Raw genomic sequence first — 57,671 nt, forward strand, 5'->3', positions numbered from 1 at the left:
CGCGAGAGCGCGCGCGAGTTCCTCGTCGTGCGACGGCAGCGAGGCGAGCGATTGCGCGAGGTCGGCGTCGTGGGTCGGCAGGTTGTCGAGCCAGTGCTCGGGAGAACTGCGGTCCGGCTCCGACATCAGGATGTCGAGGCCGATCGCCTGCGGTGCGCCCTTGCGGATCTCGCGCACGAGCTGCGCGAGCACCGTGCGCGGCCACGGCCACTGGCCCAGCGCCGCGAGGCTCTTCTGGTCGACTTCGACGATCGTGACCGGCAGTTGCGTGACCTTGCGCGGCAGCAGGCGCTGGGTCGCGTCGAACCACTGCTGCTGCTGGCGCACGACGAACGGCGGCTCCAGCCACAGGAGCACGGAGAGCGCCGCGAGCGCCGCGACGCCGATCCAGCGTATCCGCCCCACCGTCGCGAGGGCCGCGGCGACACGGCCGGGGGCCGGCTCGGCCCCGTCGATCACAGGCGGATTTCCATCCCGTCGTACGCGGCGGTCACCGTCATCGGCGCGCCGGTCCGGCAGATTTCCTCGTAGCGGCGGGTGTCGGCGAGCACGCGCGCGATCGACGCGTCGTCGAAGGCGGGCTCGTGGTGGAACATGCACAGGTGCTTCACGCCCGCCGCGTGACACAGCTCGACGCCGGCGATGTTGCTCGAATGGCCCCAGTCGGCCTTGACCGAAATCGCGTCGGCGAGCGAATACATCGCGTCGAAGACCACCACGTCGGCGCCGCGGAAGAACTCGACGAACGCGTCGGTCTCGCGCCGGTTGCCGAGGTCGTGCTCCGAGTCGGTCGAGTAGATGACCGATCTGCCGCCCGACTCGAAGCGGAAGCCGAACGAATCGCCCGAGTGGCGCTGCAGCTTGAGCAGCACCCGCATGCCCGCGACGTCGTGCCAGCGGCCGGGCTCGAGGTGCACGAACGAGATGTCGGCACGGAAGGTGTCGAAGTCGACCGGGAAGCTCGGCTGCTCCTGCTGGCGGCGCAGCGCCGCCTCGAGGTGCGGATGGCCGCCGTAGATCACCACGCGGTTGCCCGGGATGTAGGCCGGCGTGAAGAACGGCAGGCCCATGATGTGGTCCCAGTGCACGTGCGAGAGGAACACATGGTAGGTGCGCGGGCCGCCGTCGCGCGCGAGCGCCGCCTGTCCGAACGGCCGCACGCCGGTGCCGAGGTCGCAGATCGCGTAGTCGGGGCCGCCGGTCACGATCTCGACGCACGAGGTGTGCCCGCCGAAGGTGGCGCCCTCCGCGAACGGGAGCGCTTCGACGTGCGACTCGATCTCCGCGTCGCTCGCGAAGCGGCGGCCGTTCGCCCCGCGCAGCGCCGCCACCAGCTTGCGCCGCACCTCGTCCACGGTGAGCGCCACCGGGATCGAGCCGCGGGTTCCCCAGAAGCGGATCGCCTTCACCGACCCTCCGCTTCCCGCGCGCGATCGTAGGCGGCGAGGGCCTCCGGCGAGATCTCCGCGATCGCCTCGCGCACGTCGTGGCGCACCTCGACGACGTGGTGGAAGCGGCTGATCTCGAAGATCTCGGCGACCACGCTCTGCAGCGCCGTGACCGCCACGGTCGCCCGGCGCGCGCGCAACGCCTTGGCCGCGACCATCAGCACGCGCAGGCCGACGCTGCTGATGTAGTCGACCTTCGAGAAATCGATCACGAGCCCGCGCACGCCCGAATCGGCGACGAGCGCGGAGGCGATCGCGGACTCGAGTTCCTGCGCGCCGGCGAAGTCGATCCGGCCGTCGGCCGTGGCGACGACGACGTCCGCGTACCTGTGGGTCGGGCATGCCATGTCGAATCCGGGCTCCCTCGTCTGGATCTCGTGCCGCCGCCCGCCGATTATAGGAGACGGCCATGGCGGAAACGCGCCCGCGCGGCGGACGCGAGCAACCCCCGCCGTTCACCCTCCCCGCATCCGCGGGAGCAAGTCAAGGGAATATTCGCCTCGGGGCCTTCGTGGTCGCGTCAGGCGAGGTTCGCGGCCACGCGCCGGCGCGCGGCTTCGACGCCGCTGCCGTCCCGGCGCGCGAAGTCCGCGAGCTGATCCTCGCCGATGCGGCCGACCGCGAAATAGCGGGCCTCCGGATGCGCGAGGTAGAACCCGGACACCGAGGCGGCGGGCCACATGGCGAAGCTCTCGGTGACCGTGATGCCGCAAGCCGGGGCCTCCAGCAGGGTGAAGAGCGGCCCCTTGACCGCGTGGTCGGGACAGGCCGGATACCCGGGCGCCGGGCGGATGCCGCGGTACTCCTCGCGGATCAGCGCCTCGTTGTCGAGCGCTTCGCCCGGAACGTAGCCCCACAATTCGGTGCGCACGCGCCGGTGCAACCATTCGGCGAACGCCTCGGCGAGGCGGTCGGCGATCGCCTTCAGCATCAGCGCCGAGTAGTCGTCGTGTTTCGCGGCGAACGCGTCCAGATGCCTCTCGATGCCGATCCCCGCGGTGACCGCGAAGGCGCCCACGTAGTCGCGCACGCCCGCCGGCGCGACGAAGTCGGCGAGGCCCAGATTGGGCTTTCCCGCCGCGCGTTCGCCCTGCTGGCGGAGGTTGCGCCACACGAGCGCGGGCGTCGTGCGTGATTCGTCGGTCCACAGCACGATGTCGTCGCCGTCCGCGTTCGCGGGCCAGAATCCGACCACGCCGTTCGCCGTGAGCCAGCGCTCCTCGATCACCCGCTTCAGCATCGCTCGACCCTCGGCCTGCACCGTGCGGGCGGACGCGCCGACCAGCGGGTCGTCGAGGATCGCCGGATAGGAACCCGAGAGCTCCCAGGCCTGGAAGAACGGCGCCCAGTCGATGCACCCGGCGATCGACGCGAGGTCGACGTGGGCGAGCGGGCGGCGGCCGAGGAAGGTCGGCACCGGCGGCGCGTACGACGACCAGTCGGGCGCGAACGCGTTCGCCCGGGCCTGCTCGAGGCTCACCAGCGCCGGCCCCTTCTTCCGGGCATGCTGTTCGCGGATGCGCTCGTAGTCGGCGGCGACCTCCGCGACGTAGGCGGCGCGCTGCTCGGCCGACAGGAGGCTCGTCGTGACGCCGACCGCGCGCGAGGCGTCCGGCACGTAGACGACCGGCCCCGGGTAGTGCGGCGCGATCTTCACCGCGGTGTGCACGCGCGAGGTCGTCGCGCCGCCGATGAGGAGCGGCACCGAGAAGCCCTCGCGCTGCATCTCGGAGGCCACGTGCGCCATCTCCTCGAGCGAGGGCGTGATGAGGCCCGACAGCCCGATCGCGTCGGCGTTCGACTCGCGCGCCGCCTGCAGGATCTTCTGCGCCGGCACCATGACGCCCAGGTCGACGACGTCGAAGTTGTTGCACTGGAGCACGACGCCGACGATGTTCTTGCCGATGTCGTGGACGTCGCCCTTGACGGTCGCGAGCACGACCTTGCCCTTCGAGCGCGCGGCCTCGCCCGAGGCGCGCTTCTCCGCCTCGATGAACGGCACGAGGTGCGCGACCGCCTGCTTCATCACGCGCGCGCTCTTCACCACCTGCGGCAGGAACATCCGGCCCGCGCCGAACAGATCGCCGACGACGTTCATGCCGTCCATCAGCGGGCCCTCGATGACCTCGATCGTGCGCCCCCCGCGCGCGGCCACCGCGGCGCGCGCCTCCTCGGTGTCCTCGACGATGAAGGTCGAGATGCCCTTGACGAGCGCGTGCGACAGGCGCGAGGCGACCGGGCCCTCGCGCCACGCGAGGTCCTCGGAGGCGTCCTTCGCCTTGCCCTTCACCGTCTCGGCGAACGCGACGAGACGCTCGGTCGCGTCGGGGCGGCGGTTCAGGACCACGTCTTCGACGCGCTCGCGCAGCGCCGGGTCGAGTTCGTCGTAGACGCCGAGCTGGCCCGCGTTGACGATGCCCATCGACAGCCCCGCGGGGATCGCGTGGGCGAGGAACACCGTGTGGATCGCCTCGCGCACCGGCTCGTTGCCGCGGAAGCTGAACGACACGTTGCTGATGCCGCCCGAGACGAGCGCGTGCGGCAGGTTCGCGCGGATCCAGCGCGTCGCGCGGATGAAGTCGACCGCGTAGTTCGCATGCTCCTCGATGCCGGTCGCGATCGCGAACACGTTCGGATCGAAGACGATGTCCTCGGCGGGGAAGCCGACGTCGTTCACCAGGAGGTCGTAGGCGCGCTTGCAGACCTCGATGCGTCGCTCGTAGCTGTCCGCCTGGCCGCGTTCGTCGAACGCCATCACGACCGCCGCGGCGCCGTAGCGGCGCACGAGCTTCGCCTGGCGCCGGAACTCGTCCTCGCCCTCCTTGAGCGAGATCGAGTTGACGATCGGCTTGCCCTGCACGCATTTCAGGCCCGCCTCGATCACCTCCCACTTCGACGAGTCGATCATCACCGGCACGCGCGCGATGTCGGGCTCGCCGGCGATGATCGACAGGAAGCGGGTCATCGCCGCCTTCGAGTCGAGCATCGCCTCGTCCATGTTGACGTCGATCACCTGTGCGCCGGCGGCGACCTGTCCGCGAGCGACCTCGACCGCGCCGGCGTAGTCTCCGGCGAGGATCAGGCGCGCGAACGCCTTCGATCCGGTGACGTTGGTGCGCTCGCCGACATTGACGAAGAGCGAGCCTTCGCCGATGTTGAGCGGTTCGAGTCCGGCGAGTCGCATGGGAATGCCGATGCGGGTCGGCCTTCAGGCCGACATCCGGCGACGGGCGGCAGCTCGCCGGAGACTCCGAAAGGCGTCGGGCTGAAGCCCGACCCACGAGAACCGCGGGCGGCTTGGGCGACTCGTGAGTTCGGCTTCAGCCGAACGCCCTTCGCCAACCCCGTCGGGCTGAAGCCCGACCCACGAGAACCGCGGGCGGCTTGGGCGACTCGTGAGTTCGGCTTCAGCCGAACGCCCTTCGCCAACCCCGTCGGGCCGAAGCCCGACCCACGGAGGAGTCACGCCGCGGCGCGCAGCGGCGTGCGCGGAATCCGGCGCGGCGCGACCCCTTCGACCGCCTCCGCGATCGCGCGAACGTGCGCGGGCGTGGTGCCGCAGCACCCGCCGACCAGGTTGACGAATCCGGCGCGCGCGAACTCGCCGACGAGCCGCGCGGTCTGCTCCGGCGTCTCGTCGTAGCCGGTCTCCGACATCGGATTCGGCAGGCCGGCGTTCGGATAGCAGGACACGTAAGTGTCGGCGACGCGCGCGAGTTCCTCCAGATAGGGCCGCATCAGCGCGGCGCCCAGCGCGCAGTTGAGGCCGACCATGAGCGGATTCGCGTGACGCACCGAATTCCAGAACGCCTCGGGCGTCTGCCCGGAGAGCGTCCGCCCGGAGGCGTCGGTGATCGTGCCCGACACGACGAGCGGCAGGCTCGTGCCCAGGTCGTCGAACAGCGTCGCGATGCCGAAGAGCGCAGCCTTCGCGTTCAGCGTGTCGAACACGGTCTCGACCAGCAGGAGGTCGGCGCCGCCCTCGACGAGCCCTGCCGCGGCGTCCCGGTACGCAACGGCGAGTTCGTCGAAGCCGACGTTGCGCGCGGCCGGGTCGTTGACGTCCGGCGAAATCGACGCCGTGCGGTTGGTCGGCCCGAGCGCGCCGGCGACGAAGCGGGGCCGCGACGGCGTCCTCCCGGTCCAGGCGTCCGCGCTCGAGCGCGCGATCTTCGCGGCCGCGCAGTTCAGTTCGCGCGCGCGCGACGCGAGCCCGTAGTCGCCCTGCGCGATCGAGGTCGCCGAGAACGTGTTGGTCTCGACGATGTCGGCGCCGGCCTCGAGGTAGGCGTCGTGGATCTCGCGCACGATGCCCGGCCGGGTGAGCACGAGGAGGTCGTTGTCGCCCCTGAGGTCGTGCGCGTGCCCGGCGAGCCCGCAGGCGTGCGGGCCGCGGAAATCCTCCTCGGAGAGCCGGCGCCGCTGGATCTCGGTGCCCATGGCGCCGTCGAGGACCAGGATGCGCCGCTCGAGGAGCGCGACGAGTTCGTTCGTTCGGTTCGGTTGCATCGCGCGCGGAAGTTGCGTCGGGCTCCCGATTCTAGCAGCGCGGTCGCGCCGGCCCCTCGCGCGCGGTTATAACGATAGAGGCCGGCGGCATGTGGAAGCACGTGCTAGTGTCGCCTCCCCGCCCTCCGAGCGCGAGCGACCATGAAGCACCTGACCCCGAAGGAAGCGAGCGAGTTCCTGCACCAGCATCCGCAGGCGGTGTTCGTCGACTGCCGCAGCGAGATGGAATACCTGTTCGTCGGCCACCCGGTCGGCGCGCGTCACGTCGCCTGGAACGACGGCCCCGACTGGGAGGTCAACCCGCACTTCGTCGGACAGGTGAAGAAGATCGCGAGCATGAACCGGCCGATCGTGCTGATCTGCCGCAGCGGCCACCGCTCGGTCGACGCCGGCCACGCGCTCGAGGAAGCCGGATTCCGGGAGGTCTACAACGTCCTCGAGGGCTTCGAGGGCCCGCTCGACGACGACCACCACCGCGGCACGCTCTCGGGCTGGCGCAAGGAGGGCCTTCCCTGGGAACAGCTATGACGCAGTCCACGGGTCCCACCCAGGACCACCGCTCCCCGGGGTGAAGGGGGCTCGGCGTCACGGTCCGTTCGTCGGCTTCCCGCGCAGCGTCTCGGACGGCAGTTCGCCGAACATCTGCTTGTACTCGGTCACGAAGTGGCCGAGGTGCCAGAACCCCCATCGCGCCGCGGTGTCCTGCACCGAACCGGCCAGCGGCCTGCCCGCCCGCAGTTCGCGCCGCACGCCGTTCAAGCGCAGCGCGCGGAGGAACCGCACCGGCTTGATGCCCAGCACTTCCTGGAAGCTGTACTGCAGCGTGCGGCGACTCACGCGAAGTTCCCGGCACAGGTCCGCGACGGTGATGGGCTCGGCGATGTGCGAGCGCATGTGGGCCTTGGCGCCGTCGACGACGTGCTGGCGCCGTTCGCGCGCCTCCACCGGCCGCACCGGAGCGTCGTCGGCGACCGCGGCGACGACCGCCCCCAGGAGCGACTGTTCGAGGACGCGCTGGGCCTGCCGGTAGCGGAACGCCGCCGGATTCACCTCCGCCGACTGCAGCACCGAGGAAAGCAGGCGTTCGAACTCGTCGATGCGCGGCCGGCCCGGCCGGAGCACGCCGTTGCCCGCGAAGGCCGGCGCGAGATCGCGGTGCTCGACTTCCTGCGCGTGCGTCTCCAGCGAGGACTCCCCGACGACCAGCGCGACGATGTCGAAACCGCGCGGCGCGTAGAAGTCGAGTTCGTCGGCCGACCCGAGCGTGATGAGCGCGTCGGCATCGACGGCCGCGCCGCGAAACCGCGACGCGCCGGCGAGGTGCATCGGCACGCCGATCGCGCGCGATCCCCGTTGCGGCGCGCCCGCTTCGTGGATCGCCTGGTTGGTCGTCTCGCGGAAGAGTTGCACGCCCGGGAAGCGCACCTCGCGCAGGCCCCCGACGAAGCGGCCGGGCGAGAGCTGTTCGTAGACCTGGTCCCAGCCGCGCAGGTTGGCGGCCTGCTCCTCCACGTCCGAACTGATCGCGTGCGTGATCGACCAGGGCGCGAGTTCGGCATCGTCGAGCGCGCCCACCGGCGCGCCGTCCGCGTGCAGTCGTTCACGAGCGACCATCAGCGGCACGTCCTGTCGCGCATCCAGGGTTTCTCCGAGTCGAGGCGCCGTCGAAGGAGCGACGGATGCGGACGAACGCCGCATCGCTCCGCACCACGCAGGCGACGGTCGCGCGAAGCGATTCGCCGATCATTGATGTACCTCAAGGGAGCGGTCGCGCGTTTGCCGATTTGGGATAACGGGCGCGCGCGCGCGTCGAGAACAATCGCGGAACGCGGCGCCTTCCGGCTGCCGCGTGCGCAGCAACCGACGGATCGCTTTCACGGGCTCGTCGATGCTGCGCCGCAACAGCGCATCCGGAGGAGCGATGGCCCTCGGGGCCGTCGCCCGCATCGCGACCGACGGCGCACGCGTCGACCGGTCGCAACGACGAGCGAGGGGATTGCGGATGAATCGACCACACCAACCGATCGCGCGCGCCCGGCGGCTCGCGCTCGCTCTGGCCGTCGCGATCGCGCCGGGCGCCTTGGCCGCGGTGAGTGAGCAGGAAGCCGCGCAACTGGGCAAGAGCCTCACCCCGGTCGGCGCCGAACGCGCCGGCAACAAGGAGGGGACGATCCCCGAGTGGACCGGCGGCGTGACGAGTGCGCCCGCCGGCTGGAAGCCCGGGCAGAAGCGGATCGACCCGTTCGCCGCCGACAAGCCGCTCTACTCGATCGACGCCACGAACGTCGACAAGTACAAGGACAAGCTCTCCGAAGGCCAGATGGCGCTGGTGAAGCAGCTCAAGGGCTACCGGATGGACGTCTATCCGACGCGGCGGAGCTGCGGGTTCCCCGATTACGTCTACGAGCGCACGAAGACCAACGCGCGCGAGGCACGGCTCGCGTCCAACGGCTGGGGCCTCGAGAAGGGCATCGGCGCGGCGGTCGTGTTCCCGATTCCGAAGACCGGCGCCGAGGCGGTCTGGAACCACAAGATCCGCTTCATGGGCGAGGGCCGCATCGAACACTACGCGACGATCTTCTCGAACCGCAGCGGCGCGTTCACGCCGCTCGTGCAGGACCAGTGGACCTGGGTGCCGTTCCACTCGCCGAAGAACAAGGGCGTCGAGGACGTCGGCGGCGTCGAGATGAAGCTCCTGAACGCCGTCGTCTCGCCGGCCGCGCGCGCGGGCGAACTCATCCTCGCGCACTGGTTCTTCAACGAACCCTCCGACGCCTGGCTCTACTTCCCCGGCCAGCGCCGCACGCGCCGGGCGCCGTCGTTCGCCTACGACAACCCGGTTCCCGGCTACGAGAACCTCGAGACGGTCGACGCGTATCCGATGTACGCGGGCGCGATGGACCGCTACGACTGGAAGCTCCTCGGCAAGCAGGAGCTCTTCCTCCCCTACAACAGCTTCAAGCTGATCGACAAGAGCCGCAAGTACACCGACGTCTACCTCGGGGACTTCATCAACCGCGACGTCATGCGTTACGAACTGCACCGCGTCTGGAAGGTCGAGGCCACGGTCAAGCAGGGCATGCGCCACCAGATCGCGCGGCGCGTGTTCTACCTCGACGAGGACAGCTGGGCGCTGATGGTCGCCGACAACTACGACGCGCAGGGGAAGCTCTGGCGCGTGCAGGAATCGAGCATCTTCCCCGCGCCGGAGATCCCCGCCTGCGTCGGCCAGGAGCTCGTCTCCTACGACCTGTCGGTCGGCCGCTACATCGGCGAGAACGCGACGCAGGAGCGGCCCGAGACCGACTGGCTCGCCGGCCGCGAAGGGCGCATCGATCCGCGGAAGTTCAATCCCGACGAACTGCGTCGGGTGGGCGACCGCTGAGGCCGCGGGGCGCCCGGTCGTTCGACGGCGCCCCCCGGACGACGACCTGGCTGGAGGGAGGAAACGATGACCGCACGTCCCCAACCCGCGACGCGTCTCGCTCGCGGCATGCTGGCTCTCGCCCTGGGCGGCGCCCTCGGAATCGTCTCCACCGCGGCGCTCGCGGTGGAGTTCGAGACCGAGCACGTCAAGGGCAGCTTCGATTCGACCGTGTCGCTGGGTTTCCAGTGGCGCATGTCCGGCACCGACTGCCGGTTCGTCGGCAACGACAACGGCGGCTGCGCGCCGACCACCGGAACGCTGGGCGAACTCGTCAACGGCCCGGGCATGGGCGCGACCTCGAACCCGGACTTCAACTACCTGCAGTCCGACAACGGCAACCTCAACTTCCGCAAGCACCAGCTGATCTCGCAGGCCCTCAAGGGCAACCACGAGCTCTCGCTCCGCTTCAAGGACGGCTGGAGCGCGCTCGGGCGCTTCTCGTGGCTGTTCGATCCCGCGGTCGACCGCACCGACCGCACACCGCTCTCCTCCGACGCGAAGCGCATCGCCGGGCAGGACGTCACGCTGCTCGATCTGTGGGTCGCGAAGGAATTCGAGGTCGGAGAGATGCCCGGCAAGGTGAAGGTCGGCAACCAGGTGCTTTCCTGGGGCGAGGACATCTTCATCTACGGCGGCATCAACATCATCAATCCGTTCGACCTGACGCGCGCCCACAAGCCGGGCGTGCAGATCAAGGAGATCGTCCGGCCGGTCCCGATGGCGTCGTTCAACCTCGGCGTCTCGAAGAACTGGAGCGTCGAGGGCTTCTGGCAGTTCGGCCGGATGAACTTCCGCTTCGACCCGGTGGGCACGCCGTTCTCGATCGGCGACGTCATCGGCAACGGCCAGCAGGACGCGTTCATCCCGAGCTCGGTGCTGGGCGAGCCGCCGGGCACCGTCGGCGACCCGGGCACGATCAGCAACGGCGCGATCATCCCGGCGGGACAGCGCTTCACCCTCGACGACCTGCTCGCCGCCGGCACCGTCGTCCCGACGCAGCCGACGCAGAACGCGCCGAGCGCGAACCAGTTCGGCCTCGCCGCGCGCTGGAAGCCCGAGAACATCAACGCGGAGTTCGGCTTCTACTACATCCACTACAACGACAAGATCCCGTTCCTCGCGTTCGTGAACGACCCCTCGACGATCACCTCGAACCCGTTCGGGTTGGGTTACAAGCTGCAGTACGGCAAGAACCGTGATCTCTTCGGCGTCTCGGTCAACACGATGCTGGGTGACTGGGCGATCGGCGGCGAGGTCTCCTACCGCCCGCGCGACGGCGTCGGCATCGACCCGACCGTGCCGCTCGAAGGCCAGTACTGCGCGTTCTGCGCGCCGGGCACCTACGACGGCTACATCAACGCGAAGAAGTGGCAGGCGCACGTCACGGCGATCTACCTGCTGGGCCCGAGCGGCGACCTGGGGTGGCTCCTGCGCGGCGCGGGCGCCGCGGAGGGCACGCTGCTGTTCGAGGCGGCGGCCGCGTACTACCCGAACCTCGACCGTTCGGGCAAGTATCCGATCCTGCTGCCCAACTACGAGATGCCCGACAAGTTCTCCACCGGCATCGTGACCTCGTTCAACCTCGTCTACCCGCACGTCTTCGGCAGTCCGGTCAACATGACGCCGCAGATCGACTTCCTCTACGACATCCACGGGACGAGCCCCAACACGATCCCGTTCGTCGAGGGGCGACTCGCGGTCACGCCCTCGCTCAACTTCGAGTACCTGAACAAGTGGCGCGCGTCGATCTCGTACACGAGCTTCGCGGGCGGCGGCACCAACAACCTCATGGCCGACCGCGACTACCTCGCGGTGAACTTCTCCTACTCGTTCTGACCGCGCGACCGGCGCCGGCCGCCCTCCGGGGCGGCCGGGGTCGCTGTCGCGCCGCTCCCCGATGCTCGCCCGCCTCGTCGCACGCCTCGAGGAAGCGTTCTTCGCCCATCGCGGCGCCACGCTCGGCGTGCTGGCGCTCGTCACCGTCGTGATGGGGGTTTTCGCGGCGCAGCTCAAGATGACCGCCGGCTTCGACAAGCAGCTCCCGCAGGAGCACGAGTACATCCAGACCTTCTACCAGTACCGCGACCAGGTGTTCGGCGCGAACCGCGTCATCGTGGTCGTCCGCGCGAAGAGCGGCGACATGTGGAGCGCGCCGTTCCTGAGGAAGTTGAACGACGTGACGCAGGCGGTGATGTTCATGCCCGGCGTCGACCGGCGCACGGTGAGCTCGCTGTGGACGCCGACCACGCGCGTGCTCGAGATCACCGAGGAAGGCTTCGAGTCCGAGGACGTGATCGGCGGCGACATCACGCCGGACACGCTGACGCCGGAGAAGATCGCGAAGATCCGGCGCAACGCCATCGTCGGCGGCTACATCGGGCAGCTGGTCGCGAACGACAACTCGGGCGCGATGGTCGTCGCCGACCTCATGGACAGCGATCCGGTCACGCGCAAGCCCCTCGACTACCTCGACCTCGCGCGCCGGCTCGAAGTGGAGGTTCGCCAGAAGCACGAGAACGCGGACTTCGACATCGCGATCATCGGCTTCGCCAAGGAGATCGGCGACATCGCCGACGGCGCGACGAGCGTGATCCGTTTCTTCGCGCTCGCCTTCCTCCTCACCGCCCTGTCGGTGTGGATCTACTGCCGCTCCTGGGCGCTGACCGCGCTCGCGCTCGGCTGTTCGCTCGTCTCGGTGGTCTGGCAGTTCGGGACGCTGAGGCTCCTGGGCTACGGCCTCGACCCGCTCGCGGTCCTCGTGCCGTTCCTGGTCTTCGCGATCGGGGTGTCGCACGGCGTCCAGCAGATCAACTACATCGTCAAGGAGGTCTCGTCGGGCGCCGACACCGCGACCGCGGCGCGCCGCTCGTTCACCGGGCTCCTCATTCCCGGAACGATGGCGCTCGTCACGGCGTTCGTCGGGTTCGCGACGCTGATGCTGATCCCGATCCCGATGATCCGCGAACTCGCGATCACCGCCGCGATCGGCGTCGCCTACAAGATCGTCACCAACCTCGTGATGCTTCCCGTCGCGGCGTCGTACCTGCGCTTCGACGACCGCTACGTCGGACGGGTGAACCGGCTGCGCGAGCGGCGCGGCTACTGGATGGGGATCCTCGGCCGCGTCGCCGAGCCGCGCAACGCCGCGATCGGGACCCTCGTGTGCGCGGTGCTGTTCGCCGTCGCCTGGCACCAGAGCCAGGGCCGGCACATCGGCCACCTGCAGCCGGGTGCGCCGGAACTGCGCGCCGACTCGCGCTACAACCGGGACGCCGACGAGATCGTCGCGCGCTTCGACCTGGGCCTCGACGTGCTCTCGGTCGTCGTCGAGACGCCGAAGGACGGCTGCTACGACCACGCGGTCATGGAGTACCTGAACCAGTTCAGCTGGCAGATGGCGAACGTGCCGGGGGTGGTGTCGGTGGCCTCGATCGCCTGGCTCGCGAAGCAGGCGTTCTCGGGATTCAACGAAGGCAACCCGAAGTGGGCGGCGCTGCCGCGCGACCCGAAGGCGCTCGCGAACGCGATCAGCATGGCGCCCGAGGGCTCGGGACTCACCAATCCGGGCTGCACGGTGATGCCGGTGCACCTGTACCTCGCGGACCACAAGGCCGGGACGGTCAAGGACGTGACCGGCGCGGTCAAGGCGTTCCGCGAGGGCAACGTCGACCCGCGGATCAAGGTCCGGCTCGCGAGCGGCAACGCCGGCGTGCAGGCGGCGACCAACGAGGTGCTCGAGACGACCGAGTTCAGGATGATGCTCTACGTCTACCTGACGATCGTCGCGCTGGTCCTCCTCACCTACCGCGACTGGCGCGCGATGGTGGCCTGCTGCCTGCCGCTCACGCTCGCCACCTTCCTCGGCTACTGGTTCATGAAGGAACTCGACATCGGGCTCACCGTCGCGACGCTGCCGGTGATGGTGCTGGCGGTCGGCATCGGCGTCGACTACGCGTTCTACATCTACAACCGGTTGCAGCTCCACCTCGCGCTCGGCGTCGACATCGTGTCGGCGTTCAAGCAGGCGCTGCGCGAGACCGGCATCGCCACGATCTTCACCGCGCTCACGCTCTCGGTGGGCGTCGCGACCTGGTCGTTCTCCGAGCTCAAGTTCCAGGCCGACATGGGCCTGCTGCTGACCTTCATGTTCATGGTGAACATGCTGATGGCGATCACGTTGCTGCCCGCGCTCGCCGTCATGATCGACAAGCTGATTCCGCGGAGGCGGCCGGTCCGCGCGCCGCTCCTGGCGCACTGACGCGATGTTCGATCGCATCCTCGCGTACCTCGCTTCGCCCCCGACCGCGGCGCCCGGCGCGCTCGCCGCGCCGTATCCGCGCCGCGTCGTCGCCGTCGCCGCGCTGCTGGTCGAACTCGCGCAGAGCGACCGCGGGCTCGCGGACCGCGAGCTCGCCACCGTCGAGCGCATCGTGCGCGAGCGCTTCGGCATGGACGAGGCGGGCGCCTCGAGGCTCGTCGAAGCCGCCCGGCGCGAGCTCGCCGCCTCGCTCGAGGACTGGGTGTTCGCCCACGCCGTGCGCGAAGGCTTCGACGCGGCCGAACGCGGCGGGATCGTCGCGCTGCTGTGGGAGGTCGTCTACGCCGACGGACACCTCGCGCGCCTCGAGGAGTCGCAGATGCGGCGGATCGCCGCGGCGCTCGGGGTCAGCGACGCCGACCGCGAAGCGGCGCGCGCGCAGGCGTTCGCACGCCTCGGCCGGGCCGGCGCGTCCGACGCCCAGGAGGCCGAGTGAAGCGCGCGCGCGCGGTCGCCGCCTGGGGTCTCGCGGTCCTCGCGACGGCTGCACTCGCGGTATCGTCCGCCGCGCCGCCCGCGCCCGCCCGCGAAGCGTTCCGTGCGCGCCTCGCGGCGCAGGCTCCGTTGCTCGCGCTGGCGCGCGCGGGCGATCGCCTCGTCGCGGTCGGCGATTTCGGCGTCGTCCTGCTCTCCGACGACCAGGGCCGCACGTGGCGCCAGGCGGCCTCGGTCGCGGCGCGCGAGATGCTCACCTCGGTCACGTTCGTCGATCCGGCGCGCGGCTTCGCCGTCGGCCACGGCGGCACGATCATCGCCACCACCGATGGGGGCGAGCACTGGACGCGCATCCACGAAGCCGGCGCCGACAACGTGCTGCTGTCGGTGTGGTTCGGCAACGCGAGAACCGGGGTCGCGGTCGGCGCATTCGGTTTCGCGATCGCCACCGCGGACGGCGGTGCGACATGGACACCGCTCACGCCGGGCGATGGCGACGATCGCGACCGCCACCTGAACGCGATCTTCGCCGGTCCCGCTGACACGCTCTTCGTCGCGGCGGAAGCGGGCACGGTGTTCCGCTCCCCCGACGGCGGGCGGTCATGGACCGTGCTGCGCCTGCCCTACGACGGCTCGTTCTGGGGCGGCATGACGCTCGCCGACGGCACCGTGCTGGTCTGGGGCATGCGCGGACACGTGTACCGATCGGCCGACCGCGGCGCGAGTTGGACCGAGGTGCCGACCGGCGCCACGCAGTCGTTCGCCGGCGGCACGCTCATCGCCGACGGCGCGATCGTGCTCGTCGGCCTCGGCGGCGCGGTCGCAACGAGCCGCGACGGCGGACGCACGTTTCGCACCGAACTCCGCAAGGAGCGGCAGACCTACTCGGCCGTCGCCCCGGGAGCACCCGGCCAGCTCGCGATCGCCGGGCTGTCCGGCGTCTCGTCGCTGCCGATGGCCGCGCCCTGATCCCAAGCCCATCGTCTTCCCCACCTCGCCACGGAGGCCCGCATGGACATGACCACACGCAATCTCGTCAGCGAAGCGGCCCGGAACTTTCTCGCCGCCCCGAAGAACATGCTGATCGGTGCCGACTGGGTCGACGCGGCCGACGGCGGCCGCCTCGAAGTGCGCAATCCCGCGACCGGCGAGGTGTTCGCCCATGTGCCCGCGGGCAAGGCGGCCGACGTCGACCGCGCGGTGCGCGCCGCGCGCGCCGCGTTCGAGGACGGACCCTGGCCCGCGATGAGTCCGGCGCAGCGCGAGCGGCTCATCCTCGCGCTCGCGGACAAGGTCGAAGCGAACGCCCAGGCGCTCGCCGAAGTCGAGGCGCTCGACAACGGCAAGTCGGTCGGGCTCGCGCGCCACGTCGACATGGCGATGGCGGTCGACTACCTGCGCTACATGGCGGGCTGGGCGACCAAGATCGAGGGCGCGACGCACGACGTGTCGGTGCCGTTCATCCCGCAGGCGAAGTTCTTCGCGTGGACGCGCCGCGAGGCGGTCGGCGTCGTCGGCGCGATCATCCCGTGGAACTTCCCGCTCTTGATGGCCGCGTGGAAGATCGGGCCGGCGCTCGCCGCCGGCTGCACGGTGGTGCTGAAGCCCGCCGAGGAGACGCCGCTCACCGCGCTGTGGCTCGCGCAGCTCGCGCTCGACGCCGGCATCCCGCCGGGTGTCGTGAACGTCGTCACGGGACTGGGCGAGACCGCCGGCGCGGCGCTCGCGTCGCACCCGGGCATCGACAAGATCGCGTTCACCGGCTCGACCTCGGTCGGCAAGCTCGTGCAGCGCGCGGCGGTCGACAACATGACGCGCGTGTCGCTCGAACTCGGCGGCAAGTCGCCGGTGATCGTGCTCGACGACGCGGACCCGGCGACCGCCGCGGCCGGCGCCGCACAGGCGATCTTCTTCAACCAGGGCCAGGTCTGCACGGCCGGGTCGCGGCTCTACGTGCAGAAGAAGAACTTCGACAAGGTCGTCGGCGAACTCGCGGGCATCGCGGGCGCGATGAAGCTCGGCCCCGGCCTCGACCCGGCGAGCCAGTTGGGCCCGCTCGTCTCCGAAGTCCAGCGCGACCGCGTGTGCGGCTACATCGCGAGCGGCGTGAGCCAGGGCGCGAAGGTCGCTGCCGGCGGCGGCCGCTCCGGCGACAAGGGCTACTTCGTGCAGCCGACCGTGCTCGTCGACGCGCGCCAGGACATGCGCGTCGTGCAGGAGGAGATCTTCGGCCCGGTCGTCGTCGCGCTGCCCTACGACTCGATCGACGACGCGGTCCGCCTCGCGAACGACACGCCCTACGGGCTCGGCGCGTCGATCTGGTCGAACGACCTCTCGCGCGTGCACCGGATGATCCCGCGCATCAAGGCGGGCACCGTGTGGGTGAACTGCCACAGCATGCTCGACCCGAGCCTGCCGTTCGGCGGATTCAAGCAATCCGGGTTCGGCCGTGAGATGGGCCGCGCCGCGATCGACCTCTTCACCGAGGTCAAGTCCGTGATGATGGCGGTGTGAGCCGCGACTCGAAGCGGAGGACGACGATGCGACACGAATGGATGGCGATCCTCGCGTTCGCCGCCGCGCTCGCGACCGCGACCGGCGGCGCGAGCGCGACGGCGTTCGGACCGGACACGCTGGTGCGCGCGAAGTGCGGCACCTGCCACGCGAGCGCGCCGGATGGGCGGATTCCCAGGGTCGAGGACGTGCGCACGACGCCGGAGGAGTGGACGGTCATCGTCGACCGGATGCGCCGGCTGCACGGCATGAGCCTGAAGGCGGGGGAAATGGACCGCCTGCTGAAGGAACTCGCCGCGACGCAACTCCTGTCGCCCTCCGAGCAGGCGCAGGTCGCCTACCTGTCGCTGTGGCACAACGCGCAGGTGCAGGAGATCCCGTCGGGACCGCAGGAGGAGAAGGTGTACACGACCTGCGTGCGCTGCCATTCGGCGGGGAAGATCCATTCGTACCGGATGACGCGGGAGGCCTGGGCGAAACTGCGCGACTTCCACCTGTACGCATCGCCCACGGTGGTCCTGACGATGCGCGAGATGCGGTGGATTCCCGAGGCCGACGCCGCGCTCGCCTACTTCGCGCAGAAGCAGCCCTACGGCGGCGCGCGACCCGCCGCGGCGGTGGCGCTCGCGGGCCGCTGGGCGGTGTTCGGCACCGCGCCCGGCCGCGGCACCTACCGGGGCGAAGCGCGGATCGCGGACAAGGGCGACGCGGAACTCTCGATCTCGGGGAGCGTCACCTACAGCGACGGGATGACCGAGTCGTTCGCCGGCGACGGCACGCTCTACGGCGGCTATGCGCTCCGCACGCGCACGTCGACCAACGGCTTCGAAACGCGCGGGGCATTCATCGCGTCCTCCGACGAGATCACCGGCGAGTGGCACCTGCCCGCGCCGGACTTCCGGACCTCGCAGTCGCACTGGGTTCGCATCGGCGACACCCCGAAGGTCGCGCGGATCGTCCCCGGCTACCTCGTCGCCGGCGAACGCACGAAGCTGTCGATCGAGGGCGTCGCGCTGCCGGACGCGAGGGCCTCCGACCTCGTCTTCACGGGAGGCGCGGTCAAGGTGCTCGCGCTGAAGAAGACGGGCCCCGGCACGCTGGAGGCCACCGTGGAGACCGGCGCGACGAAACTCGCAGAAGCGCGGGTGACGCTCGCCGGCGTCGATGCGGGCAGCATCACGCTCGCGCCGCGCATCGACCACATCGCGATCACGCCGTCGACCGGGCGTGCGCGCATGTCGGGCGGGACGCACTATCCCGCCGAAGGCGTCCAGTTCGAGGCGATCGCCTACGCGAAGTCCGGCAGCGGCAAGGGCGCCGCGCCGGTGGCACTGGGGCCGGTGCCCGCCGTGTTCCGTCTCGCCGAACTGAAGACCCGTCCGGGCGACGACGACCTGACCTGGCTCGGGACGATCAGCCCGAACGGCACCTACCTGCCCACGGTCGACTACGCGCCCAACCCGAAGCGCACCTACAAGGGCGAGAACAGCGGGCTCGTCAAGGTGCTGGCGCGCTACACGCGCGGCGGCACGACCTACGACGCCGCGGCCGAACTCGTCGTTACCGTCCCCGACTACATCGCGAGGCTGCGATGAGCCAGGCCTACGCGTTCGCGGACCACCGCATCTTCGTCTCCGACGACGGCGACGGCGGCGCGCTCGTCTTCGGCGCGGACCAGGCGAGCCTCTTCGCCATCGACCGCGCGACGCGCGAGGCGATCGAGCGCTGGCGCGACCGTGCGCCGATCGTGCTCGAGGAGGTGCCCGCCGACGACCGCGACGTGCTCGACGCGCTCGCCGACGCGCAACTGCTGGTCCCCTCCGAATGGCTGCCGCGGCCGCCGCGCGCGCCGATCGATCCTGCCGCGATCCCGCTCGCCACGCTGGTGCTCGAAGCCGCGCAGACCTGCAACCTGCGCTGCACCTATTGCTACGCGGGCGGCGGCTCCTACGGCGGCGAGGCGCGCGTCATGCGTCCCGACCTCGCCGCGCGCGCCGCGCGCCACCTGGTCGAGTCGTCGGGCGCACGCGACACCGTCACGATGGTGCTGTTCGGCGGTGAGCCGCTGATGAACCTGCCCGCGCTGCGCGCCGCCGTCGCCGAGGGCGAGGCCGCGGCGCGGGAACGCGGCAAGACCTTCGTCGTCTCGATCACGACCAACGGCACGCGGTTCTCGTCCGAGGCGCTCGATTTCCTCGCCGAGCACCGGATCGGCGTCTCGGTCAGCATCGACGGGCCGCCCGACGTGCACGACGCGAACCGGCGCTACGCGGGGAAGAGCGGCGGCGGCACCTACGCCGACGTGGTCGACGGCGTGGCGCGGCTCACCGCGCGCACCGGCCGGCCGCCCGCCGCGCGCGTGACCCTCGAGCCGCGCCAGTGGTCGCGGATCCCGGAGGTGTTCGAGCACGTGCGCTCGCTCGGCTTCCTCGAAGTCGCGATCGCGCCGTCGAGCCCGGTGTCGGCGGTGCTGCTGCCCACCGCCGAGGACGAGGCGGCGCTGCTCGCGGGATTCGCGGAGCTCGCGCAGCGCTTCGTCGACGAGGCGGCGAGCGGGCGCATCCTGCCGTTCTCCAACCTGCTCGACCTCCTCGCGAAGCTTCATCAGGGCGACGTGAAGGCCGAGCCCTGCGGCGCCGGACTGGGATACGTGGCGATGGACGCGGTCGGCGAGTTCTTCCTGTGCCACCGCTTCGCCGGCAACGCGAAGTTCCGGGTCGGCAGCCTCGACGAGGGCATCGACTACGCGAAAGTGCGGGACTGCCTCGACGAACAGGCCGCGCCGCGCGCGAGCGCGTGCTCGACCTGCTGGGCGCGCAGCCTGTGCGCCGGCGGCTGCCACTACGAGAACCACCAGCGCGAATCGGTGTTCGGACTCGCGCAGGGCGGCTCCTGCGACTTCATCCGGAGCTGGATCGAACTCGGCATTCGCGTCTACGGACGACTGCGCGAGGACCCGAGCCACCCGGTCCTCGCATTCCTCGGCCGGCGCGCGGCCGGCTGATCCCCGTCGAAGGAGGCACGATGAAGAAGAAGCTCATCGAAGCGTTGAACCAGAAGGCGAAGGCGATCGAGCGGCTCGCGGACGGCGAGCGCGCCACCGGGGAGGCGCACGCGCAGCCGCGGATGCCGCAGGGCTGCACGACGATCTTCGACACCGGCTGGGAAACCAACCCGCGCCCGACCTTCCCGGTCGGCAACTGCCAGGCGTCCGCGCGCGACTTCCACGGCTGCGTCGGCGACTGCTGGTGGCCCGCGCAGGCGCCCGACGGCCTCGTCAACCACCGCGAGTTCGACGTGCAGTGCCCGAACATCGCGCGCGACTGGCGCAACCTCAAGTACGACTGATTCCCTGGACAGGAGGCCACGCATGCGCTGGAACACGTTCATCGTCGCGGCGTTCGCGGTGGCGGCGCTTTGCGCCGCGCCGCACGCGGACGCGGGCGACCGCTACTACTACCTGGGCTACGGCGTGGTCCAGGTGGTCGACGGCGCGACCGACACGATCGTCGCCGACATCCCGGTCAAGGGCGCGGCGCGCGAGGCGGACCTGAGCGCGGACCGCAGGTTCCTCTACGTGGCGAGCAACCGGCACCTCGTGCACAAGATCGATCTCGGAGCGAACCGCGTGGTGTCGACCACCGACATCAAGAGCGACGGCTGGGACCGGCTGATGTTCGGCTTCGCGCTCGCGCCCGACGGCAAGACCGCCTACGGTGCGTTCCTGTCGCGCCGCGCCGAGAAGGGCGAGGCGATCATCGGCAAGCCGGTGGTCGCCCAGTTCGACCTCGACTCCGGAAGGATCGTGCGCAGCGTCGAGGTGCCGTGGGGCGTCGCGCACCTCGTGCGCGCCAACGACGGCAGGACGATCTACGCGTTCGGGCCGGAACTCTACACGATCGACACCACCGGAGCGGACCTGCGGATCGCGGCGACGCAGCCGATCCTCGACCAGGGCAAGAACATGCTGCCGTTCTGGGACTACTCGTTCGACAACGGCGGCGTCGCCAGCATGAACTACTACACGGCCACCGCGATGGGCGTGATGCTCGTCGACCAGAAGACCGGCGCGATCGAGGACATCGTGCTCGCCGGCGATCCCGTGATGGCGTACTCGGTGGTGCTCGCCCCGGACCGCAAGCGCGCGTGGGCGGTCATGGACGACCTGGTCGAGATCGACCTCGTGAAGAAGAAGTACCTCCGCTCGGTGGAGATCGCCGAGGGCACCTCGTACGGCGTCAACATCTCGTCGGACGGCAGCAAGGTCTACGTGGCCGGAGGCGGCTCGACGCTGACGGTGTACGACGCGAAGTCGCTGAAGCCGCTCAAGGTGCTGCAGATGGCCTCCGACGGCATGGATCTCCGCCGCGTCTCGAACTGACCGCGGCGGAGGCATCGCCGCGCCGGGAGACGGGCACCCGAGCATCGGAGCGCGCATGGAATACGGCCTGCGCCTGACCGACCCGGCGGTGGTTCCGCCGGATCCGCGCGAAGCGTTCCCGCCGCAGTGGCGCGGGATGCTTCCCGACGGGCGCGCCGTCGCGCTCTATTTCGGCACGGAGTTCTGCGAGGATCGGCTGCCGGACGCCGACGCGGCGCTCCGCTGCTGCGAACTCGCGCGCGAGCACGATCTCGAGCCCACGCTCGCCACGCCGCTGGTTTCGCCGCAGGGGCTCGAGCGGATCGACCGGCTGCTCGCGGCGATCGTCGAGGGCGGCCACCACCCCGCCGTCGTGTTCAACGACTGGGGCGTGCTCGAACTCGTGCGCGCGCGCCAGCCGACGCTGCCGCTGCGCGCCGGCCGCCTCGTCAACCGGTCGCTGCGCGATCCGCGCGGCTATCGCGACGCCCCTTCCGGCGCCGCGACGCACGACGGCGCGCGTTACGCGCGCGTGCGGAGCCTCCTGCGCGACCTGGGCGTCGCCGCGCTCGAGACCGACGCGGACCTCGAAGGCGGCTTCCTCGGCGACGGCGACGGCGACGCGCGTCCCCTCGGCCGCGCACTGCACCTGCCGTTCACCTATGCCGCCTCGGGCCGCGGCTGTCCGCTCAAGGCCGCGCTCTACCCGGAAGGCGGCGGCTTCGCCAAGGCATTCGCCGATCCCTGTCCCGCGCCCTGCCACGGCAAGCCGCTGCCGGTGCATCGCCCCGACACCGCGCTGCCGCACTGGCGGGCCGGCAACACGCTGTTCTACGAACTGCCGCGCGACGCCGCGCATTCGTGGCTGTCGCGCACCGACCGCATCGTCGTGCACGAGGCGCCCGCGCCGTGAAGATCCTCGCGCCGCTGCGCTGCTCCGACGAGGTGCTCCCGCTCTCCGACGCCGGCGCCGGCGAGTTCTACTGCGGCATCGCGCCGCCGGGCTGGGACGAGGAATTCGGTTCCGCCGCGGTCCACCGCCGCAGTTCGCGCTCCGCCGGCGTGCCGGATCTCGCCGACCTGCGGCGCATCGTGGACCGCGCCGGCGGGCGTCCGGTGTTCGCGACGTTGAACGCGCCGTCGTACCCGTCGGCCGCGATCCCGCGGCTGGTCGAGTTCGGCCGCGCGCTCGTCGAGGACGAGGGTGTCGCCGCGCTCATCGTCGCCGAACTCGAACTCGTGCTCGCGTTCGCCGAAGCCGGGCTCGCGTCACGCGTCCACCTCTCGAGCCTCGCGACCTGCCGCAATCCCGGCGCCGCGGCGTTCTTCCGCGGGCTCGGCATCGCGCGCGTCATCCTGCCGCGCCACGTGACGCTCGCGGAGATCGAGGCCACCGCGATCCCCGGCCTCGAGTGGGAGGCCTTCCTGATGAACGACGGCTGCACGTTCGAGGAAGGCACCTGCTCGACGACGCACGCGTTCACGCCCTACTGCATCGACGATCGCGTCGGCGAGACGCAAAACCGTCTCGACGAGCGCTACGCGTTCTGGCGCTGGACACTCGACAACTGCGGCTCGCAGACGAGCCGCGGCTTCACGCTCGGTCCCTGCGGCCTGTGCGCGCTGCCGCGGCTCGCGGCGATCGGCATCGCGAGCCTGAAGGTGGTCGGCCGTGAGGCGCCGCTCGCCCGCAAGGTCGCCTCGGTGCGCCTCGCCGCGCACGCGCTCGAGGTCGCGGGAGGCGGAGGGTCGCGCGAGGCGATCCGCGACGCGGTCGTCGCCCTGCGCGGCGCGCCGCAACTCTGCGAGGGCGCGCACCTCTGCTACTACCCGGACGTGTGGGCCGACCGCCTGCCGGCGCAGCGCGCCCGGCCGTCGGCGGGCGGCTTCCGGCGCATCCCGATCGCGGACCGGTCATGACGGGCGAACTCGCGGGCTACGCGCGTCACCTGTCGGGGCACGGCCGCACGCTCGCCGTGCTGTTCGTGCTGGGCCTCGCCGGCGCCGCGGTGTCGCTCGCCACGCCGCTCCTCGGCATGGCGTTCGTCGACGCGGTGGCGACGCACGCGAACTACGCCGCGATCCCGTGGATCGCCGCCGCGCTCGTCGGTCTCGCGCTCGCCGACCTCGCGCTCGGCGCGCTCTCCGCCCGCGTCCACGCGGGCCTGTCGGCCGACGTGCTGAACGCGCTGCGTTCGCGCCTGTTCGCCCGCTGCGTCGACGGACCGCTCGACGAAGTCGAGGCGTTCCGCCACGGCGATCTCCTCGCGCGCTTCGGCACCGACGTGCCGCGCATCGAGGCGCTGATCGTCGGCGGGCTGCTCGGCGCGCTGCAGGGTGCGCTGTTCCTGGCGGTGGCCGCGGCCATCACCTTCCACCTGTCGCCGCCGCTCGCGCTGTGGAGCTTCGCGGGCCTCATCCTCGCGCTCGTCGCGACCCGCGCGTTCCGTCCCGCCGTCGAGCGGCGCACCCGCCGCATCCGCGACACGATGGCCGACCAGTCGCATTTCCTCTCCGAGCGGCTCGCGGCGCTGCGCGCGATCCGCCTGCACCGCACCGCGCGCGACGAGTCCGCTGCGCTCGACGCGGTGCAGGCGCGCCTCAGGCGCGAGGTGACCGGCTTCCAGTGGCTCGACTCGGCCTCCTCCGGCGTTCCGGGCCTCGCGCTCACGCTCGCGCTCGCGTGGATCTACGTGATGGGCGGACGGCTGATCGAGACCGGCGCGATCACGCTCGGCACCTTCGTCGCGTTCGTGCTCTACCAGGGTCGCCTGTTCGCGCCCGCGCAGGGACTCCTCGGCCTCGTGCGCAACCTGCAGCAGGCGCGCGCGAGCGTCGAGCGGGTGACCGAGGTGCTCGGAGGCGAGGGCGGCCCGGCGCAGGTCGACGTCGACGTGCCGGACCCGGCGTCACCGCATGCGATCGAGTTCCGCAACGTGACCTTCGCATACCGCGACAAGGCGCCGGTGCTCCGCGAGGTCGACCTCGCGATCGCGCCCGGCGAACGCGTCGCGCTCGTCGGCGCCTCCGGCGCGGGCAAGTCCACGCTCGTCCATCTCCTCTTCGGCGTGCGCGAACCCGACACCGGCAGCGTCCGGGTCGGCGGCCGACGAGCGCGCGACCTCGCAGGCGAGGGCGAGGCAGCGCTCGGCTACGCCGGCGCCGAACCGTTCCTGCTGCACGCGAGCGTCGAGGCGAACCTGCGCTACGCCGCGCCCGGCGCCACGCGCGAGGCGATCGCCCGCGCGCTCGCGATCGCCGAAGCCGAGTCGTTCGTCGCGGCACTGCCCACGGGCCTCGACACCGTCATCGGTGGTCGCGGGCTCGCGCTCTCCGACGGGCAGCGCCAGAGGCTCGGCATCGCGCGCCTCGTCCTGCAGGCGCCGAAGGTGCTCGTCCTCGACGAAGCGCTGTCCGGCCTCGACCTCGCCACCGAGCGCGCCGTGCGGCGCAATCTGCGCGCGGCTTTTCCCGACCGCACCATGCTGGCGATCTCGCATCGCCCGGTCGGGCCCGGCGACTTCGACCGGGTCCTGCTGCTCGACGGGGGACGCCTGCGCGAGGTCACGTCCGCCTGCCTGCCCGCGCTTCTCGCCGCACCCGCAGGTCCGAAGGCGTCTCGCGCGCCGGTGGCGGCCCGATGACGACGCTTCGCATCGGCATCGTCGACAGCGGGGTGAACGCCTGGCATTCGCACGTGCGCGGCGAGATCGGCGGGTGCGCGCTCGAGGTCGCGCCCGACGGCAGGATCGTCGAGCACGACGACTTCCGCGACCGCTCGGGCCACGGCACCGCCGTCGCCGGCGTCATCCGCGAGGGACTCGCCGACGCGCGTCTCTACGCGGTGCGCGTGTTCGACGACGCGCTCGCCGCCTACCCGTCGGTGGTCGCGCGCGGCATCCTGCGCGCCGCCGCCGAGGGCTGCGACTTCATCAACCTCTCCGTCGCGGTTCCGCCCGGTCCGGGCGGCGAGGCGCTCGAAGCCGCGTGCGCCGCGGCGATCGAGGCGGGCTCGGTGCTGGTCGCGTGCGCGCCGCCCGGGCGCGAAGGCTGGCTGCCGGCATCGCTGCCCGGCGTCCACGCCGCGATCGCCGACGATCGCCTGTCGCCGGGCGAGGTACGCGAGGCGGGCCCCCGCCGGCTCGCCGCCTGCGGCGCTCCCCGCGACCTCGACGCGATTCCGCGCGGCGCGAACTTCGCGGGGCACAGCTTCGCCTGCGCCCGCGCGCTCGTCCACCTCGCGCGGCGCCGCCTCGCTCGTTGAGGATGCGAATGCGGTCAGCCGGTGCGCGCGAAGTCGGGCGCTCGCCGCTCGGCGAACGCCGCGATGCCCTCGCGCGCCGCCGGCGTGCACGCGCTGCGGCCGAACGCCCGGTAGCCGACGTCGAGCGCCTCGGCGAGCGTCGGCGCGGCCGCCGCCTCCCGGATCGCGTCCTCCATCAGCGCGAGGATCGTCGGGCTCAACGCCATGCCCGCCGCGGACGTCGGGGCCACCGCCTCGAGCGGCGGGATCGCCACCGCGCCCTCGGCGATTCCTGCGCGTCCGCGAGCGAGCGCGCGCACCTCGCGTATCGCCGCGCGGATGAGGGCGTGCGGATCGTCGGCGAGCGCGGCCACGATGCCGAGGTCGAGCGCGCGCGCGGCGCCGAGCTTCTCGGCGCGGCGAAGCATCGCGTGGAAGGTCGCCGCAGCCTGCGGCCAGCGCCGGTAGGGCACGACCATCGCGCCGATGCCCGGCAGGATTCCGAGCGTGATCTCGGGAAGCTGCATCCACGCGTCGCGCATCGCGACGATGGCGTGGCAGCGCATCGCGAGCTCGAAGCCCCCGCCGAGCGCGTAGCCGTTCAGCGCCGCGACGACGGGCTTCGCGCAGGCGTCGAGGTGGACGAGGAGCCGCGAGCAGTCGCGCGCGTACTGCGCGGACGCCCCGGCGTCGCCCAGCATCGACGGGAAGCGCCCGATGTCCGCGCCCGCGCAGAACGCCCGCTCGCCGTAGCCGGTGACGACGAATCCCGCGACGGCGTCGTCATGCTCGTGGCGCGAAATGACGTCGAGCACCTCGTCGGTCATCTCGTCGTGCAGCGCGTTCTGCGCCTCCGGCCGGCGCAGCGTGATCACCTTGACGCCGTCGACGTCGTCGACCAGCACGTGCCGCGCGAACGCCTGGTAACGCGCGAGCGGGCGCTTCGGCCCGGGCATGCCCGGGCGCTCGCGCACGAAGCGGTCGAGGATGCGCCCGCACTCCCCTTCGCCCAGCGCGCGCGCGAGGTCGAGCGGCCCCTGCCGGAAGCCCAGCGCGACGCGGCATCCGAGGTCGAGGTCCGCCGCGTCGCCGATCCCGCGGTCGAGGATGTCGACGCTCTGCGAGAGAAGCACGCCCAGCAGCCGGTCGCGGATCGCCGCGGCGTTCGAGGGTTCGACCTCGACGCGCCTGCCCGGCGCGACGGTCTGCCACTCGCCGACCGAGCGGAAGATCGGCGCCGGGCGGTAGTGCTCGCCCTCCTCGTCCGCCTGCAGCGTGTTGGTCTCGACGATGATCGGATTGCCGCGCGCGAGGTTCAGCACCGCGAACGGGCCGGCGTGCACGAACTCGCCGGCGACGGTGTCGATCTCGGCGGCGGTCGCGCGGTCGAGCAGCAGCGCCGCCTCGTTGCACCAGTTGTCGAACACCCGGTCGAGCATGAAACAGGGCACGTCGGCGGTGACGAGCGGCACCTTGCCGGTCGCGCAGAACACGCGTCGCAGGTGGTCGACGAGGCCCGGACCCGCGCCCGGCCAGTCGACGACCTCGACCGCGGGGTTGCGCCACGCCGGCGCGAAGAAGTGCGTGACGGTGGCGCGCGCGGGCACGCGCATCGCCGCGAAGATGCGCACGGCCGGGAGCGAACTCGTGTTCGACGTGACGAGCGCATCGTCGGCGACGCGCGCCTCCACCGCCGCGAAGATTCGGCGCTTGAGGTCGAGGTTCTCGGTGGCGGCCTCGATCACCCAGTCGGCGCCGGAGAGCGCGTCGTAGTCGACGCTGCCGCGGATGCCGTGCAGGATCGCGTCGGCCTGCTCGCGGCTCGACTTGCCGCGCGCCACCGCCTTCTGCGCGTAGCCGTCGAGGCGCCGCAGCGCCGCGTCGATCGCCGGCTGCGCGACGTCGACGAGCGTCAGCGCGACGCGGGGCAGCGCGCTCTTGATCCAGTAGCCGATGTCCGGGCCGATCGATCCGGCGCCGATCACCGCGACGTGACGGGGCAGCGGTCGGAGCGGCGCGGCGAGCAGCGGGTTGGCGAGGCGGACGTTCAAGGAGACCTCTTCGAGGGGAACGATGACGGAAGCTCAGCGCGGGGCAGGAGGTTCGCGCGCGGAGAGCGGAGCGGCGACGATGCGCGGCAGGCTCGGCCGAAGCAGGATGGCGCCGAAGGTCGCGAGATAGAGCGCGAACGCGGTGGCCCAGGCGAGGCCGGCCGCGACGACGAGGATCGCGCCGTCCACGGCGAGCGCGCCTGTGACGCGAGCGAAGGCGGCCACCTGGACCAGCACGTGTGCCGCGACGACCCTGCCGGACAGGTCGAGCGGTCGGCCGGTGTGGCGCAGCGCGACGCGCGTCATGATCCCGATCATCGCGGAACCGAGCGCTCCGACGGTGAACGCGTGCAGCCACGCGCGCTCGGCGGGCGCGATCCCGGCGCTGCCGAGCGCGAGGAGGAGGAACGCCACGGTCATCCACGCATAGCCGGCGTGCATCGTCCACAGGAGCGGCGCGTCGAAGGTCTTCCAGCCTTGCCAGCGCACGAGGCGCACGGCGTTGAGCGCGAATGCGGCGAGCGCGACCGCCACCCTCCACGGGGGCGCCGCGCCGGCGAGGTCGACCGCCGCGACCGCGACGATCGAGCCGATCGCCGCGGTGTCGAGCGCGGGCCACGCTCGCGCCTGGTCTCCGCGACCCTTGGCCCTCAGGTGGTTGCCGGTGAACACCGGCGTGAACACGCCGCAGGCGAGCGCGTAGAGCAGCACGAGCGCGTGGACCGCAGCGCGCAGGCCGATGCCCGGCTCGCCCAGCACGAACATCGCCTCGCCCGCGGCGAACGCGGCGAACACGACGATCGCCATCAGGTAGCGGCGATCCGGATGCGGGGCGAGTTGGACGACGAGCAGGCCGGACATCGCCGCCCAGGGCGCGGCCGCGAGCGCGAGCGCGAGGGCCGGCGGCAGCAGGTCGCGCGACCAGAACGCGACGCGGCCGGCGAGCCACAGCGCGACGAGCAGCGCGAGCGGTGTGCCGCGGATCTCGCGGGTGCCCGCCCAGCCGGGCAGCGCCGTCAGCGTGATGCCGCAGGCGATGGCGCCGGCGAAGCCGTACAGCATCTCGTGGCCATGCCAGGCGCTCGACGCGTGCGCCGGACCTGCGGACGCCTGCACCGCGGTCCACGCAGCCATCAGGACGACGCCGTAGCCGGCGCCGAACACGCAGAACGGCCGGAACGGGCTCGCCCACAGGGCGGCGGTCGTGGGCGTCGTCGGAGGCATCGCGGTCGATCGATCGCGGTTCCCGCGCGACGCCGCTCGCGGCGGTTGACAGCGGCGGGACCGATGTATACCGTACCCGGAATACGGGATACATGCAATCGGCGCGCCCCGGGAGATCCGCCGGCCCGCGCATCGCGCCGCCCTCCGCCCACGACCGCTCCTCTGACGATGACGCCCGCGCTGAAGCCCGTCGACCGCCCGGAAGGCCTCGGCGACCAGGTCTACCGGACGCTGCGCGAGTATCTCGGCAGCCACGTGATCGTGCCCGGGCAGCGCCTGCAGGAAGCCCCGCTCGCGCTCTCGCTCGGCGTCTCGCGCACGCCGGTGCGCGAGGCGCTCGCGCGGCTCGAGAGCGAGGGTCTCATCGCCGCCGACGGCCGCAGCTTCGTCGTTCCGGTCCTGGACGACGCCGACGTCGACGAGATCTACGACCTGCGCGGCCTGCTCGAGCCGGCGGCGCTCTCCCGCGTCGCCGCGTCCGCGCCCACGGCCCGCGCGCTCGCGCCGGTCGCCTCGGCGCTGAAGAGCGCCGAGGCCGCGGAACGCGACGGCGATGCCGAGGCGTTCATCGAGGCCAACGCCCGCTTCCACGCCTCGTGGCACGCGCTGGTCGCGAACCGGCGGCTCCTGCGCGCCATCGCGCTCTCGTCGGGGCACGTCCGCTACCTGCGCGTGCTCACGCTGAACGACGCGACCGCCCGCAAGGCGGCGCTCGCGGGCATGCGCGCGATCGTCGCCGCGCTGAGAAAGGGCGACGCCGGACGCGCCACCGAGGTGATGCGCGAGCACCTGCGCGTCGCGCGCGCCCACCTGCGCGACGCGCTCGACCGCATCGCGCGCGAGACGCATCCGGGCGCCGACGCGCGCTGACCACCTCGCGACCATGGCGTTCCAGGCCGAGATTCCGTACGGAGCCTACTGGTCGACGCCGTTCGCGCGCTGGCAGGGAAGCCTCGCGCACCTGCACAGCCTCGAGTTCGCGGCCTACGTCGCGAAGGCGGAACTCGCCCGTCGCAGGATCGATCCGGCGGCGATCGATCACGGCGTGCTCGGATTCTCGGTGCCGCAGATGCATGCGTTCTACGGATTGCCGTGGCTCACGGGCATGGCCGGGGCGAAGGCGACCGCCGGACCGACCGTCATGCAGGCCTGCGCGACCGGCGCGCGCGTGCTGCTCGCGACCGCGCAGGAAGTCGAGGCCGGCATGGCCGAGGTCGCGCTCGGCGTGACCTGCGACCGCACGTCGAACGGCCCCCACCTCTACTACCCGAACCCCAACGGCCCCGGCGGCACCGGCGCGCACGAGGACTGGGTGCTCGGCAACTTCAACTGCGACCCGCTCGGAGCGCACGCGATGATCGACACGGCGGAGAACGTCGCCGCGTCGCACGGCTTCTCGACCGTCGAGCAGCACGAGGTCGTGCTCCGGCGCGAGGAGCAGTACCGCGCCGCGCTCGCCGACGACCGCGCGTTCCTGAAACGGTTCATGACGCTGCCCTTCGACGTGCCGTCGGCGAACTTCCGCAAGGTCGTGGGCCGGCTCGACGGCGACGAGGGCGTCTCGTCCTCGACGGCCGAGGGCCTCGCGCGCCTGAATCCGGTGAAGCCCGGTGGCAGTGTCACCTACGGCGGCCAGACGCACCCGGCGGACGGCAACGCCGCGATCGTCGTCGCGACCCCGGCCCGCGCGCGGGAGCTCTCGTCGCGCCCCGCGATCGCCGTGCGCCTGCTGGGCTTCGGCCAGGCGCGCGCGGGGCTCGCGCGCATGCCCGAGGCCACGGTCCCCTCGGCGCGACGGGCGCTCGAGCGCGCGGGACTCGCGTTCGACGACCTCGACGCGATCAAGACGCACAACCCGTTCGCGGTGAACGACCTGGTGTTCGCGCGCGAGACCGGCGTCGATCTCGCCCGCATGAACCAGTACGGCTCGTCGCTGGTCTGGGGCCACCCGCAGGCCCCGATGGGCACGCGTTCGATCATCGAACTCGTCGAGGAACTCGCCGCGCGCGGCGGCGGGCGGGGACTGTTCGCCGGCTGCGCGGCCGGCGACAGCGCGATGGCGGTGGTGCTGGAAGTGGTCGATCGCCGCTAGCGGGATTCCGGAGTCGAGCGCCGACATGGACCTGTCACACTGGATCGAGCGACAGGCGGCATTCGCCCCCGCCAAGGTGGCGCTCGCCTGCGACGGCGCCCGCCTGACCTACGCGGAACTCGACCGCGAGATCCGCGCCGTCGCCGGCGCGCTCGCCGCGGCCGGCGTATCGCGCGGCGACCGCGTCGCGCACCTGGGCTACAACGCCATCGAGCAGATCCTGCTCCTGTTCGCCTGCGCGCGCATCGGCGCGATGTTCGTGCCGCTGTCGTGGCGGCTCGCGCCGCCCGAGCATCGCTCGATGCTCGCCGACTGCCGCCCGAGCGTGCTCGTCGCCGCGGACCCGTTCGTCGCGCCGACCGAGGCGATCCTCGGCACCGCGGATGGGCTCGTGCGCGTGACCCTCGGCGCGCCGCGCGAAGGCTGGATGTCGTGGGACGCGTTCCGCGCCGGCGGCGATGCGGCCGACGCCCCGCGCATCGAGGACGCCGACGCGGCGCCGGTGCTCCTGTGCTACACGTCGGGCTCGACCGGGCAGCCGAAGGGCGTGGTGCACGCGCAGCGTTCGCTCCTCGCGAACGCGGTCAACAGCACGCACATGCACGATCTCACGAGCGACGACGTCGTGCTGACGACGCTGCCGCTCTTCCACGTCGGCGGCCTCAACATCCAGACGCTGCCGGCGCTCCACGCCGGGGCCTCGGTCGTGCTCCATCCGCGCTTCGATCCGCGCCTCGCGATCGACGCGCTCGAACGCGACGCGATCACGCTGACCGTGTTCGTGCCCGCGCAGCTCGAGGCCCTCGCGCGCGAGGAGCGCTGGCGCGACGCCGACCTCTCGCGCCTGCGCTCGATCTCGACCGGATCGACGATCATCGGCGAGGGCTTCGTGCGGCGCGACCTGCAGCGCGGCGTGCCGCTCCTGCAGGTCTACGGCTCGACCGAGACCTGCCCCATCGCCGCCTACCAGCGCATCGGCGACGCGCGCGGCCATCCCGGGTCGATCGGCAAGGCGGCGCTGCACTGCGAACTGCGCGTCGTCGACGAGTCGGGCCGCGATGTCGCGCGCGGCGTCTCCGGCGAGATCTGGGTGCGCGGGCCGAACGTCATGGAGGGCTACTGGAACCAGGCCCGGGAGTCGCATGAGGCGCTCGCCGGCGGCTGGTACCGCACCGGCGACGTCGCGCACGCGGACGCGGACGGGTGGCTCTTCGTCGACGGCCGCCGCCGCGACCTGATCATCTCGGGAGGCGAGAACGTGTACCCGGCCGAGATCGAGAACCTGCTCGCCCTCTGCCCCGACATCGCGGAAGTCGCGATCGTCGGGCGCCCCGACGAACGCTGGGGCGAGGCGGTCGTCGCCGTGGTCGTGCCCGCGCGCGGCGCGACGCTCACGCGCGAGGCCGTGTGTGCGCTGCTCGAGGGTCGCGTCGCGCGCTACAAGCACCCGCGCGACGTCGTCTTCGCCGACGCGCTGCCGCGCACCGCGCTCGGCAAGGTCAGGCGCGAGGACCTGAAACGCCTCGCCCGCCGCGAGCCGGTCGCCGGCTCCGCATGAACCACACCCAGGGACAGACGATGGGCACCCGGATCGGCATCGACGTCGGCGGCACCTTCACCGACTTCATCCTCACGCGCGACGGTGCGCCGCCGCTCTTGCACAAGGTGCTCTCGACCCCCGCCGATCCGTCGATCGCGGTCGTCACCGGCCTTTCGGAACTCGCCGCGATGGCCGACCCGTCGCGCGACGCGCGCTCGTTCGTGGCGTCGATCGAGACGATCGTGCACGGCACGACGGTCGCGACCAACGCCACGCTCACGCGCACCGGAGCGAAGTCCGCGCTCCTGACGACCGAGGGCGTGCGGGACGCGCTGGAGATGCGCCGCGGCATCCGCGAGAAGCAGTACGACAACACGTACACCAACGTCCTGCCGCTGGTCCCGCGCCGGCTCCGCGCGGGCGTCGGCGGGCGCCTCGACCGCCACGGCCGCGAGGTCGCTCCGCTCTCGCTTCGCGCCGTCGACGAGGCGATCGAGCGCTTCCGCGCCGAGGGCATCGAGGCCGTCGCCATCTGCTTCATGCATGCGTACGCCAACCCGGAGCACGAGGCCGCGGTCGCGACGCGCGTGCGCCAGGCGATGCCCGGCGCGTTCCTCAGCGTATCGTCCGCGCTGCTGCCGTCGATCCGCTTCTACGACCGCGTCTCGACCACCGCGCTCAACGCCTACGTCGGGCCGAAGCTGAACCGCTACGTCGAGCGGCTGGTCGAGCGCCTCGGCAGCGCCGGATTCCGCGGGACGCTCCTCATCATGCAGAGCAACGGCGGCGTCATGTCGCCCGAGGTCGCGCGCTCGAGCCCCGCGCTCACGCTGCTGTCCGGGCCCGCGGGCGGCCCCGCGGCCGGGCTCCACTACGCGCGGACGCTCGGCGTCGATCGCGCGATCACCACCGACATGGGCGGCACGAGCTTCGAGGCGTCCGCCGCGGTCGGCGCGCCGCTCCTCGTCAGCGACGGCGAGATCGCGCGCCACCGGATCGCGCTGCCGATGCTCGACATCCACACGATCGGCGCGGGCGGCGGGTCGGTCGGCTGGATCGACGCCGGCGGCCTCCTGCGGATGGGACCGCAGAGCGCGGGCGCGGACCCGGGGCCGGCGTGCTACGGCAAGGGCGGCACGCTCCCGACCTCGACCGACGCGAACCTCGTGCTGGGCTACCTCGCCCCCGACTACTTCGCCGGCGGTCGCATGCGGCTGTCGACGGAGGCCGCGCGGGAGGCGATCCGCGTCCACGTCGCCGAGCCGATGGGCCTCACGATCGAGGACGCGGCGGCCGGCATGTACCGCGTCGTGTGCAACAACATGGCGCAGGGCGTGCGCGAGGTGACGATCAAGCGCGGATGGGATCCGCGCGAGTTCCCGTTCGTCGCCGCGGGCGGCGCGGGTCCGATCCACTCGTGCCAGATCTGCAACGAGCTCGAGATCCCGTTGCAGGTCGTGCCGCGCGAGTCGTCGGTGCTGTGCGCGATGGGGATGCTCCTCTCCGACCTGCGGCACGACTACGTGCGCACCTTCGTCGCGAAGCTCTCCGCGCTCGACTGGGGCCGGTTGAACGCCCTCGTCGACGCGATGGTCGCCGAGGGCGACCGGCAGCTCGGCGCGGAGCGCATCCCGCCCGCGCGCCGCCGCCACGAGGTGACGCTCGACTGCCGCTACCTCAAGCAGTACCACGAGGTCGGCGTCGAGGTTCCGCGCGAGGCGCTCCGCGCGAACGACGCGGCCGCGATCGCGCAGGGCCTGCACCGCGAGCACAACCGCCTCTACGGCTACTCGCTCGAGCGCGAGGATCCGCCGATCGAGATCATCAACGTCCGGGTGCGATCGGAAGGCTCGGTCGACAAGCCGCGCGCACCGCAGGAGCCCTGGGCGGGCGAGGACGCCTCCGCCGCGATCAAGGGTCGCCGCGCCATGTACGTTCCCGAGGAGCGCGCGTTTCGCACCGTCCCGGTCTACGACGGCCACCGCCTCGCCTTCGGTGGGCGCATCGTGGGCCCGGCGATCGTCGAGGAGGTCACCACGGCGATCGTGGTGACGGGCGCCTGGGACGCGATCGTCGACCGCCACGGCTCGCTCGTCCTCCACCGCAAGGGCCGCGAGGATCTCGTCGCCCGCGTGGCCGCGCCGCAATCCACGGAGGTCGCCGCATGAAGATCGACCCGATCCTGCTCTCGGTGTACGCGCGGACCTTCCGCTCGATCACCGACGAGATGAGCATCTCGATGCAGCAGACGACGCGCTCGCCGATCCTGTGCGAGGCGAAGGACTTCGTCACCGGCCTCTACGACGCCGACGGGCGGATGCTCGAGCAGACCGAGAACCTGCCGATCCTCGCCTTCTCGCTCGCCCCGGTGTGCAAGCACCTGCGGGCCACCTTCGGCGACGACCTCCATCCGGGCGACGTCATCCTGCACAACGACGTGTTCAGCCTCGGCAACCAGAACAACGACGTCGCGGTGTTCAAGCCGGTGTTCTTCGAGGGGACGCTCGTCGCGTGGACCGCCGTCAAGGGCCACCAGGCCGACATCGGCGGCGCGGTCGCCGGCGGCTACAACCCGAACGCGACCGAGGTGTGGCAGGAGGCGCTGCGCATCCCGGCGGTCAAGGTGATCGAGAAGGGCAAGCTCCGCCGCGACGTCTGGGAGCTGATCCTCGCGAACATCCGCTTCGACATCGTGCGCCACGATCTGCAGGCGCAGATCGGCGCCTGCACGATCGGCGAGCGCCGCGTGGTCGAGTTGCTCGCGAAGTACGGCCACGAGCACTTCGAGATGCACAAGCTCGCGCTGTTCGACGCGACGCGCAGGATGATGGAGGCCGAGATCGCGAAGATCCCCAACGGCCGCTACTCCGGCGAAGGGCAGGTCTACTACGACGGCCGCCACGAGGGCTCGAAATTCACGATCCGCGTCGACGTCGACGTTTCCGACCGCAGCATCCGCTTCGACTATTCGCGCACCGACGCGCAGACCAACGGCTTCGTCAACGGGACGTTCACGTCGAGCGCGTCGGCGACGATCCTGACGCTCCTGCAGATGATCAACCCGGACATCCCGCACAACGAGGGCATGGTCGAGCCGGTCGAGATCGTGATTCCCGAGGGCACGATCCTCAACGCGTCGTACCCGAAGGCGACGACCTTCGGCAACCACCTGTGCCCGCCCAACGCCGACGCGATCCAGCGCGCGCTCGCCCCGGCCCTGCCCGACCGCGTGACCGCGGGCTGGAACAACCTGCTCTGCTCGCTTACGACCGGCATCGACCCCGAGACGCGCGACAAGTACGTCGACATCGGGTTCATGGGGCTCAAGGGCGGCTCGGGCGCGATGCGCGGCACCGACGGCTACGACCACATCGGCATGATCGACGCCTCGGGCGGTCTCCTCGACCAGGACTACGAGATGTTCGAGCTGCAGACGCCGCACCGGTTGATCCGCCACGAGTACCTGTGCGACTCCGCGGGCGCGGGCGAGTGGCGCGGCGGGCTCGGTGTCGAGACGCTGTTCGAAATCGGATCCGACGACACGCAGCTCGTGACCTTCGGCGACGGCGACTTCGAGCCCGCGTTCGGACTCTTCGGCGGCGGGGACGCGACCCTCAACTTCATCCGCCTCACCTACCCCGACGGCCGCACCGTCGTGCCGCGCAACAAGGACCTCATCACCGGCGTGCCGAAGGGGACGGTCTACCACCAGCAGGCGGGCGGCGGCGGCGGCTACGGCGATCCGCGGCGGCGCGACCGCGCGCGCGTGCGCGACGAGCTTCGCAACGGCGTGATCTCCGAGCGCGCCGCGCGCGAGGTCTACGGCCTCGAGGACTGACCGCCCCGCGCGCCACCGGCCATGGACTTCGCGCTCACCGACGAGCAGCGCCAGATCCGCGACACCTTCGCGCGGTTCGTCGACGCCGAGGTCGCGCCGCGCGCCGCCGCGCTCGACGAGGCGCACGCCTACCCGCGCGACCTCGTGGTCCGGCTCGCCGACCTGGGCTTCTTCGCGATGCGCTACCCGGAATCGCGCGGGGGGCTGGGGCTCGACCTCGCGACCTTCTGCCTCGCGCTCGAGGAGATCGCGCGCGGCTCGATGTCGCTCGCCGGCTGCGCCGCGATGCAGGCGCTGATGGGCACCAAGTTCCTCGACCTCCTCGGCAGCGACGAGATCGTCGAGCGGCTGCTGAAGCCGGCGCTGGCGGGACGCAGGATCGGCGCGATCTGCATGACCGAGCCGGACGCCGGCTCCGATCTCGGCGGAATCGCGACCACCGCGCGCAAGGTCGACGGCGGCTACGTGCTCGACGGCCGCAAGACCTGGGTCACGGCGGCGCCGGTCGCCGACTTCTTCACCGTGTTCGCGCGCGCGGGCGAGGCGCGCAGGCTCACGATCTTCCTCGTCGAGCGCGGCTTCGACGGCGTGGCCGTCGGACGCTCGATCGAGAAGATGGGCGTGTGGGCGCTGCCCACCTCCGAGGTCGCGTTCGACGGCTGCTTCGTCCCCGACGGCCACCGGCTATCGCGCGAGGAGGGCGACGGCGAGGAGCACCTGCGCCGGACCCTCGCCGAGATCCGGATCATCACCGGCGCGATGGCGCTCGGCGTCGCGCGCGCGGCGCTCGACGAGGCGACGCGCTACGCCGGCGAGCGGGTCCAGTTCGGCAAGCCGATCAACCGCTTCCAGGCGATCCAGACGAAGCTCGCCGAGATGGCGACCGATTGCGCGGCGGCGGTCCACGTGGTCCGCCACGCCGCATGGTGCCGCGACCAGGGCCTGCCGCACCACCAGGAAGCGGCGATCGCGAAGCTCTTCGCCACCGAGGCCGCGGCGCGCGTCTGCGACCAGGCGGCGCGCGTGCTCGCCTCCTACGGTTACGCGATGGAGTTCCCGGTGCAGCGCTACCTGCGCGACGTGCGCTTCACGCTGATCGGCGGCGGCACGAGCGAGATCCTGAAGCTCGTGATCGCCAAGGAGATGACGAGGTGAGACCGTGAGCCCCGCCGCCCGCGCGCGGCCGATCAAGGTCCTGCTGGCGAAGCCCGGACTGGACGGGCACGACCAGGGCGCGAAGGTGGTCGCGCGCGCGCTCCTCGCCGCCGGCATGGAGGTGATCTACACCGGCCTGCGCCAGACGCCGGAGGCGGTGGCGCGGATCGCGCGCGACGAGGACGTCGACGTGATCGCGCTCTCGTCGATGGCCGGGTCGCACCTCGCGTTCTGCCGGCGTCTCGCTCCGCTGCTCGACGAAGCGGGTCTGCGCGACAAGCTCTGGATCATCGGCGGCAACCTCCCCGGCCGCGACCACGACGCGCTGCGCGAACTGGGCTTCCGCGGCGTGTTCCCGACCGGCGCGCGGCTTCCCGACATCACCGCCTTCATCGAGGGGAACGTGGCATGAACGACCGCCTGCCTTCCGGCGTCGCGCCGGTCGTCAACGAATCCGGCATCGCGATCAAGCCGCTCTACACGGCGCAGGACGTGGCAGACAGCGGCGGCACGTCGATGCTGGGCGCGCCCGGCGAGTACCCGTTCACGCGCGGGATCCACCCGCTCATGTTCCGCAAGCAGCCGTGGACGATGCGCCAGTACACCGGCTTCGGCAACGCGGCGGACACGAACGCGCGCTTCAAGTACCTGATCGCGAACGGCCAGACCGGGCTCAACGTCGCCTTCGACCTGCCGACGCAGTGCGGCCTCGACTCCGACGATCCGCTCGCCGAAGGCGAGGTCGGCCGCGTCGGCATGGCGGTCGATTCGCTGCGCGACGTCGAGGTCGCGTTCGACGGCATCGACCTCGACCGCATCACGGTGTCGCTGACGATCAACGGCTCCGCCGCGATCCTGATCGCGATGTACCTCGCGATGGCCGAGCGGCGCGGCTTCGACCTCGCGACGCTGCGCGGCACCGCCCAGAACGACATCCTGAAGGAGTTCGTCGGCCGCGGCACCTGGGTGTTCCCGGTCGAGCCCTCGCTGCGGCTGGTCGGCGACACCATCGAGTACTGCGCCGCGCACGCGCCGAAGTACAGCCCGGTGTCGGTCTGCGGCTACCACATCCGTGAATCCGGCGCGACGCCGGCGCAGGAGATGGCCTACGCGTTCTGCATCGCCTCCGCGTACGCCGACGAGGTGGTGCGGCGCGGCCTGTCGATCGACGAGTTCGCCGGACGGCTGTCGTTCAACTTCAACATCTTCGGCAACCTGTTCGAGCAGGTCGCGAAGTTCCGCGCCGGCCGCGGGCTGTGGGCGAAGGTCGTGAAGGAGCGGCACGGCGCGCAGAAACCGGGCTCGATGTGGCTGCGCATGATCGCCGGCGGCGGCGGCGGCGGTCTCACCTTCGAGCAGCCGGAGCTCAACATCGTGCGCGGCGCCTACTACGCGCTGATCAGCGCGTTGTCCGGCGCGCAGACGATGGCGCTGTGCTGCTACGACGAGGCCTACACGATCCCGAGCGAGTACGCGCAGCGCATCTCGCTGCGCACGATGCAGCTCCTGATCGAGGAGATGGGACTCTGCGACACCGTCGACCCGCTCGGCGGCTCCTACTACATCGAGACGCTCACCAACCAGATGCGCGCGGAGATGGAGCGCATCATGGCCGAGGTCGACGCGGAAGGCGGCATCGTCGGGCTGATCGCGAGCGGCCGCATCCAGTCGAAGGTGTCCGCGCAGGCCTACCGCCACCAGGTCGACCTCGAGTCCGGGCGCTTTCGCAAGGTCGGCGTCAACTGCTACCGCACCGAGGGCGAGGAGCCGGACGTCGAGTTCCATCCGTACGACGAGGCGGACGCGCACGCGCAGGTCGCACGCCTCGCCGAACTGCGCCGCACCCGCGACGCCGCCGCGGTCGCCGCGGCACTCGACGCGGTGCGCCGCGCCGTGGTGGACGGCGCCAACACGATGCCCGCGATCGTGGCCGCGGTGAAGGCCTACGCGACCGTCGGCGAGATCACCTCGGCGCTCGCGTCCGTCGTCGGCCGCTACCGCGAGCCGATCCGTTTCGAAGGATGACCCGATGGCCGTCGAGCACTACCATGCACCCTCGCGTCTCGCCGACGCGCTCGAACACCTGCGCGGCGGCGAGGCCACGATCCTCGCCGGCGGCACCGACCTGATGCCGCAGACCCGCTCGGGCCGGGTGAAGCTCGCCCGCGTTCTCGTCAACGTCCGCCGCGTTCCGGAACTCGACGGCATCGCACGCGAGGACGGCGCGATCCGGATCGGCGCGCTCGCGACGATCACCCGCATCATGAACGACCCGCTCGTGCGCGGGCACCTGCCGATCCTCGCGGACGCCTGCGACCACTTCGCGAGCGACCAGTTGCGCAACGCGGCGACGATCGGCGGCAACGTCTGCAACGCCTCGCCGGCCGGCGACACGCTGGTGCCGCTTTTCGCGCTCGACGCGGAGGCCGTCCTCGCGTCGAAGCCCGACGGCCAGGTGGTCACCCGCCGCGTCCCGCTCGCGGCGTTCTTCACCGGACCGGGCCGGACGGTGCGCGCGCCCGGCGAACTGCTGACCGAACTCCGCGTCCCGCTGCCGCCGGCGGGGGCCGTCGGCCGGTTCTTCAAGTTCGGCACGCGGCCCGCGCTCGACATCTCGGCGATCTCGCTCGCGCTCTCCGCCTCGCGCGACGGCCGCGCGCTCCGCAACGTGCGGATCGCCTGCGGTGCGGTGGCACCGGTGCCGATGCGGGCGACGGCGACCGAGGCGCTGCTCGAAGGCGCGGCCCTCGACGCCGCGACGATCGCGCGGGCGGCAGCGTCGTTGCGCGACGAGGTCCGCCCGATCGACGACGTGCGCGCCTCGGCCTGGTACCGCCGCGAACTCGTCCACAACATGTTCCGGAGGATCCTCGACGATGTCGCTCAAGCGTGAGATCGCATTCGTGCTGAACGGGGTCGCGACGCGCGCGACGGTTCGAGTCGAGATGAGCGCGCTCTCGATGCTGCGCGAGGTCATCGGGCTCACCGGCACCAAGTACGCCTGCGGCGAGGGCGAGTGCGGCGCCTGCACGATCGTCGTCGACGGCGCCTCGGCCTGCGCGTGCCTGATGTTCGCGGTCGACTGCGAAGGCCGGTCGCTGACCACGATCGAGGGCGTGGGGCGCGATCCGCTCGGCGCCAGTCTCGAGCGCGCGTTCGTCGACTGCGGCGCGGTGCAGTGCGGCTTCTGCACGCCGGGCATGGTGATGCAGGCCCGCCACTGGCTCGAGGCGCACCCCGACGCGACGCGCGAGGAGATCAAGCGCGGCATCGAGGGCAACCTGTGCCGTTGCACCGGCTACGTCAAGATCGTCGACGCGATCGAGGCCGCGGGGCGCGGCCGGTCGTGAGGAGCGCACGATGAAGGTGATCGAGAAGGACACGCTGATCGGCAAGCGCATCGCGAAGCTCGACGCGCCGGAGAAAGCGAGCGGGCAGACGCGCTACGTCCACGACCTCGACCTCCCGGGGCAGCTCCACGCGAAGATCCTGCGCTCCGCCCGCGTCCACGCGCGGATCGCGAGGATCGACACGAGCCGCGCCCGGGCGCTGCCCGGCGTGCACGCGGTCATCACCGCCGCCGACGTCCCGTGGCAACGCCCGCTCGGCGTCGGCAAGGACCAGCTCCCGCTCAAGGGCGACAAGGTCCGCAGCCTGCGCGACGAGATCGCCGCGGTCGCCGCCGACACCGAAGCGATCGCCGAAGCCGCGCTCGCGTTGATCGACGTGGAGTACGAAGACCTGCCGATCCTCGCCGATCCGGTCGCCGCGCTCGCCCCCGGGGCTCCGGTGATCCACGCCGAGAAGCTGCCGCCGCCCGCCCCGCACGACTCGCTCAAGCCGGGCGAGCCGGGGGACGCCGAGGCCCACCGCCACAACGTCGCGATGACCTTCGACTACGCGCAGGGCGACGTCGCGGCCGGCGAGGCGGAGTCCGACGTCGTCGTCGAGGGCGAGTTCCGGCTCCACTACGTGACCCACTGCTGCATGGGCGTCTCCGGCGTCATCGCCGAGTTCGACCGCTCCGGCAACCTGACGCTGCACTCGAACACGCAGGTGCCGTTCCTGCACAAGCGCGAGTTCGCCGAGATCCTCGGCATGGATCCCGGCCGCATCCGGATCATCCAGCCGCCGATCGGCGGAGGCTTCGGCTCGAAGCTCGACATCTACCCGTTCGAGCCGATCTGCGTGTTCCTCGCGAAGGCGACCGGCCGCCCGGTGAAGCTCGTGTTCACGCGCGAGGAGGAATTCGTCGCCTCGCCGACGCGCCAGCCGGTGCTGCTGAAGCTGCGCAGCGGCGCGAAGCGCGACGGCACGCTCACCTTCCGCACCTGCGAGACGCTGCACGACAACGGCGCCTACACCTCCTGGGGCGCGACGACGCCGTTCGTCATGATGCAGACGATCAGCTCGCTCTACCGCGTGCCGCACTGCAAGTACCACACGACCGCGGTCTACACCAACAATCCGTACGCGGGGTCGTTCCGCGGCTACGGCAACCTGCAGGCGACCTTCGCCGTCGAGCAGCAGATCGACGAGCTCGCCGCGAGGCTCGGCATCGACCCGCTCGATCTGCGCCTGGCGAACGCCCAGGACCCCGGCGAGGTGACGCCGCAGGGCATGCACTTCAAGACCTGCGGCCTCAAGGAGTGCCTCTCGATCGCGGCGGAGGCCTCCGGCTACCGCGCGAAGCGCGCGGCGGCGCAAGCGGCGCAGCGTTCGCCGGGGCGCATCAAGCGCGGCGTCGGCATGGCGTCGATGCTGCACGTCGGCGGCGGCGCGAAGATCTACCCGTCGGACGGCTGCGGCACGATCCTCAAGATCGACGACTTCGCGCACGTCACGCTCCTGACCGGCGCCTCCGAGATCGGCCAGGGCTCCGAGACCGTGCTCGCGCAGCTCGTCTGCGAGGAGCTCGGCGTGCCGCTCGACGCGGTCACCGTCGTCAACAACGACACCGACATCACACCCTGGGACGTCGGCGTGCACGCGAGCCGCACGACGTTCATCGGAGGGAACTCGGCGATCGGCGCGGCGCGCAAGGCGAAGGCGAAGGTGCTCGCGGCCGCCGCGAAGGCGACCGGCGTCCCGGAGGGCGAGCTCGAGCTTCGCGCCGGGCACATCGTGCGGGCGTCGAACGGGGAGGCGCTCACGAGCCTCGCGAAGCTCCTGCGTTCGCTCCACTTCTCGGACAAGGCCGAGCTCGTGATGACCACGTTCTACTACGAGCCTCCGTCGCGCCACCAGGACAAGGCGTTCAAGGGCGACGTGTCGGCCGCGTACGCCTGGGCGACGCAGGTCGTCGAGGTCGAGGTCGACACCGAGACCGGCGTGGTGCGCCTCCTCAAGGTGACCGGCGCGCACGACGTCGGCCGCGTGCTGAACCGGCTGGGCATCGAGGGCCAGATCGAGGGCGGCGTCGTCATGGGGCAGGGCTACGCGCTGACCGAGGACCTGATCGTCGAGAACGGCGTCGTGCGCAACCCGGCGTTCCGCGACTACAAGCTCGTCACGGCGCCGGAGATCCCCGAGATGGACGTTCACTTCGTCGAGACGATGGACGGCGAGGGGCCGCAGGGCGCGAAGGGCGTCGGCGAGGCGCCGGCGATCTGCTTGGCCGCGGCGACCGCGAACGCGATCTGCAACGCCACCGGCGTGCGTATCCGCGAGCTGCCGTTCACGCCCGAGAAGGTCTACCGCGCGCTCCGCGGCGCGGCGGCGAAGGCGGCGCCCGGCTGATGCGCCCGCGCACCGTCCTCGCGCTCGAGCAGGCGCTGTCGCTGCCGTCGGCGACGCTGCGCTTCGTCCAGTTGGGCTGGCGCGTGATCCGCATCGAGTCGACGCCCTCGGGCGACGGACTCCCCGGCGACCCGAACCGCTACATCGGCCGCGAGGCGGTCGACGCCGACCGCCGCACCTACTTCGTCGCGCCCAACGTCGGCAAGGAGGCGGTCGCGCTGAACCTCAAGGACCCGCGCGGCCGCGAGGCGCTCGCGCGGATCGTCCGCGCGCTCGACGTCGACGTGTTCTGCTGCAACGTGCTGCCGTCGCGCTACCGCGCGCTCGGCATCGACTACGAGACCCTCTCCGCCGCGAAGCCCGACCTGATCTGGGCCGGCATCTCCGCGCTCGGCCCGGACTATCCGGACGTGCCGGGTTACGACCCGGTGCTGCAGGCGATGGCCGGGTTCATGGAGATCACCGGCGATCCGAACGGGCCGCCGATGGTGACCGGCGTGCCGCTCGTCGACCTCAAGGCGGGCGACGAGGTCTACGCGAACGTGCTGCTCGCGCTCCTCGAGCGCGCGGAGACCGGCCGCGGCAGGCGCATCGACGTGTCGATGCTGCAGGCCGCCGCCTCCTGGCTCATCACGACGCTGCCGCTGGTCGACTTCGACTGCGAACCCGCGGAGATCACGCGCGCGGGCAACGAGCACCGCAAGTTCATTCCGACCAACGTCTATCCGACCCGCGACGGCTTCGTCTACCTCGCGGTCGGCTCGGACGTGCAGTGGAAGCGCCTGACGGCCACGCCGATGTTCGCGCCCGCCGCCACGCCGCTCCGGACGACCAACGCCGGACGCGCGCAGGATCGCGCCCGGCTTCGCGCCGACATGACGGCGGTCACCTCCGCGCATTCGACGCGCGAGATCTCCGACACGCTCTCGGGCGCGACGATTCCCTGGGCCGCGATCCACGACATCCGCCAGGTGCGCGACCTGCCCGCGCTCGCGGAGGCGTTCACGTCCACCCGGACGCCCGACGGGCGGCGCATCCGCATGCAGCCGCCGGGCACGAGCCACGAGGGCATGCGGCACGAGTATCCGTTCCCGCCGAAGTACGGCGAGCACACCCGCGCGGTGCTCGCGGAGGCGGGGTACGGCGACGTCGAGATCGACGCGCTCGCGCAGGCGGGCGTGGCAGCGGGACCTTCCGACGGCGCGCTCGCGCCGCGCGAAGCGAACAACACCCACCTCGAAGGAGCACGACCATGAAGACCTCCCTGGCTCTCCGCACGGTGCTGGCGCTCGCGCTGGTGTCGACCGCGGCCACCGCGCAAGTGAAGATCGGCGTCATCGCCTCGGCGACCGGACCGACGGCCGTCGTCGGCATCCCGCAGAAGAACACGGCCGCGCTGCTGCCGAAGAAGGTCGGCGACCTCACCGTCGAGTACGTCGTGCTCGACGACGCGAGCGATCCGACCAAGACGGTCATGGACGTCAAGAAGCTCCTCGCCGAGGAGAAGATCGACGCCCTGATCGGCCCGTCGGGCTCGCCCAACGCGGTCGGCGTGGTGCCGTTCATGGCGGAGAGCGGCACGCCGATGCTCGCGCCGGTCGGCACCACCGCCGTCGTCCTGCCGATGGACGACAAGAAGCGCTGGGTCTTCAAGACCACGCAGAACGACGCGCTGATCTCCGACGCGCTGATCTCGCACATGAAGAAGCACGGCGTGAAGACCGTCGGCTTCATCGGATTCAACGACCCCTACGGCGAGAACTGGTACGGCGTGTTCAGCGCGCAGGCGCAGAAGGCCGGCATTAAGATCGTCGCGAACGAGCGCTACCTGCGCTCCGACAGCTCGGTGACCGGACAGGTCGCCAAGCTGATGGCCGCGAAGCCCGACGCCGTGCTGATCGCGGCGGCCGGCGGTCCGACGGTGCTGCCGCACACGACGCTGTTCGACGCCGGATACAAGGGCCGCATCTACCAGACCCACGGCGCCGCGGCCCCCGCGTTCCTGAAGCTCGGCGGCCCGAAGGTCGAAGGCGCCGTCCTCGCGGCGAGCCTGATGCTGGTGCTCCCCGAGATTCCCGACAGCGTGCCGTCGAAGAAGGTCGCGCAGGACTACGTCGCCGCCTACGAGAAGATGTACGGCGAGAAGCCCGCGACCTTCGGCGCGAACGTCTACGACGCCGGGCTCCTGCTGCAACGGGCGATTCCCGAGGCGGCGAAGCGCGGCAAGCCGGGCACGCCGCAGTTCCGCGCGGCGCTGCGCGACGCCCTGGAGGGCACGAAGGAACTGGTCGGCACGCAGGGCGTCTACAACATGACACCGGCCGATCACTCGGGCTTCGACGATCGCGGCCGCGAACTGATCACCGTCCGCGACGGGAAGTGGCAGCTCGTCAAGGATTGACGTGCATCGTTCACCCGCCGGCCCCGGCCGGCGGATGAACGCCCCGCGCGTGCGCGATCGCGGGCGCGCCGCGCGGGGCGAGCAGCTACCTCCGGGGATCCCGGTGGCCTTCGCGACGTCGGCACCGTCGCTTGTCGTCCGCCGCAGCGGGTCCCGGAGCGATAATGCGTTCGCGATCGACGCATTCCCGGGAGTCCCACGATGAACTTCGACCTGACCGAGGAGCAGCGGCTCCTCGTCCGCACGCTGCGCGACTTCGTGGAGGCCGAACTCCTCCCGCTCGAGGAGGAGATCGAGACGACCGGGCAACTCGCCCCCGAGAAGGCGCGCGCGCTCTTCGAGCGTTCGCGCGCGCACGGCTTCTACGCGATGAACATCCCGGAGGAGTACGGCGGCGGCGGCCTCTCGGCCGTGGACACGATGCTGGTCGAGGAACAATTCGGCCACGCGAAGGACATCCTGATTCGCCGCGCGTTCGGCAACGTCTACGAGTCGCTGCTCGAGGGCACGGCCGAGCAGAAGGACCGCTTCCTGCGCCCTGCGGTGCGCGGCGAGCGCACCTGCTCGATCGCGATCACCGAACCGGACGCGGGCTCCGACGCTGCGTCGATCAAGACGCGCGCGGTGCGCGACGGCGACGGGTGGCTTCTGACCGGCAAGAAGCACTTCATCAGCGACGGGCTCTACTCGGACTTCTTCATCGTGTCGGCGGTCACCGATCCGGACGCGCGCCCGCGCCACGTCTCCCTGTTCCTGATCGACAAGGACCAGCCCGGGGTGGTCGTCGGACGCAACCAGGAGATGATGGGGCTCACCGGCACGAGCCACGTCGAGCTCTTCTTCGAGGGCGTGCGCGCCGGCCGCGACCGGCTGCTCGGCGCCGAGGGCCAGGGGCTCGCGATCGCCTACTCGACGCTCGGGCGCGTGCGCCTCGCGCAGGTCGGCGCGCGGGCGATCGGCAAGGCGTGCCGGCTCGCGACGATGATGACGACGCAGGCGAACGAGCGGCGCCAGTTCGGCAAGGCGATCGGCGAGTTCCAGATGATCCAGCAGATGATCGCCGACAGCGCGATCGAGATCAACGCCGCGCGGCTCATGCTGCTGCGCGCGGCGTGGGAGATCGACCAGGGGCGCGACGCGCGCGACTGGATCTCGATGGTCAAGGTCGAGGCCGCCGAGACGCTCGGGAGGGTCGCCGACCGGGCGGTGCAGGTCTTCGGCGGCATGGGCTACTGCCGCGAACTGCCGGTCGAGCGCCTCTACCGCGACGCACGCATCTACCGGATCTTCGACGGCACCTCGGAGATCCACCGCACGGTGATCGCGCGAGGCGCGCTCAAGCGCGGCGCGGCGGCGTGGGACATCGGAGCCTGATCGGCGACTACCGGCGCCAGATCGTCCGGCCCCGGTCGCGGTCCGTCGGACGGCACCGACCGCGACGCGACCGGCCCGTGTCCGCGCGGTGGCAAGCCGTTCGGATTCAGTACAGCCCGAGCGTCGTGCCGCCGACGAGCGACGTGAACGCGCCCACCCGCTACCGCCCCTGCCAGTTCGGCTTGCGCCTCTCCGCGAACGCGCGCGGACCTTCCTTCGCGTCCTCGCTCGCCAGCATGCGCTCGGCCGCCGGATAACGCCGGGTCATCGCGGCTTCCAGTCCGGGCTCGTCGAGGCTCTGCAACATCACCTGTTTCGACGCCTCGAGCGCGAGCGGCGCGCACGCGAGGAGTTCGTCGACGAGCGCGCGCGTGCGCGCGGCGAGTTCGGCCTTCGGCACCACCTCGTTGACGAGCCCGATGCGTTGCGCGTCGGCCGCGCTCATGCGCCGCGCGGTGAGCACGAGGCCCATCGCTTCCTTCATCGGCAGCGTGCGCGCGAGCCGCTGCAGCGCGCCGCCTCCCAGCGCCGCCAGCCCGACCCTCGGTTCGGGCAGGCCGAACTGCGCGTGCTCGGCCGCGATCGCGAGGTCGCAGGCGGCGAGGATCTCGAAGCCGCCGCCGAGGCACAGCCCGTTGACCGAGGCGATCACCGGCTTGAAGAGGTCGAAGCGCTTGGTGATGCCGGCGAAACCGCCGTACGGATACTCGTAGCTGCCGGTCCGCGCGAGCGACTTCAAGTCGGTTCCGACGCAGAACGCGCGATCGCCGGCTCCGGTGATCACGGCCACGCGCAGCTCGGGGTCGGCCGCATACAGGTCGAACGCGCGGGACAGTTCGACGTGCGCGTCGAGATGCAGCGCATTGAGCACGTCCGGGCGGTCGATCGTGATCGTCAGGACGTGCCCTGCGCGGTCGAGCCGGCAGAAGCGGAAGCTGTCGTCGGTCATGGTCGTCTCGGGTGGGCCACCGGTCAGTGCCTGCGGCGCGCGAGGAACTCGGCGAGCGTGTCGTCGATCACCTTCGCCGTGCGCATCGCCGACTCGGGCGTGCTCGCGCACCGCCCCTGCCCGTTCAGCTCGTCGACGATCGTCTGGACGAGCGGCTGGTGGACGAACGGCGGATCGGCGATCGGGATCTCCTCGACCGACTCGCCGCGGTGGATGCGGATGGGCGCGGGCGGGCGCCCGGACGGCGGCGAGAGCGGCGGGAACGTCGAGTAGCGTATGCGGCCGGTCGCGCCGACGATCTCGTTGACCTCGTCGTCGATGTCGGTCGCGAAGCACCAGGCGCCGCTGCCGTACGCGCCGCCCTCGTAGCGCCACGAGGCGGCCACGACGTCCTCCGGAGGATAGGCGCCGGCCTGGTTGTCGGCGAACGCGCGGACCTCGGCGATCGGGCCGACCACGAAGTCCAGGATGTCGAGCGTGTGTCCGACGGCCTCGAAGTAGATGCCGCCGCCGGAGGTCTTCGGATCGAGCCGCCAACCCCAGAACGGACCCCGCAGGGCCTCGGCATCCGGGATGCGATGGAAGTGCCGCGAGATCGTCATGCGGACCGGTCCGATCGCCCCCGACTGCACGAGGTCGCGCAAGGCGGTGAAGCGCGGGAGCGCGCGCCGGTAGTAGGCGATCCACAACGGAACCTTGGCCGCGTGGCACGCCTGCGCCATCTCGCGGCACTCGGCGTGGCTCATGCCCATCGGCTTCTCGACCAGCACCGGCTTGCCGGCGGCCGCGCAGCGCAGCACGTAGTCGCGGTGCGAGTCGGTGCGGGTCGCGATGTAGACGGCGTCGACGTCCGTCGCGCGAATGAGCGCGTCCGCGTCCGCCTCGGCGCGGCACTGGTTGCCGAGCGTGCGCGCGAACTCCGACGCGCGATCGAAGTTGCGGTCGTGGACGGCCGCCAGCGCCGAATTCGCGGCACGCCAGAGGGCCGGGCCGCTCTTCATCCTGGCGACCTCGCCGCAACCGATCATGCCCCAGCGTATCGTTCTCATCGCGTCCTTTCGCGGTTCATGGCGGCCTCGCCGCCGTCGATCGTGCCCATCGCTCGCGCGCCGATGCCGCTCAGGTCGCCCCGCCCGGGCGCGCCGCGGGCTCGGCGTACAGCACGCCGTCGGCGACCATCGCGTCGACCTCGTCCGCGCGGAATCCGAGCATGTTCGCGATGTCCCGGTTGTGCTGGCCGAGGAGCGGCGCGGGCGTGCGCGGCGTCGTATCGCAGTCGGAGAAGCGGAACGGCAGGTTGGGGAGCCGGATGCGTCCCAGCACCGGATGGTCCTGCTCGACGATCATGCCGCGCGCGAGAATCTGCGGGTCGGCGACCACCTCGTCGATCCGCTGCACCTTCGCGCAGGGCACGCCGGCCGCGTCGAGCGCGGCGAGGCAGGCCGCGACCGACGGCTGCGCCATCGCCCACGCGCGCACGACCGGCAGGAGGGTCGCGCGGTGCGCGTTGCGGCCCTCCTGGTCGTGAAAACGCGTGTCCGCGGCGAACGCTTCGCCGCCGACGAGCCGCGCGAGGCGCTTCCACGCATCGTCGACCTGCGCGGCGATCACGAAATACCCGTCGCGCCCCTCGAACACGCCGTAGAGCGTCGACTGCGGCAGGTCGTGTCCGGTCTGCGCCGGGATCTCGGTCCCGCCGGAGAGCGTGTAGCACTGCACCGCGTACTCGTGCATCGACACCATCGTGTCGTAGAGCGCGAGGTCGATGTGCTGGCCGCGCCCGGACTTGGCGCGGCCGAGGAGCGCGGCGCACACCGCGGCGACGCCGTGGATGCCGGTGTACATGTCGGCGAGCGCGATGCGGAAGAGCGGCGGCGGCGCGCCGGGCTCGCCGAGCATCGCCATCGCGCCGGACTTCGCTTCCGCGATCAACCCGTAGCCCGCCTGCCCGGCGTCGGGGCCGGTGTGTCCGTTGGCGGAGACCGAGCAGTACACGAGGCGCGGATTGCGCGCGGAGAGCGCCGCGTAGCCCAGTCCCAGCCGTTCCATCGTCCCGGGACGATAGTTCTCGACGAACACGTCGGCGCTGTCGACGAGCCGGTGCATGAGGTCGAGGCCGCGCGGGTCCTTCAGGTTCACGCACAGTCCCTGCTTCCCCATGTTCTGCTGCAGGTAGTAGCCGCTCTGCCCGCCGATGAAGAACGGATGCCGGCGGCCGGGGTCACCTGCCGTCGGCCGCTCGACCTTGATCACCTCCGCGCCCATCGCGGCGAGGCAGCGCGACAGGAACGGCCCCGCGATGAAGTGGCTGTAATCGACGACGCGATAGCCTTCGAGCGGCCGATCCTGGCTCATGTGCGTGCTCGCTCGAAAGGTGTCGGACACGCGTCCGGCGCCGCGGGGGGCTGTCTCATCGCTCGCGGCCGGGTCACTGCCCGGCGGGCAGGCGTGGGACGGCGGGCTCGGCGTGGAGTACGCCGTCGGCCACCATCGCGTCGATCTCGACGGACGAGAAACCGAGCGCGGACGCGATCTCGCGGTTGTGCTGCCCGAGGAGCGGTGCCGCCGTGCGCACGCTGGCGTCGCAGTCCGAGAACTTGAATGGCACGTTCGCGAGTTCGACGCGGCCCAGCACCGGATGCTGCTGCTCAACGATCATGCCGCGCGCTCGCACCTGCGGATCGGCGAGTACCTTCTCGATCGGCTGCACCGGCGCGGCAGGCACCTCGACCGATTCGAGCGCCGCGAGGCAGGCGGCCACCGAGGGCTGCGCCGCCACCCACGCGCGCACGAGGGCGACGACCTCCCGGTTGTTCGCGTTGCGCCCCTCGGCGGAGTGGAACCGCGTGTCGTTCGCGAGCGCATCGCCGCCGACCAGGCGCGCGAGCCGCTTCCACGCATCGTCGACCTGCGCCGCGATGACGAGTTCCCCGTCGCGCGCGGAGAACACGCCGTAGACGGTCGACTGCGGCAGGTCGCTGCCGCTGCGCCGCGGGACGTCGCGACCATCGCTCATCGTGCAGCACTGCACCGCGAAGTCGTGCATCGACACCATGCAGTCGAGCAGCGCGACGTCCACGTGGCGCCCGCGTCCGGTCGCCTGCCGTCCGTAGAGCGCCGCGCACACGGCCGCGACCCCGTGGATGCCGGCGTACATGTCGGCGATCGGCATCCGGAAGAGCGGCGGCGCCTCGCCCGGATTGCCGAGGAGGTCCATCGCACCGCTCTCCGCTTCCGCGAGCGCGCCGAACCCGGGGCGCGAGGCCTTCGGTCCGGTGTGGCCGTAGGCGGAGACCGAGCAGTACACGAGGCCGGGATGCTCCTTCGAAAGCGCTGCATAGCCGAGCCCGAGCTTGTCGAGCGCGCCGGGCCGGTAGTTCTCGACGAACACGTCGGCGCTTCGCACCAGCTCGCGCACGAGCTTCAGCCCGCGCGCGTCCTTGAGGTCGACGCACAGCCCCTTCTTGCCCATGTTCTGCTGCAGGAAGTAGCCGCTCTGCCCGTCCTTGAAGTACGCGTGGTGGCGTCCGGCGTCGCCGGCGGTCGGACGCTCGACCTTGATCACCTCGGCGCCGAGCCCCGCGAGGCAGCGCGACAGGTACGGGCCGGCGAGGAAGTGCGTGTAGTCGACGACGCGGACGCCGGCGAGGGGGAGCGGAGCGCTGTTCATCGTGGATGTCCGTTCGGGTTCGGGAGGGCGGTCGGCTCGATCGCCCCGCGCGGCGGATCGTTCGAGCGTGGAGGTCAGGTCGCGCCGGCGCGGCGCGGGATCATCAGCTTGTGCTCGCCGCGCTGGACGACTTCGCCGCGCTGGTTCACGAGTTCGGTCGGGATCACGACGATGCCCCAGTCCGGTCGCTTCTTCGACGGTCGCTTGCTCGCGACCGTGAAGCGCACGTGCAGCGTGTCGCCGATGCGGATCGGCGCGAGGAAATCCCAGGTCCATCCGAGCGAGTACCCCGGCAGGAAGCGCAGGTCGGCCTGGCACTTGAGCCCGTCGGCGATCGAAAGGCCCATGAGCCCGTGCGCGACCCGGCCGCCGAAGTGCGACCGTTTCGCGGATTCCTCATCGACGTGCAGCGGCGTGCGGTCGCCGGAGAGATCCGCGTAGGCGTCGATCATCGCACCGGTGATCGTCACCTCGGGGCTCGTCCCGGTCTCGCCGACGACGGCGTCGTCCCAGGTCTTCTCGGTTGCGCCGGTTCGGCTCATCGCACCGTCCTCGTGATCATCGCGCCGGGATCGGGCCCGTCGTGAACCCGGCGGGCGCGATATCGCCGACACGCTGACGATAGGGGGAGCGTGCGCCGACGTCTACGCGGCGTTCGCAATACGCGCCATTGTGGGCGGCAATAGTTCCTATCCTGGAGCATTGCGATTCGACATGAGCTTGCGTCGCCGGCCGGACCGCCGGAGCCCCCAGGCGCCGATTGCCCGGCGGCCCGCGCCGTGCAATGATGGATCCGTACGGGATTGCCGAACGCAATAATGGCCACCCCCTCCGACGCGCCGGGCAGCGGTGTCCCGCAGATCGACGTCAAGCTGCTCAAGCTGTTCGACGAGATCCACCGGACGCGCAGCGTGAGCCGCGCGGCCGAGGCGCTCGGCCAGAGCCAGCCCACCGTCAGCATCTGGCTCGCGCGGCTGCGCGAGCAGCTGCGCGACCCGCTGTTCGTGCGCACGCGCGGCGGCATGCAGCCCACGCCGCGCGCCGACCAGTTGATCGACCGCGTGCGTCAGGCGCTGGAGATCCTGAACGCGCTCGCCGGCGGCGATCCGCCGTTCGACCCGCTGACCGCGCGGCGCAGCTTCCGCATCTGCATGACCGATGCGAGCCACATCACGATCCTGCCGCGCCTGCTCGCGCACACGCGGGCCGCCGCGCCCGGGGTCCGACTGGAGGCGGAGAACATCGGCGACGAGACCGGACCGAACCTCGAGTCGGGACGCGCCGACCTCGCGATCGGCTTCATCCCGGACCTCGAGGCGGGCTTCTACCAGCAGACGCTCTACGCGCAGGACTTCGTGTGCCTGATGAGCGCGCGCCATCCGCGCGTCGGCGAGACGCTGACGCTGCGCGAGTACCGCGCCGAGCCGCACGTGTCGATCCTGTCGCGGTCGGGCTACTCGGTGATCGATGCGGCGCTGAAGGCGCAGAACGTCTCCCGGCAGGTTCGGCTCGAACTCCCCGGCTTCCTCGCGCTCGCGACGATCCTGTCGACGAGCGACCTGATCGCGACGGTCCCGCGCATGATCGGCGAGACGCTCGCCCGAATCGGGGCGCTGCGCCTGTGCCCCTGCCCGGTGAAGATCGCGCCGTTCCTGGTCAAGCAGCACTGGCACGCGCGCTACCACAACGACCCGGGCAGCCGCTGGCTGCGCTCGGTGTGCTCGCAGCTCTTCGCCCGGGCCACGCGCGTGCCGCAGGGCCGGCGCTTCACGGAAGCGCGCGCGACTCGCTGACCGGCACCGGCCTGGCCCGTGCGCCGCGCGCACCTCGCCGGAGGCACGAACGTGCGGGCGCGCGCTACGCGACCGGCACCTTGTCCTCGCGACGGGGATGCACGCCGCCGAGCCCCGGATGGTGCAGGTAGGACAGCGCCGGCAGGTAGCCCGCGTCGACCGGCAGCACGATGCCGGTGATGCACGACGCCGCGTCCGAGCAGAGGAAGAAGATGCCCTCGGCGACGTCCTCGGGCGCGACCATGCGCCCGAGCGCGCTGTGCCCGGCCATCGAGCGGGAATCGCGCTTGCCGGCGTCGATGCGGGCCTGCATCGCCTCGGTCAGCACGTAGCCGGGCATCACGGCGTTGACGCGCACGCCGTCGGGCCCCAGTTCGACGGCCAGTACGCCGGTCAGGTTCTGGACCGCCGCCTTGCTGGGGCCGTAGGCGATGAGCGGCATCGGATCGACGGCGGAGGTCGACGAAATGTTGACGATCGATCCGCGGCGGCGCTTGGCCATGAGGGGAGCGAAGGCGCGGCAGCAGAGGTAGACGCCGCGGTAGTTGATCGCCCAGACGCGGTCGTGCTCGGCCAGGTCGAACGAGGCGATGTCGGTGGCGTTCTGCAGGATGCCGGCCGAGGTCACCAGCACCTCGACCGGACCGACCGACGATTCGACGTCGGCGGCGAGCGCGTCGACCGACGCCTGCGCCGCCACGTCGACCTGCCGGTACTCGGCGTGCCCGCCGTCCGCACGGATCGCGTCGACGACCTTGCGGCCGGATTCCTCGCTCAGGTCTGCGACCACGACCACGTCGCCCGCCTTCGCGAGCCGCCGCGCCGCGGCGCGTCCGATGCCGCTGCCGCCGCCGGTGACCACCGCCACCCGTCGTTCCGCCATGTCCAACCTCCCGTGAATCGTCTTCATCGCGAACGCCTCATTCGAGCGGCACCGACAGTTTCGCGATCACCGGCGGGGTCGGCGGCCGCACGCCGCGCCACCACTCGAACGCTTCCGCCGCCTGTTCGGCCAGCATGCCGACGCCATCGGCGAGCCGGAGAGCGCCGGCGTTCCAGGCGAGGCGCAGGAACGGCGTCATGCCCTTGCCGTAGACCATGTCGTAGGCGAGGCTCCCCACGGCGAACACGCGCGGATCGAGCGGCGGCAACTCGCCGCGCAGGCTCGCGGAGGTCGCGTTGATCACGATGTCAAAGGGCTCATCGCCGAAGTCGCCGTATCCGCCGGTCACGAGGCGCTCGCGGCGCGCGAAATGCCGGCCGAGCCGTTTCGCCTTCGCCACCGTGCGGTTCGCGATCGCGAGCAGCGCCGGTCGCCCTGCGAGCAGCGGCAGCACGGCGCCGCGTGCCGCACCGCCCGCGCCCAGCAGCAGGACGCGCTTGCCGGCGAGCGCGAAACCCAGGTTGCGTTCGATGTCGTTGACGAGGCCCACGCCGTCGAAGTTCTCGGCGATCGCGCGTGCGCCGTCGAACTTCATGCAGTTGACCGCTCCCGCGGCCTTCGCCCGTTCGCTCAGTTCCGTCGCGTACTCGAAGGCGTCGATCTTGAACGGCAGCGTCACGTTGATGCCGCGCCCGCCTCGAGCGCGGAACGCGTCCACGGCGGCCGCGAAGCCGCCCACCGGCGCCTCGATCGCGTCGTAGCTCAGGTCCTGCCCGGTCTCGCGCGCGAAGGCCCCGTGGATCATCGGCGACTTCGTGTGCGACAGCGGATGGCCGAACAGCGCGTAGCGGTCAGTCATGGTCGTGACTCGGGTGCGGCTCGCCGCGAGGTCATCGGGGCGGTGCGTACGCGCGCATCCAGAGTTCGATGCCGCGGACGCACGCGACCAGCGTCCGGTTGACCGGCGTCGGGACACCGCAGCGCTCGCCGCCGCGGACCACCGAGCCGTTGATGAAGTCGATCTCGGTCGGCAGGCCCTTCTCGATGCTCTGCAGGATCGACGCCTTGAACTCGGGCGGCAGGCCGGCCGCGGCGAGCTTCCACGCGTGCTCCGGGTCCTCGTTCGAGAGCCGGACGCCCAGCGCCTTCGCGACGGCGATCGTCTCCCTGACCGCCGCGAGCGCCGTCTCGTGGACCTCCGGCACGCCGTAGAGCCCGCCGTAGGGCAACCGCGTGATGCCCGACAGGGCGCCGGTCGCGACGTTGATCTGCAGCTTGTCCCACATCGTGCCCAGGATGTTGTCGCTCGCGACGGTGGCGAGGCCGGCTCGCCCGAACGTCTCGGCGATGCGCGCGACGCGCTCGCTCCGGCGCCCGTCCAGTTCGCCGATGTGCGTCTCCTTGCCGCGCGTGCCGGCGATCACGTGCCCGGGCTCCAGCATCACGCCGCCGGTGTAGGTCTTGCCGGCGAGCGTGCGCTCGCGACCGACGATCTCCGCGATGATGTCCTCGTGCCCGAGCCCGTTCTGCAGCGACATCACGACGGTCTCGGGACCGACGATCGGGCGCGCCGCGACGACGGCATCACGCGTGTGATACGACTTCGTGAGCACGACGACGAGATCGACCGGATCGATGCCGTCGCAGGAGGTGCGCGCCCGCACCTTCACCGTCCGGTCGACGCCGCCGTCGCGCAGCGTGAGGCCGCGCGCGTTCATCGCGTCGACGTGCGCCTGCCAGGTGTCGACCAGCCAGACCTCGTGCCCGCCTTCGGTGAGCACGCCGCCCAGGGCGCTCCCGAGCGCGCCGGCGCCCAGCATGCAGATCCTCATCGTCGACTCCCCTGGTCAGTTCGTGGCGATCGAGCGGCCGCTTCGCGCGGCCTCGACGATCGCGTCGACCACGCGCAGGTTCGCGAGGCCGTCGCGCGCGGAGACCAGCGGCTTCGCGGCGCCGCGGATCACGTCGCAGAAATGCGCGATCTGGCGCTCCAGCGGGTCGGCGGACGCGAGCGACACCACCTCGTGCCGCAGCGGCTTGTGCCACGACCGGCCGGCCTCGTCCGGGTAGCGGGCGAGCCGCATCGTCGGCACCGCGAGCGAACCCATCGTGCCGACGACGAGGTAGCAGTCGTCGCGGTCGGTGCGGGCGGGGCCGTAGCGCGGGTCCTCGCCGGACGCGTGCTCCCAGCTTCGGTCGGACGCTCCGGTGTCCGACAGCAGGAACGTGCCCAACGCCCCGTTCGCGAACCGGAGCGCGATCGCCGCGGTGTCCTCGACCGGAAAGCCGCGCGTCGCGTTGGACGTGAAGGCCTCGACCGCGACGATCTCGCCGGCGAGCGCGCGCAGGTTGTCGATCTCGTGGATCATGTTGAGCAGGATCGGCCCGCCGCCGGGTTCGCGACGCCAGGCGTTCGCGCCGTCGAAATAGCCTTCGTTCTCCGCCTTGTAGAACACCGCGGTGCCGCTGATCGCGACCAGCCGCCCGAGGGCTCCACCGCGCACCGTCTCCACCGCCTTCGCCATGATCGCGCTGTGCCGGCGGTGGTGGCCGACGAGGATCGGGACGCCGGCGGCTTCGGCGGCCTCGCACATCCGGACACCGGCATCGAACGTGTGCGCGACCGGCTTCTCGACCAGGGCAGGCAGCCGCGCCGCGATGCATTCGAGCGCGTGCTCCAGATGGAGCTGATTGGGCGTGGCGAGGACCACGCCGTCGGGGCGGTCGCGGGCTATCAGTTCATCGAGCGTCCGGTGGAGAGGCACCGCGTGCGCGCGCGCTAGGTCGGCCGCGGCAGGCGAAGGGTCGACGATCGCCGAGAGCCGGCAGCGTCGGTCGCGCGCGTGGAGCCGGTCGATCATCTCGATGTGGCGGCGCCCGATCAGGCCTGCGCCGGCGACGGCGATCCTGAGTTCGTTCATCGAAGGATCCGGAAGTAACGGCGATCGGATGCGAATCAGCGGAGCGACGGTGCGCGGCCGATGCGTCCGCCGCCGGCCATGTCCGTCATCGCGTCGTCATCCGTGGGTCGCCCGGTCTTCGCGCGGGCGCCAGCGAGCGAGCACGGAGAGCGCACCCTCGCGCGCGCGGATCGCGCTTTCCAGCGGCGAGACACCCGGCAGGCTGAGGTTCGAGACCGATTCGGTGGACAGCGGAACGCCCTCGGGCAGCGCGTTCATCAATTCGACGAGCGGCAACTCGCCCTCGCCCGGGGGCAGGCGTCGCGCGCGCGCTTCCGTCGGGAACTCCGCTTCCGGCGGCGCGGCGAGCGGGGCATCGCAGAGCTGGACATGTCCGACGAGTCGGGCCGGCACGCGCGCGAGGTCGGCCGCGGTTCCGCCCGAGCGGACCACGTGCAGCAGATCGACGAGGATGCGGCCGTTGGGCCGGCCGGCGCGCGTGACGACTTCGAGGGCGTCAGAGATCGACGCGATCGGCTTGCGCCAGCGCATGAATTCGACGTCGACGCCCAGGCCGTGCCGGGCGGCGACGTCGCACAGCGCGCCGAAGTGGTCGACGTTCCGCGCGAGGTCAGGGTCGTCGCCGCTCGCGCCGCAGTTGACGCGCTTCGCGCCCAGTTCAGCCGCCGTCGCCATCCAGCCGTCGAGTGCGGCGACGTCGAGGTCGCGCGAGAGCTGGATGAACTCCGCGTCGAAGACCTCGACGCCGGCCTCCCGCGCGGCGGCGCGCAGCGCGGCGACCTGGCGT

Annotated in this window: 48 protein-coding genes (2 of these 48 only partly in view); 30 read left to right on the forward strand and 18 right to left on the reverse strand. The window is 71.5% G+C overall.

The window, feature by feature from the left end; genetic code table 11:
* The 5 genes from HS109_16905 to HS109_16925 form a co-directional block, all read right to left on the reverse strand.
* A protein-coding gene (locus HS109_16905) for a CHASE2 domain-containing protein (protein ID MBE7524049.1) crosses the window boundary here: on the reverse strand, window positions 1-459 show its 5' portion. The gene continues 1,671 nt to the left of window position 1, outside the view; only the first 459 of its 2,130 coding nucleotides appear in the window; the start codon lies at window positions 457-459; its stop codon lies off the left edge, out of view.
* On the reverse strand, window positions 456-1,409 hold the full coding sequence (locus HS109_16910; protein MBE7524050.1) for an MBL fold metallo-hydrolase: 954 nt from the start codon (window positions 1,407-1,409) through the stop codon (window positions 456-458). The genes HS109_16905 and HS109_16910 overlap by 4 nt, the downstream gene beginning before the upstream one ends.
* Window positions 1,406-1,795, reverse strand: a complete 390-nt coding sequence (locus HS109_16915) for an STAS domain-containing protein (protein MBE7524051.1) — start codon at window positions 1,793-1,795, stop codon at window positions 1,406-1,408. The genes HS109_16910 and HS109_16915 overlap by 4 nt, the downstream gene beginning before the upstream one ends.
* A gap of 173 nt (window positions 1,796-1,968) precedes the next feature.
* A complete protein-coding gene (metH, locus tag HS109_16920; protein MBE7524052.1) occupies window positions 1,969-4,632 on the reverse strand; it encodes a methionine synthase in 2,664 nt (887 codons plus the stop codon).
* A 278-nt stretch (window positions 4,633-4,910) separates the two neighbouring features.
* A complete protein-coding gene (locus tag HS109_16925) occupies window positions 4,911-5,957 on the reverse strand; it encodes a homocysteine S-methyltransferase family protein (GenBank protein ID MBE7524053.1) in 1,047 nt (348 codons plus the stop codon).
* Between the two features lie 141 nt (window positions 5,958-6,098).
* On the opposite strand from HS109_16925, the gene HS109_16930 reads away from it, so the two are divergent.
* A complete protein-coding gene (locus HS109_16930) occupies window positions 6,099-6,485 on the forward strand; it encodes a rhodanese-like domain-containing protein (protein MBE7524054.1) in 387 nt (128 codons plus the stop codon).
* Window positions 6,486-6,542: 57 nt separating this feature from the next.
* On the opposite strand, the gene HS109_16935 is transcribed toward HS109_16930, so the two are convergent.
* Window positions 6,543-7,571, reverse strand: a complete 1,029-nt coding sequence (locus tag HS109_16935) for a helix-turn-helix domain-containing protein (protein MBE7524055.1) — start codon at window positions 7,569-7,571, stop codon at window positions 6,543-6,545.
* A 388-nt stretch (window positions 7,572-7,959) separates the two neighbouring features.
* Between HS109_16935 and HS109_16940 the strand changes: the two genes are divergently transcribed.
* From HS109_16940 to HS109_17005, 14 genes are all read left to right on the forward strand, one after another.
* On the forward strand, window positions 7,960-9,342 hold the full coding sequence (locus HS109_16940) for a DUF1329 domain-containing protein (protein MBE7524056.1): 1,383 nt from the start codon (window positions 7,960-7,962) through the stop codon (window positions 9,340-9,342).
* Between the two features lie 66 nt (window positions 9,343-9,408).
* A complete protein-coding gene (locus HS109_16945; protein ID MBE7524057.1) occupies window positions 9,409-11,220 on the forward strand; it encodes a DUF1302 domain-containing protein in 1,812 nt (603 codons plus the stop codon).
* 61 nt (window positions 11,221-11,281) lie between these two features.
* Window positions 11,282-13,642, forward strand: a complete 2,361-nt coding sequence (locus HS109_16950) for an MMPL family transporter (protein ID MBE7524058.1) — start codon at window positions 11,282-11,284, stop codon at window positions 13,640-13,642.
* Window positions 13,643-13,646: 4 nt separating this feature from the next.
* Window positions 13,647-14,138 (forward strand): TerB family tellurite resistance protein, encoded by a 492-nt coding sequence (locus tag HS109_16955; protein ID MBE7524059.1) that lies wholly within the window; start codon window positions 13,647-13,649, stop codon window positions 14,136-14,138.
* Complete coding sequence (locus HS109_16960) at window positions 14,135-15,106, forward strand: glycosyl hydrolase (GenBank protein ID MBE7524060.1); 972 nt, start codon at window positions 14,135-14,137, stop codon at window positions 15,104-15,106. The genes HS109_16955 and HS109_16960 overlap by 4 nt, the downstream gene beginning before the upstream one ends.
* 48 nt (window positions 15,107-15,154) lie before the next feature.
* Window positions 15,155-16,651: an aldehyde dehydrogenase family protein gene (locus tag HS109_16965; protein MBE7524061.1), complete on the forward strand. Its 1,497-nt coding sequence runs from the start codon at window positions 15,155-15,157 to the stop codon at window positions 16,649-16,651.
* Window positions 16,652-16,677: 26 nt separating this feature from the next.
* Entirely contained in the window at window positions 16,678-18,246 is a 1,569-nt protein-coding gene (gene peaA, locus HS109_16970) for a quinohemoprotein amine dehydrogenase subunit alpha (protein MBE7524062.1), read from the forward strand.
* Window positions 18,243-19,655: a radical SAM protein gene (locus tag HS109_16975; protein MBE7524063.1), complete on the forward strand. Its 1,413-nt coding sequence runs from the start codon at window positions 18,243-18,245 to the stop codon at window positions 19,653-19,655. The genes peaA and HS109_16975 overlap by 4 nt, the downstream gene beginning before the upstream one ends.
* A 20-nt stretch (window positions 19,656-19,675) precedes the next feature.
* On the forward strand, window positions 19,676-19,999 hold the full coding sequence (gene qhpC / locus HS109_16980; GenBank protein ID MBE7524064.1) for a quinohemoprotein amine dehydrogenase subunit gamma: 324 nt from the start codon (window positions 19,676-19,678) through the stop codon (window positions 19,997-19,999).
* A gap of 22 nt (window positions 20,000-20,021) precedes the next feature.
* Entirely contained in the window at window positions 20,022-21,032 is a 1,011-nt protein-coding gene (locus HS109_16985; GenBank protein MBE7524065.1) for a hypothetical protein, read from the forward strand.
* A gap of 55 nt (window positions 21,033-21,087) precedes the next feature.
* On the forward strand, window positions 21,088-21,924 hold the full coding sequence (locus HS109_16990) for a hypothetical protein (protein MBE7524066.1): 837 nt from the start codon (window positions 21,088-21,090) through the stop codon (window positions 21,922-21,924).
* Entirely contained in the window at window positions 21,921-22,931 is a 1,011-nt protein-coding gene (locus tag HS109_16995) for a U32 family peptidase (protein MBE7524067.1), read from the forward strand. The genes HS109_16990 and HS109_16995 overlap by 4 nt, the downstream gene beginning before the upstream one ends.
* Window positions 22,928-24,655, forward strand: a complete 1,728-nt coding sequence (locus tag HS109_17000; GenBank protein MBE7524068.1) for an ABC transporter ATP-binding protein — start codon at window positions 22,928-22,930, stop codon at window positions 24,653-24,655. The genes HS109_16995 and HS109_17000 overlap by 4 nt, the downstream gene beginning before the upstream one ends.
* Window positions 24,652-25,275 (forward strand): S8 family serine peptidase, encoded by a 624-nt coding sequence (locus HS109_17005; GenBank protein MBE7524069.1) that lies wholly within the window; start codon window positions 24,652-24,654, stop codon window positions 25,273-25,275. The genes HS109_17000 and HS109_17005 overlap by 4 nt, the downstream gene beginning before the upstream one ends.
* A gap of 14 nt (window positions 25,276-25,289) precedes the next feature.
* On the opposite strand, the gene HS109_17010 is transcribed toward HS109_17005, so the two are convergent.
* Window positions 25,290-27,305, reverse strand: coding sequence for an enoyl-CoA hydratase/isomerase family protein (locus tag HS109_17010; protein MBE7524070.1), 2,016 nt, complete (start codon window positions 27,303-27,305; stop codon window positions 25,290-25,292).
* A gap of 33 nt (window positions 27,306-27,338) precedes the next feature.
* Window positions 27,339-28,529: an NnrS family protein gene (locus HS109_17015; GenBank protein MBE7524071.1), complete on the reverse strand. Its 1,191-nt coding sequence runs from the start codon at window positions 28,527-28,529 to the stop codon at window positions 27,339-27,341.
* Window positions 28,530-28,697: 168 nt separating this feature from the next.
* Here HS109_17015 and HS109_17020 point away from each other — a divergent pair, with 168 nt between their 5' ends.
* The 14 genes from HS109_17020 (at window position 28,698) to HS109_17085 (ending at window position 46,668) form a co-directional block, all read left to right on the forward strand.
* Window positions 28,698-29,399, forward strand: a complete 702-nt coding sequence (locus HS109_17020) for a GntR family transcriptional regulator (GenBank protein ID MBE7524072.1) — start codon at window positions 28,698-28,700, stop codon at window positions 29,397-29,399.
* A gap of 13 nt (window positions 29,400-29,412) precedes the next feature.
* The gene (locus tag HS109_17025) at window positions 29,413-30,621 is read left to right on the forward strand and encodes a thiolase family protein (protein ID MBE7524073.1); all 1,209 of its coding nucleotides are present in this window, start codon (window positions 29,413-29,415) and stop codon (window positions 30,619-30,621) included.
* A gap of 25 nt (window positions 30,622-30,646) precedes the next feature.
* Entirely contained in the window at window positions 30,647-32,179 is a 1,533-nt protein-coding gene (locus tag HS109_17030; protein MBE7524074.1) for an AMP-binding protein, read from the forward strand.
* 20 nt (window positions 32,180-32,199) lie between these two features.
* Window positions 32,200-34,329: a hydantoinase/oxoprolinase family protein gene (locus HS109_17035; protein ID MBE7524075.1), complete on the forward strand. Its 2,130-nt coding sequence runs from the start codon at window positions 32,200-32,202 to the stop codon at window positions 34,327-34,329.
* Window positions 34,326-35,999 carry a hydantoinase B/oxoprolinase family protein gene (locus HS109_17040; protein ID MBE7524076.1) on the forward strand — a complete coding sequence of 558 codons (1,674 nt, stop codon included), beginning with the start codon at window positions 34,326-34,328 and terminating at the stop codon, window positions 35,997-35,999. Before HS109_17035 ends, HS109_17040 begins: the two co-directional genes overlap by 4 nt.
* 21 nt (window positions 36,000-36,020) lie before the next feature.
* A complete protein-coding gene (locus tag HS109_17045) occupies window positions 36,021-37,154 on the forward strand; it encodes an acyl-CoA dehydrogenase family protein (protein MBE7524077.1) in 1,134 nt (377 codons plus the stop codon).
* Window positions 37,155-37,158: 4 nt separating this feature from the next.
* Window positions 37,159-37,566 carry a cobalamin B12-binding domain-containing protein gene (locus HS109_17050; protein MBE7524078.1) on the forward strand — a complete coding sequence of 136 codons (408 nt, stop codon included), beginning with the start codon at window positions 37,159-37,161 and terminating at the stop codon, window positions 37,564-37,566.
* Window positions 37,563-39,179, forward strand: a complete 1,617-nt coding sequence (locus HS109_17055; GenBank protein MBE7524079.1) for a methylmalonyl-CoA mutase — start codon at window positions 37,563-37,565, stop codon at window positions 39,177-39,179. The genes HS109_17050 and HS109_17055 overlap by 4 nt, the downstream gene beginning before the upstream one ends.
* A 4-nt stretch (window positions 39,180-39,183) precedes the next feature.
* Window positions 39,184-40,047, forward strand: a complete 864-nt coding sequence (locus tag HS109_17060; protein MBE7524080.1) for a xanthine dehydrogenase family protein subunit M — start codon at window positions 39,184-39,186, stop codon at window positions 40,045-40,047.
* Entirely contained in the window at window positions 40,031-40,504 is a 474-nt protein-coding gene (locus tag HS109_17065) for a (2Fe-2S)-binding protein (protein ID MBE7524081.1), read from the forward strand. The genes HS109_17060 and HS109_17065 overlap by 17 nt, the downstream gene beginning before the upstream one ends.
* Window positions 40,505-40,514: 10 nt before the next feature.
* Window positions 40,515-42,893, forward strand: coding sequence for a molybdopterin-dependent oxidoreductase (locus HS109_17070; protein ID MBE7524082.1), 2,379 nt, complete (start codon window positions 40,515-40,517; stop codon window positions 42,891-42,893).
* Window positions 42,893-44,149, forward strand: a complete 1,257-nt coding sequence (locus HS109_17075) for a CoA transferase (GenBank protein ID MBE7524083.1) — start codon at window positions 42,893-42,895, stop codon at window positions 44,147-44,149. Before HS109_17070 ends, HS109_17075 begins: the two co-directional genes overlap by 1 nt.
* Window positions 44,146-45,294, forward strand: coding sequence for an ABC transporter substrate-binding protein (locus tag HS109_17080; protein ID MBE7524084.1), 1,149 nt, complete (start codon window positions 44,146-44,148; stop codon window positions 45,292-45,294). The genes HS109_17075 and HS109_17080 overlap by 4 nt, the downstream gene beginning before the upstream one ends.
* Window positions 45,295-45,495: 201 nt before the next feature.
* On the forward strand, window positions 45,496-46,668 hold the full coding sequence (locus HS109_17085) for an acyl-CoA dehydrogenase family protein (GenBank protein ID MBE7524085.1): 1,173 nt from the start codon (window positions 45,496-45,498) through the stop codon (window positions 46,666-46,668).
* Window positions 46,669-46,828: 160 nt separating this feature from the next.
* Here HS109_17085 and HS109_17090 read toward each other — a convergent pair whose 3' ends face one another.
* The 5 genes from HS109_17090 to HS109_17110 all read right to left on the reverse strand — a co-directional run bounded on the left by HS109_17090 (window position 46,829) and on the right by HS109_17110 (window position 51,829).
* A complete protein-coding gene (locus HS109_17090) occupies window positions 46,829-47,617 on the reverse strand; it encodes an enoyl-CoA hydratase/isomerase family protein (GenBank protein ID MBE7524086.1) in 789 nt (262 codons plus the stop codon).
* Between the two features lie 23 nt (window positions 47,618-47,640).
* Window positions 47,641-48,666, reverse strand: coding sequence for a Gfo/Idh/MocA family oxidoreductase (locus HS109_17095; protein ID MBE7524087.1), 1,026 nt, complete (start codon window positions 48,664-48,666; stop codon window positions 47,641-47,643).
* Between the two features lie 70 nt (window positions 48,667-48,736).
* Window positions 48,737-49,972: a CoA transferase gene (locus tag HS109_17100; GenBank protein ID MBE7524088.1), complete on the reverse strand. Its 1,236-nt coding sequence runs from the start codon at window positions 49,970-49,972 to the stop codon at window positions 48,737-48,739.
* A gap of 73 nt (window positions 49,973-50,045) precedes the next feature.
* Window positions 50,046-51,287 (reverse strand): CoA transferase, encoded by a 1,242-nt coding sequence (locus HS109_17105; GenBank protein MBE7524089.1) that lies wholly within the window; start codon window positions 51,285-51,287, stop codon window positions 50,046-50,048.
* A 74-nt stretch (window positions 51,288-51,361) separates the two neighbouring features.
* Window positions 51,362-51,829: a MaoC family dehydratase gene (locus tag HS109_17110; GenBank protein ID MBE7524090.1), complete on the reverse strand. Its 468-nt coding sequence runs from the start codon at window positions 51,827-51,829 to the stop codon at window positions 51,362-51,364.
* Between the two features lie 276 nt (window positions 51,830-52,105).
* Between HS109_17110 and HS109_17115 the strand changes: the two genes are divergently transcribed.
* Window positions 52,106-53,080, forward strand: coding sequence for a LysR family transcriptional regulator (locus HS109_17115; GenBank protein ID MBE7524091.1), 975 nt, complete (start codon window positions 52,106-52,108; stop codon window positions 53,078-53,080).
* A gap of 64 nt (window positions 53,081-53,144) precedes the next feature.
* On the opposite strand, the gene HS109_17120 is transcribed toward HS109_17115, so the two are convergent.
* The 5 genes from HS109_17120 to HS109_17140 all read right to left on the reverse strand — a co-directional run.
* Window positions 53,145-53,963: an SDR family oxidoreductase gene (locus HS109_17120; protein ID MBE7524092.1), complete on the reverse strand. Its 819-nt coding sequence runs from the start codon at window positions 53,961-53,963 to the stop codon at window positions 53,145-53,147.
* A gap of 37 nt (window positions 53,964-54,000) precedes the next feature.
* The gene (gene aroE, locus HS109_17125; GenBank protein MBE7524093.1) at window positions 54,001-54,822 is read right to left on the reverse strand and encodes a shikimate dehydrogenase; all 822 of its coding nucleotides are present in this window, start codon (window positions 54,820-54,822) and stop codon (window positions 54,001-54,003) included.
* A gap of 31 nt (window positions 54,823-54,853) precedes the next feature.
* Window positions 54,854-55,795, reverse strand: a complete 942-nt coding sequence (locus tag HS109_17130) for a ketopantoate reductase family protein (GenBank protein ID MBE7524094.1) — start codon at window positions 55,793-55,795, stop codon at window positions 54,854-54,856.
* 15 nt (window positions 55,796-55,810) lie between these two features.
* Window positions 55,811-56,884 (reverse strand): Gfo/Idh/MocA family oxidoreductase, encoded by a 1,074-nt coding sequence (locus tag HS109_17135; GenBank protein ID MBE7524095.1) that lies wholly within the window; start codon window positions 56,882-56,884, stop codon window positions 55,811-55,813.
* A 96-nt stretch (window positions 56,885-56,980) separates the two neighbouring features.
* Window positions 56,981-57,671, reverse strand: the 3' portion of a protein-coding gene (locus HS109_17140) for a sugar phosphate isomerase/epimerase (protein MBE7524096.1). 161 nt of this gene lie beyond the right edge of the window; 691 of the gene's 852 nt are visible here — the last part of the coding sequence; its start codon lies off the right edge, out of view; the stop codon is at window positions 56,981-56,983.

The sequence above is a fragment of the Burkholderiales bacterium genome (genome assembly GCA_015075645.1).
Classification (GTDB): domain Bacteria; phylum Pseudomonadota; class Gammaproteobacteria; order Burkholderiales; family Casimicrobiaceae; genus VBCG01.

What these genes read in the sequence shown, in the direction of transcription:
- HS109_17070 (MBE7524082.1), top strand. Translation starts at nt 40,515, where the DNA reads ATGAAGGTGATCGAGAAGGACACGCTGATCGGCAAGCGCATCGCGAAG.
- HS109_17015 (MBE7524071.1), bottom strand. Translation starts at nt 28,529, where the DNA reads ATGCCTCCGACGACGCCCACGACCGCCGCCCTGTGGGCGAGCCCGTTC.
- HS109_17085 (MBE7524085.1), top strand. Translation starts at nt 45,496, where the DNA reads ATGAACTTCGACCTGACCGAGGAGCAGCGGCTCCTCGTCCGCACGCTG.
- HS109_17080 (MBE7524084.1), top strand. Translation starts at nt 44,146, where the DNA reads ATGAAGACCTCCCTGGCTCTCCGCACGGTGCTGGCGCTCGCGCTGGTG.
- HS109_17055 (MBE7524079.1), top strand. Translation starts at nt 37,563, where the DNA reads ATGAACGACCGCCTGCCTTCCGGCGTCGCGCCGGTCGTCAACGAATCC.
- HS109_17040 (MBE7524076.1), top strand. Translation starts at nt 34,326, where the DNA reads ATGAAGATCGACCCGATCCTGCTCTCGGTGTACGCGCGGACCTTCCGC.
- HS109_17120 (MBE7524092.1), bottom strand. Translation starts at nt 53,963, where the DNA reads ATGGCGGAACGACGGGTGGCGGTGGTCACCGGCGGCGGCAGCGGCATC.
- HS109_17130 (MBE7524094.1), bottom strand. Translation starts at nt 55,795, where the DNA reads ATGAGGATCTGCATGCTGGGCGCCGGCGCGCTCGGGAGCGCCCTGGGC.
- HS109_16965 (MBE7524061.1), top strand. Translation starts at nt 15,155, where the DNA reads ATGACCACACGCAATCTCGTCAGCGAAGCGGCCCGGAACTTTCTCGCC.
- HS109_16945 (MBE7524057.1), top strand. Translation starts at nt 9,409, where the DNA reads ATGACCGCACGTCCCCAACCCGCGACGCGTCTCGCTCGCGGCATGCTG.
- HS109_16925 (MBE7524053.1), bottom strand. Translation starts at nt 5,957, where the DNA reads ATGCAACCGAACCGAACGAACGAACTCGTCGCGCTCCTCGAGCGGCGC.
- HS109_17110 (MBE7524090.1), bottom strand. Translation starts at nt 51,829, where the DNA reads ATGAGCCGAACCGGCGCAACCGAGAAGACCTGGGACGACGCCGTCGTC.
- HS109_17105 (MBE7524089.1), bottom strand. Translation starts at nt 51,287, where the DNA reads ATGAACAGCGCTCCGCTCCCCCTCGCCGGCGTCCGCGTCGTCGACTAC.
- HS109_17025 (MBE7524073.1), top strand. Translation starts at nt 29,413, where the DNA reads ATGGCGTTCCAGGCCGAGATTCCGTACGGAGCCTACTGGTCGACGCCG.
- HS109_17115 (MBE7524091.1), top strand. Translation starts at nt 52,106, where the DNA reads ATGGCCACCCCCTCCGACGCGCCGGGCAGCGGTGTCCCGCAGATCGAC.
- HS109_16930 (MBE7524054.1), top strand. Translation starts at nt 6,099, where the DNA reads ATGAAGCACCTGACCCCGAAGGAAGCGAGCGAGTTCCTGCACCAGCAT.
- peaA (MBE7524062.1), top strand. Translation starts at nt 16,678, where the DNA reads ATGCGACACGAATGGATGGCGATCCTCGCGTTCGCCGCCGCGCTCGCG.
- metH (MBE7524052.1), bottom strand. Translation starts at nt 4,632, where the DNA reads ATGCGACTCGCCGGACTCGAACCGCTCAACATCGGCGAAGGCTCGCTC.
- HS109_17035 (MBE7524075.1), top strand. Translation starts at nt 32,200, where the DNA reads ATGGGCACCCGGATCGGCATCGACGTCGGCGGCACCTTCACCGACTTC.
- HS109_16940 (MBE7524056.1), top strand. Translation starts at nt 7,960, where the DNA reads ATGAATCGACCACACCAACCGATCGCGCGCGCCCGGCGGCTCGCGCTC.
- HS109_17000 (MBE7524068.1), top strand. Translation starts at nt 22,928, where the DNA reads ATGACGGGCGAACTCGCGGGCTACGCGCGTCACCTGTCGGGGCACGGC.
- HS109_17005 (MBE7524069.1), top strand. Translation starts at nt 24,652, where the DNA reads ATGACGACGCTTCGCATCGGCATCGTCGACAGCGGGGTGAACGCCTGG.
- HS109_17045 (MBE7524077.1), top strand. Translation starts at nt 36,021, where the DNA reads ATGGACTTCGCGCTCACCGACGAGCAGCGCCAGATCCGCGACACCTTC.
- HS109_17020 (MBE7524072.1), top strand. Translation starts at nt 28,698, where the DNA reads ATGACGCCCGCGCTGAAGCCCGTCGACCGCCCGGAAGGCCTCGGCGAC.
- aroE (MBE7524093.1), bottom strand. Translation starts at nt 54,822, where the DNA reads ATGACTGACCGCTACGCGCTGTTCGGCCATCCGCTGTCGCACACGAAG.
- HS109_16935 (MBE7524055.1), bottom strand. Translation starts at nt 7,571, where the DNA reads ATGGTCGCTCGTGAACGACTGCACGCGGACGGCGCGCCGGTGGGCGCG.
- HS109_16975 (MBE7524063.1), top strand. Translation starts at nt 18,243, where the DNA reads ATGAGCCAGGCCTACGCGTTCGCGGACCACCGCATCTTCGTCTCCGAC.
- HS109_17135 (MBE7524095.1), bottom strand. Translation starts at nt 56,884, where the DNA reads ATGAACGAACTCAGGATCGCCGTCGCCGGCGCAGGCCTGATCGGGCGC.
- qhpC (MBE7524064.1), top strand. Translation starts at nt 19,676, where the DNA reads ATGAAGAAGAAGCTCATCGAAGCGTTGAACCAGAAGGCGAAGGCGATC.
- HS109_17030 (MBE7524074.1), top strand. Translation starts at nt 30,647, where the DNA reads ATGGACCTGTCACACTGGATCGAGCGACAGGCGGCATTCGCCCCCGCC.
- HS109_16955 (MBE7524059.1), top strand. Translation starts at nt 13,647, where the DNA reads ATGTTCGATCGCATCCTCGCGTACCTCGCTTCGCCCCCGACCGCGGCG.
- HS109_16915 (MBE7524051.1), bottom strand. Translation starts at nt 1,795, where the DNA reads ATGGCATGCCCGACCCACAGGTACGCGGACGTCGTCGTCGCCACGGCC.
- HS109_16985 (MBE7524065.1), top strand. Translation starts at nt 20,022, where the DNA reads ATGCGCTGGAACACGTTCATCGTCGCGGCGTTCGCGGTGGCGGCGCTT.
- HS109_17095 (MBE7524087.1), bottom strand. Translation starts at nt 48,666, where the DNA reads ATGAGAACGATACGCTGGGGCATGATCGGTTGCGGCGAGGTCGCCAGG.
- HS109_17075 (MBE7524083.1), top strand. Translation starts at nt 42,893, where the DNA reads ATGCGCCCGCGCACCGTCCTCGCGCTCGAGCAGGCGCTGTCGCTGCCG.
- HS109_16990 (MBE7524066.1), top strand. Translation starts at nt 21,088, where the DNA reads ATGGAATACGGCCTGCGCCTGACCGACCCGGCGGTGGTTCCGCCGGAT.
- HS109_17060 (MBE7524080.1), top strand. Translation starts at nt 39,184, where the DNA reads ATGGCCGTCGAGCACTACCATGCACCCTCGCGTCTCGCCGACGCGCTC.
- HS109_17090 (MBE7524086.1), bottom strand. Translation starts at nt 47,617, where the DNA reads ATGACCGACGACAGCTTCCGCTTCTGCCGGCTCGACCGCGCAGGGCAC.
- HS109_17065 (MBE7524081.1), top strand. Translation starts at nt 40,031, where the DNA reads ATGTCGCTCAAGCGTGAGATCGCATTCGTGCTGAACGGGGTCGCGACG.
- HS109_17100 (MBE7524088.1), bottom strand. Translation starts at nt 49,972, where the DNA reads ATGAGCCAGGATCGGCCGCTCGAAGGCTATCGCGTCGTCGATTACAGC.
- HS109_16950 (MBE7524058.1), top strand. Translation starts at nt 11,282, where the DNA reads ATGCTCGCCCGCCTCGTCGCACGCCTCGAGGAAGCGTTCTTCGCCCAT.